Raw genomic sequence first — 57,444 nt, forward strand, 5'->3', positions numbered from 1 at the left:
CGCTGACGACGTCGGCGTTCCGGCTGCAGTGGCTGCATCCGGCGGCGTTGATGACGCGGGCGTTCCGGCCGTGGTGGTTGCGTCCCGCGGCGTTGATGACGCGGGCGTTCCCGCCGCAGTGGCTGTGTCCCGCGGCGCTGACGACGTCGGCGTTCCGGCTGCAGTGGCTGCATCCGGCGGCGTTGATGACGCGGGCGTTCCGGCCGTGGTGGCTGTGTCCCGCGGCGTTGATGACGCGGGCGTTCCGGCCTCCGCGTCGGCGTCGACCAGGACGGCTGCCGCTGGTGTCTCGGCGACGACCGGTGACGCGTCCGGCTCGGTCGAATCGGCCGACGTTGTCGCTGACGGTCTCGGGTCGGCCGGTGCTGCTGCTATGGGTGTCACGGTCGAGAGTGAGACGCTGACCGAGGATGCGTCGGTGCTGTTCGAGTCGCGCGGGCTGCGGCAGGTATTCGCCGAGGACGTGATGCGGATCGAGCTCGACGAGTCGCTGCCGCCGGCTCCGGAATGGCCGCTGGGTGTAACCGTCGCCAGCTGGAGCGGGGCGGTCGCGCAGCGGTTCCACGCGACTTATCACGCGTCGTTCTCCGACCGGCCGGGCTTTCCCGGCGACCCGGCCGAGGAGTGGATCGCCGAGAACGAGGAGGACGAGGACTTCCTCCCGGACTGCTCGCTGCTGGTGACTCTGCCCGACCTGTGCGACGCCGGCTTCATAACAGCCGCCCGCGACTGGGTGGTCCAGGTCGGCGTGGTGCCGTCGGCCCGGCGCCGTGGGCTGGCCGCCGCACTGATCCTCGAATCGCTCTCCCGCCAGCGGGCCGCCGATGGCACCCATGCCTGGCTCACCGTCAACGTCAACAACCCCGGCGCGGCCGACCTCTACCGCCGCCTCGGCTTCACCGACCGCGGCCGCCGAGCCCGCTACCGCTGACCGCATCCACGAGTTCGGTCCCGGTCCGCCGGTCGCGCGCGAGGCAGTGGGCTGGCTGCGCTTGGTGGGCCGGTTATGCGAGGTGGGCTGGCAGCGCGAGGTGGCTGACCGCGCTAGGTGGGCTGGTGGCGTTAGGTGAGCCGGTTTGGGTGGGCGTTCGTTTGGTGGCATCGATGGTGGAGGTCGGGGTAAGCGGGCTGATGACGAGTGTCGGGTGGGGTGTGGGGAGTGGTGGCGCAGTGATTCGCTGGGTGGACGCGTACATCGATCGGCCTGGGGAGCAGTTGGACGCCGCCGTCGCGTTCTGGGCCTCGGTCACCGGGTCGGATCCTGAGCCGCAGAAGGACCCGGGGTTCGTGCGTCTGCGGACCGCCGCCGGTGACGACTGGCTGGCGATCCAGGGCGTGCGGGACGGGACCGGCGGCCACCACCCCGACATCTGGGTCGACGATCTGGCCGGCTTCAACGGGCGGGCCCTCACCGCCGGGGCCACCGTGGCCGCCGACCATGACGGGTGGCAGACGTTCCGGTCGCCCGCGGGGCTGGAGTTCTGCACGGCTGAATGGCAGGGGCAACACGTACGGCCGAGGCCCTCGAACGGGCCCGGCGGGATCACCCTGCGCCCGCACCAGCTGTGTTTCGACCTGGCGCCGTCGGTCTACGACGACGAGGTGCGGTTCTGGCAGACGCTCACGGAGTGGCGCCTCGACGAGGGTGTGCGGGCCGACGAGTTCGTGCGGCTGCAGCCCGAGCCACCCGTCCCCGTACGGTTCCTGCTGCAACGCCTCGACGAGGAGCGCGCAGCCTCGGTCCACCTCGACGTGTCGTGCTCCGACCTCCCGGCCGCCCGCCCGTGGCACGAGTCCCTGGGCGCGACCTTCGTCGGCGAGTGGCCGCACTGGACCACCTTCCGCGACCCGGCCGGCGGCACGTACTGCCTGACCAAAGGTGACCCCGCACAGGACTAGCCCTGCGGCGGGACGTCCAGGTAGTGCTCGACCAGCGGCGGCTGCGCGAAGAACTCGCCGATGAGGCCGCGCCACTGCGTGAACCGTTCGCTGTTGCGGAAGTTCTCGAGGTGGGCCTCGACGCTGTCCCACTCGACCAGCAGCACGAATCGGGACGGGGACTCCACGCCACGGGTCATGCGCACCGAGCGGCACCCGGGCGTGCCGGCCAGGATCGGATGCCCGATCTGGTACGCGGCGGCGAAGGCGTCTTCCGAGCCGGGGGTGATGTCGATCAGCGCGACCTCGAGAACCATGGACAGCAGCCTGCCACAGGCTAGGTTCCTAGGACGCATACGGGTTGCGCCGAGGTATCGTCGAGATGGCCGCCCCGAGGCTTACCGCGGGATGACACTCGACACGGTTTGCCCGGTGCTCTGCCGTTGTGGCGTCCGATGCGTCACAATGGCTGCCGTAGGAGGGGAGTATTCCCTCGTGCCGGTCTCGTCAACACGGAGCGCCCAACCCCCTGCAGGGCGCACCCGGGGCCGGCGGTCGTCCCCAGACGGCGGAAGAGACCTCCGACAGTCGCACGTCGCTGTTCCCGCCGCTCCCGGTGCGGGCGCAGCGCCGGACCGTGTCTGCCGGAGGCATTAGTTGAACATCTCCGCCTGGGTTTGGATCGTCACCCTGGTTGTCGTCCTCGCCGTCCTCGCCGTTGATCTGCTGATCATCGGGCGCCGGCCGCACGAGCCCTCGATGAAAGAGTCGAGCAGCTGGGTCGCGTTCTACGTCGCCCTCGCCCTGGCCTTCGGCGGCGGCATCTGGTTCTTCGCCGGCGGGCAGTACGCCGCGGAGTTCTACACCGGCTGGCTCACCGAGTACTCGCTGAGCGTCGACAACCTCTTCATCTTCATGATCATCATGGCTCGGTTCGCCGTGCCGCGGCAGTTGCAGCAGAAGGTGCTGCTGATCGGCATCGTGCTCGCGCTGATCATGCGCGGCGCGTTCATCGCCGCCGGCGCCGCGCTGATCTCGCAGTTCTCCTGGGTCTTCTACATCTTCGGGGCGTTCCTCGTCTACACCGCGATCACCCTGCTCAAGGAGGGTGAGAACGACGAGGACGACTTCAAGGAGAACGTGCTGATCCGCTGGGCCAAGCGCGCCCTGCCCGTCTCGTCGTCGTTCGGCGACGGCCGCATGATGATGTTGACCGAGACCGGCAAGCGCCTCTTCACACCGATGCTCATCGTCATGATCGCGATCGGCACGACCGACCTGCTGTTCGCGCTCGACTCGATCCCCGCGATCTTCGGCATCACCAAAGAGCCGTACCTGGTCTTCACGGCCAACGTCTTCGCGCTGATGGGCCTGCGCCAGCTGTTCTTCCTGCTCGGCGGCCTGCTCGAGCGCCTGGTCTACCTCAACTACGGCCTGGCCGCGGTGCTCGCCTTCATCGGCGTCAAGCTCTTCCTCGAGGCCCTGCACACCAACAACCTGTCGTTCATCAACGGCGGCCACGGCGTCCACTGGGCCCCCGAGATCCCCATCTGGCTCAGCCTGCTGATCATCCTCGGCACCCTGGGCATCGCCACCGCCGCCAGCCTCTTCAAATCCTCCCGCGACGCCAAAAGAGAACTAGCCGGCTCCAACCACTGAAGCCAGATCAAGACCATGTCGTAGCGGGGCGGTGAGTAGCAGACCGCCGCTCCCGCCGAGGGCCGCGGCGGGATGAGCAGGGCGCTGGCGCGCCCAAGGCGCTCATCCCACCACGGCGACGTGAGTGATGGGTGACGCCCAACTTCAAAGATCAACCCCTCCGGCTACGCGGCCTGAGGGGTTGATTGGTTTTCGAGCGCGACCGCTCACGCAGGTCGCCCGGGTGGGGTGAGCGCCTTGGGCGCGCCGGCGCCCTGCTCGCCCTGCCCGGGCCCTCGGCGGGAGCGGCGGTCTGTACCCACCGCCCCGCTACGACATCCTGTTCTTGATGTTGCTTACTGCTGGTGCTTGCGGCGGGCGGCCTGGCGGCCACGGGTCTGCTGGTCGAGCACCACCTTGCGGATGCGGACGGCGGCCGGGGTGACCTCGACGCACTCGTCCTCGCGGCAGAACTCGAGGGCCTGCTCGAGCGAGAGCTTGCGCGGCGGGATCACCTTTTCGGTGTTGTCGGCGCTGGCCGCGCGCATGTTGGTGAGCTTCTTCTCCTTGGTGATGTTGACGTCCATGTCGTCCTCGCGGGAGTTCTCGCCGACGATCATGCCCTCGTAGACCTCGGTGGTCGGCTCGACGAACAGCTGACCGCGCTCCTGGATGTTGATCATCGCGAACGGGGTGACCGCGCCGGCCCGGTCGGCCACCAGTGAGCCGTTGTTGCGGGTGCGCAGCTCGCCGAACCAGGGCTCGTAGTCCTCGAACAGGTGGTGCATGATGCCGGTGCCGCGGGTCTCGGTCAGGAACTCCGTGCGGAAGCCGATGAGGCCGCGCGCCGGGACCAGCCACTCCATGCGGAGCCAGCCGGTGCCGTGGTTGATCAGCTCTTCCATGCGGCCCTTGCGGGTGGAGAGCAGCGTGGTGATGGCGCCCATGTACTCGTCGGGGGCGTCGATCGTCAGGCGCTCGACCGGCTCGTGCGTCTTGCCGTCGATGGTGCGGGTGACCACCTGGGGCTTGCCCACGGTGAGCTCGTAGTTCTCGCGGCGCATCTGCTCGACCAGGATGGCCAGCGCGAGCTCGCCCCGGCCCTGGACCTCCCAGGCGTCGGGCCGCTCGGTCGGGAGTACCCGCAGCGAGACGTTGCCGATGAGCTCGCGGTCGAGGCGGTCCTTGACCATGCGGGCCGTGACCTTGGCCCCCTTGACCTTGCCGACCAGCGGCGACGTGTTGGTGCCGAGGACCATCGAGATGGCCGGCTCGTCGACGGTGATCAGGGGGAGGGGCTTCGGGTTCTCGGCGTCGGCCAGGGTCTCGCCGATCATGATCTCGGGGATGCCGGCGACGGCCATGATGTCGCCGGGGCCCGCGCTCTCGGCCGGCTTGCGGTCGAGGCCCTCGGTGATCAGCAGCTCGGAGATGCGGACGTTGCTGATCGTGCCGTCGGTCTTGCACCAGGCGACGGTCTGACCCTTGCGGATCGTGCCCTCGTGGACCCGGCACAGCGCGAGGCGGCCGAGGAAGTTCGACGCGTCGAGGTTGACGACGTGGGCCTGCAGCGGCGCGCCCTCGGTGTACGTGGGGGCGGGGATGGTCTCGAGGATCGTGCTGAACAGGACCTCGAGGTCGGTGCTGTCTTCCGGGACGGTGCCGTCCTTGGGCTGGGTCAGGGAGGCGATGCCGTCGCGCGCACACGCGTAGACGATCGGGAACTCGATCTGGTGCTCGTCGGCGTCGAGGTCGAGGAAGAGCTCGTAGGTCTCGTCGACGACCTCTTTGATGCGGGCGTCGGGCCGGTCGACCTTGTTGATGATCAGAATGATCGGGAGCTTGGCCGCGAGCGCCTTGCGGAGCACGAAGCGGGTCTGCGGCAGCGGGCCCTCGGAGGCGTCGACGAGCAGGGCGACGCCGTCGACCATGGTGAGGCCGCGCTCGACCTCACCGCCGAAGTCGGCGTGGCCGGGGGTGTCGATGATGTTGATGGTGACGGGGTCACCCTCGGCGGGCTGGTAGCTGATCGCCGTGTTCTTGGCGAGAATGGTGATGCCCTTTTCCCGCTCCAGGTCCATGGAGTCCATGACGCGGTCGGCCATCTCGCCCCGCGCGTGGGACTGGCTCCCCTGGCGCAGCATGGCGTCGACCAGGGTGGTTTTGCCATGGTCGACGTGGGCGATGATGGCGACGTTGCGTAGGTCGGTGCGGGTCTGCATACACCCATTGTCCCCGGTGAAAGTTGCGACCCCGGGTCGGGGTCCATCGACGTTTCAGTCCTGGTTTAAGGGTGCAGCGCCGGGGCGGAAAGTAGGCCTACCGTGCGCCATCGACAGTGGTGAACGCGGGGAGGAACGAGATGGCGCGAGGACTCAAGATAGGCGCGGCGGTCGTCGCGCTGGTCATAGCCACGGGGTGCGGCCTGGTCCGCGGCAACGACGACGACGATGTGGCCGCGCCGGTCCCGGCCTCGACGGAGGAGAGCGTGGCCCCGCCGACCGAGGAGCCGGAGCCGGTCGACGAGGTCACGGAGTCGCCGACGCCGGCGCCGACGACCAAGAAGCCGTCGAAGAAGCCCACGACCAGGGCCGCCGAGCCGACGCAACCCGCGTTCTGGAGCGAACTGCCGGAGTGCGCGCACTACGACAAGACGAAGCCGGTGGCCAAGAAGACGGTCAAGAAGGCGCTCCGGACCGCCTCGGCCCGCATCTACTGGCGTACCGAAGCGCCGACCTTGAAGTTGAACTATCCGCTGGTCAAGGCCATCGCGTGGCAGGAGAGCGGCTGGCAGACCAACATCCACAACTGTGATGGCGGCACGGGTGTCATGCAGGTGATGCCGGACACCGTGTCGATGATCAACAACCGGTTCGGGCTGAACTACAACGCCAAGAACTACAAGGACAACGCGTTCGTGGGCGCCAACTACATCGCGTGGTTCACCCGGTGGGCCGGGCAGAACTACTTCAAGGAGAACTACAACCTCAGCCCGAGCAAGTGCAAGTCGCACACGTCGTGGTGCCTGCTCAACGTCGTGATCTCGGGCTACAACGCAGGTCAGGGCAGCATCGAGGCCGCGGCCGAGAGCAAGACCCTGCCCAACCCGGAGTACGTGGCGGCCGTACGCTCGTTGATGAACCGGTGCGAGTGCGACCAGTTCTGAGCGCCGAGATACACTAGTCGGCAGTACCCGGGCCCGTTTTGCGCTGCTGAGAGCGGCGAGTGTAAGGTCTCGGGGTTGTCGTGTGTCGAAAGAAGCTGGCGAGCTGCGATTTGAGGGCCCGTGCAGCTCACCTTAAGGAGCCTTACGCAATGCCGCCCAAGAAAAAGACCCATGAGGTAACCCTCGCGCTTGAGGCGGGTAACGCCGCGATGGTCGACCTCGGCAAGATGCTTGGTCCGACCGGGGCCAACATGCGTGCGGTGAAGGTCGAGTACGACGAGGCCACGTCGAAGAACCGCGGCGAGATCATCCCGGTCATCGTCAGCGTCTACGAGGACCGCAGTCACACGCTGGCCTACAAGACGCCGCCGACCAGCTTCCTGATCCGCAAGGCTCTGGGCATCCAGTCGGGCGCGTCCAACCCGCTGACCCAGACCGTGGGCACGCTGAGCCAGGCCCAGATCAAAGAGATCGCCGAGCGCAAGATCGTCGACCTCAACGCGAACGACCTCGACGCCGCGATCAAGGTTGTCGCCGGCACCGCCCGCTCGATGGGTGTGAAGGTCGCTTCCTGAACCACCTGAGAACGGGCCCCGGGGTGAACCCGGGGCCCGTTTTTCTATGCCTTGCCGATGATCTCGTCGATCAGCCCGTACTCGAGGGCCTCCTGAGCGGTGAGGCTGCGCCCGGCCGACAGGTCGTCCTCGACCCGGCTGCGAGACTGCCCGGACACCTCGACCAGTCGCAACGTGACCTCTTCGAGTTCGCGCAGGTGCTGGCCGGCGGCCCGGGCGACCTCGTCGGCGGTGCCGGTGACGCCGGTCGAGCGGGGCTCGTTGAGCTTGAACCGGGCGTGCCGGTAGGCGGCCCGGTGCTCGGCCGCGGCCAGCAGGGCGATCACGGCCCCGCCGGCCTGTGAGGTGACCACCGCGTGCACCGGCGCGGTCATGGCGTCGATGACGTCGATGATCGACAGGACGGCCCCGAGCTCACCGGCCTGGCTGGCCAGGTGCAGCTGCACCGGGGCCGGACCGGCCGAGTCGAGGGTGAGCAGCGCGGCCGCTATGCCGGTGGCCGCCTCGGCCGTGAGCTGGCCGCGGACCAGCACGATGCGCTGGTCGAACAGCTTCTCCTCGAGCCAGCCGGGCATGCTCTGTTGGGGCCACGGTTCTGGCTGTGGGGGCTGACCCCAGCGCCCCGGATCGTGCCGCATCTCCACCGAGCACCTCCCGCCCCTACGTTACTGCCGCCAGCGCCAGTTCACTTCGGCCTCGGTCGGGGGCGGGCCGGGGAGCGGGGCGTCGGCGCGGAGGCCGTCGAGCAGGAGGGTGACGTAGCGGCGGCGCAGGTCGGTGGTGCGGTCGGCGTCACCGGGGACCCGGACCGCGGCGCACATCTCGAGCAGCACCGTCACGTCGGCGGCGACGGCACCCGGCCGCATGCGGGGAAGGGCGCGCTCGAACAGCGCGTCGCCGAGCACGCCGGCCCGCATCGCATCGGTGTTCATCTCGGCCGTGGGGGTGAACGTGCCGGCCAGGTGCACGGTCAGCGAGTGAACGTCGGCCTCGACCACCCCGCGCAGGAACTGCTCGAACGCCGCCCAGTCGTCGGCTTCGCGAGCGGCCTGCTCGGCCTCGGCGATGAACCGGCGCAGCCCGTCATGGCAGAGGGTGCGCAGCAGGTCTTCTTTGCCGGGGTAACGCCGGTAGAGCGCGCTGATGCCGACCCCGGCCCGCTCGGCGACGGCTGAGATCGGCGCGCGGGCGTCGGCCAAGAACACCTCGCGGGCCGCGGCCAGGATGGCCTCGCTGTTGCGGGCGGCCCCTTGAGTCCTCATGAGCACAGATTACCCCTGGAACGGAACGTTCCGCTCTGCTACCTTGAAACGGAACGAAGTATTCCGTTCCCTTGAAAGAGGCTGACATGACCGAGATCCGCCCCTTCCGCATCGCCGTCGACGAGAAAGACGTCGCCGACCTCCGCGACCGCCTCGCCCGCACCCGCTGGGGCAGCGAGATCCCCGGCCAGGGCTGGCAGCGCGGCGTTCCGGTGGCCTACCTGCAAGAGCTGGCCGCCTACTGGGGCGGAGAGTTCGACTGGCGGGCCGCCGAGGCCCGGCTCAACGAATTGCCCCAGTTCACGACCGAGGTCGACGGGCAGACGCTGCACTTCGCGCACATCCGCTCGGCCAACCCCGAGGCGGTCCCGCTGCTGATCAGCCACGACTGGCCCGGCTCGTTCGCGCTCTACCAGCCGGTGGTCGAGGCGCTGAGCCCCGACTTCCACCTGGTGCTGGCCAGCAACCCGGGCGTCGCCTTCAGCGGCCCGCTGACCGAGGCGGGCTGGAACACGGCCCGCAGCGCGGCCGCGCTCAACGAGGTGATGAGCCGGCTCGGCTACGAGCGCTACGGGGTGCAGGGCAACGGCGGTGGCGCCGCCATCGCGGTCGAGATGGGCCGCCAGCAGCCGCGCAAGGTGATCGGCGTGCACGTCAACGGCCACATCACGTTCCCGCTGGGCGATCCGGCCGAGTTCGAGGGGCTGACCGAGGCCGAGCAGGCGCGGCTGGGCCGGTTGCAGGAGTTCCGCGACGACAAGATGGGCTTCAACGCCATCCAGTCGACCCGGCCCCAGACGCTGGCCTTCGGTCTGCACGACTCGCCGGTCGGCCAGTTGGCCTGGATCGTCGAGAAGTTCCAGGAGTGGACCGACCCGGCCGCCGTGCGGCCCGAGGACGCGGTCGACCGCGATCTGCTGCTGACCAACGTGAGCCTGTACTGGTTCACCGGCACGGCCGGTTCCTCGGCCAACCTGTACTGGGAGATGGCGCACGACCCCTCGGCGTGGGCTCCGAAAGAGAAGTCGGCCGTGCCGCTGGGGGTGGCACTGGGCGTCACCGACATCACGGTGCGCCGGTTCGCCGAGCGGGACACCCCGGTCACGCACTGGACCGAGCTGCCCGCCGGTGGGAACTTCCTTTCGGCCGAGCAGCCCAAGATGTTCGCCGACGACGTGCGTGCGTTCTTCCACACACTTCGCCACTGACGGCAAACTCTCCTCTTACGGAAGAGTAGGGTTCCCTCTCGTGCCCTCGATCAACAGGCCGGCCTGGCTGGCTTCACCCCGTGTACTGCGTACCGAAATCCTGGCCGGCCTGGTGGTGGCGCTCGCGCTGATCCCCGAGGCCATCTCGTTCTCGATCCTGGCCGGGGTCGACCCCAAGGTGGGGCTGTTCGCGTCGTTCACCATGGCCGTCACGATCGCCTTCACCGGGGGCCGGCCGGCCATGATCTCGGCCGCCACCGGGGCCATCGCCCTGGTCGTGGCGCCCCTGGCCAAGGAGCACGGCCTCGACTACCTGATCGCCGCGGTCATCCTGGGCGGGCTGCTGCAGGTCGTGCTGGCGCTGATCGGGGTGGCCAAGCTGATGCGGTTCATCCCGCGCAGCGTCATGGTCGGCTTCGTCAACGCGCTGGCCATCCTGATCTTCAGCGCGCAGGTGCCGCACCTGATCGGCGTGCCGTGGCTGGTCTATCCGCTGGTCGCGGTCGCGCTGGCCGTGATCGTGCTGCTGCCCCGGCTGACCACCGCGGTGCCGGCCCCGCTGGTGGCGATCGTCCTGCTCACCGTGTTCACGCTGGTCGCGCACGTCGTGGTGCCGACCGTCGGCGACGAGGGTGAGCTGCCGGGCAGCCTGCCCACGCTGGGCCTGCCCGACGTGCCGTTCAGCCTAGGCACCTTGCAGATCATCGCACCGTACGCCCTGGGCATCGCCCTGGTCGGGCTGATGGAATCGCTGATGACGGCCAAACTGGTCGACGACGTCACCGACACCCGCTCCGACAAGACCCGCGAGTCGTGGGGCCAGGGCGTGGCCAACATCGTCACCGGTTTCTTCGGCGGCATGGGCGGCTGCGCGATGATCGGCCAGACGATGATCAACGTGAAGGTCTCCGGCGCCCGGACCCGGTTGTCGACCTTCCTGGCCGGCACGTTCCTGCTGATCCTGGTGGTGGCGCTGGGCGACGTCGTGGCCCTGATCCCGATGGCCGCCCTGGTCGCCGTGATGATCATCGTGTCGGTCGGAACGTTCGACTGGCACAGCATCGCGCCGGCCACCCTCAAGCGCATGCCCGCCGGCGAGATCATCGTGATGGTGGTCACCGTGGCGGGCACGCTGGCCACCAAGAACCTGGCCGTCGGAGTGGTGCTGGGCGTGCTCGCGGCGATGATCGTCTTCGCGCGCCGGGTCGCCCACTTCACCGAGGTCAGCAAGAACGGCAACACCTATTCCGTACGGGGGGAGCTGTTCTTCGCCTCGAGCAACGACCTCGTGCACCAGTTCGACTACGTGGGCGACCCCGAGCACGTCGTCATCGACATGGGCGGCGCCCACATCTGGGACGCGTCGTCGGTGGCCGCGCTCGACGCCATCAACACCAAGTACGCCGCCCACGGCAAGAACGTCGAGATCATCGGGCTCAACGAGGCCAGCGCCGACTTCCACAAGAACCTCGCAGGCAGACTGAACGCATGACGGGACGGCACATGCAAATCGGCGAGGCGGCGGATCGGGTCGGGCTGAGCATCCGCACCATCCGCCACTACGAGGAGGCCGGGCTGATCGTGCCGTCCGCCCGCAGCGACGGCGGGTTCCGGCTCTACACCGAGCCCGACCTCGACCGGCTGCGCGTGGTCAAGCGCATGAAGCCGCTCGGCTTCACCCTCGACGAGATGCGGGACCTGCTGGAAATTCTCGACGACCTGACCGCGGGCACGGGGGAGCGGGCCGCGCTGCTCGACCGGCTGGCCGGCTTCCACCAGGCGGCCGAGGCCCGGGTGCAGGCGCTGCGCGACCAGCTGGCGTACGCCGAGGAATTCGCCGGGCAGATGAAGCAGCACCTGGCCGAGCACAGCTGAGGTCAGGCCGAGGTCAGGCGGGCTGTCTTCTCGGCGTACATCTCGACGTCGGCCGCGGCCAGCAGGGCGTCCGCGTCGGGCTGGGGGAGCCGGCCGGCCGCGGCCAGACCGATGCTGACGCCGACCTCGTAAACCTCGTCACCCCGGCGTACGGGCTCAGCCGCCAGGGCCCGCAGCCGCCCGGCCAGGGCGTGGGCCGCCTCCTCGCTGTCCACGTGCTCGGCCAGCACCACGAACTCGTCGCCGCCGAGGCGGGCCGCCACGTCACCCGGACGCACCTCGGCGACCAGGCGGCGAGCGAACTCGACCAGCACGAAGTCGCCCGCGGCGTGCCCGTAGCGATCGTTGACCTGCTTGAAGCCGTTCAGATCGAGATAGAACAGCACCGGGCCGAAGGCGTCGTCCCGCGGCCGGGTCAGGGCGGCCTCCAGCATCGTGCGCAGCGCCGGGCGGTTGGCCAGCCCGGTCAGCTGGTCGTGCTCGGCCTGGTGGGCCAGCACGGCCCGGATCCGTTCCTGCTCGCGGACCACGAAGACGAACCGCACCAGGATCAGCGTCGTCATCAGCACCACCGAGACCACCAGCGACACTCGGCTCAGCGTGCCCTCGAAGCTGTGCAGCCCGGCCATCGTGGGCAGCACCAACAACGCGATGCCCAGGAAGACGACCCGGGCCGGGTGCAGCCGCTGCTCACGGGTGATCCGATCGGCGATCCGGTCCGCGTCCCGATGCACGACCGCGGCCACGAGCAGGCTGTTGGCCAGCAGCAGCACGCCGTCGAGGCGTTCGGCCTGCACGGCCCGGGACAGGCTGGGGAACAGCTCCGGCAGCGTCGAGATGCCGATGTCGCCGACCAGGGTGAGGGCGAGCGCGCCGACCAGGTAGGGCGTCGGGCCGCGCTTGGTGCCCGGGACCAGCACGAGCACCGCGATCGCGGCGAACAGCAGCACGTCGCCGAACGGATAGAACGCCGCCACCGCCACCTGCAACGACAGGCGCTGGTCCTCGGCCGCCGGCAGGATGATGAACTGCCAGCAGAGCCAGGCCATGACTGTGGCCATGACGAGCCCGTCGAGCAGGCCTTCGCGCAGCCGGCCGGGCGCGCGCAGCTGGGTCAGGCGGACCAGTCCGGCCGCCAGCAGCGGGTAACCGGCGATCCACAGCAGGTCGGACGGGGTCACCTCGCCCAGGCCGCCGGTGATCCAGGTGAGCGTGTCGTAGAGCAGGTCGCCGGCCAGCCAGACCGACAGGGCAGCCACGATGAAGGCGTACCCGGACCGCGTCGGGCCGCGCAGCGTGCGCATCCGCACCCAGGCCAGCCCGACCATGGCCGCGAACGCCCCCAGGTACGACCAGTGCGCCGCCGCCGTCCCCGGCGCGAACGCCGACACCGACCCGGCGAGCAGGGCGAACGCGGGCACCAGAAGGGCCGGCACACGTCTCATACCTACCTCATCGGCATGAACGAGCACCGCTCAAGCCAACTACCGGTCCCTGGTCACGGGGACACCGTCCACAGGGCGTCGAGAGGGAGAGCTCGGATGCGATCACCGAACGAAAGGGTCTGCTGGCCGGTGTAGAGGACATAGCCGGCGACGAAGCGATCGCCCAGCAGCCGGGCCAGGTGCCGGAGGCCGCGGAGATCTTCCGTACGCACCGACGCCCCGGCCTTGACCTCGATGCCGACAACCCGGCCGTCCGGTGTCTGCAGCACCCCGTCGACCTCCACCCCGTCCTTGGTGCGGAAGTGGAAGAGTGACGCTCGCTGCTCGGCCCAGGTCAGTTGGCGCGCCAGTTCCATCAGGACGAAGTTCTCCACGATCTGCCCGGCCGCGCCGCCCGGCTCTCCGAGGCGAGCCGCGTCCTGGCCGATGAGATGGCAGGCCACACCCGTGTCGACCAGGGCGAGTTTCGACGTGCCGACGGCACGCTGGGTGAGGTTGGTCGACCAGGCCGGGACGCTCTTGATGAGGAAGACCGAGGACAGCAGCTCGAGGTAACGGACCAGGGTCGACCGGGAGAGGCCGACCTGGCCGGCCAGCGTTCCGGGTACGAGCAGGTGGGCGGCGCGGCCGGCGAGCAGGGTGAGCAGCTTGAACATGTCGCCGCGGCGCTCGATGCTGGAAAGCTCGAGCACATCGCGCTCGATGAGGGTCGACAGGTACGAGTCGAAGAAGGCGGCCCGGCGGCGGGGCGTCCGGCGAACCGCTTCGGGGAAACCGCCGGCGACCGCCCGCTCGAGGTAGTCCCGCCGGCGAAGGCTCGACGACCGGTCGAGGGTGTCCCCGTGACGGAAGGCGGCATCGACGAAGTCGTCCGGCTCACGACCCAGTTCACCCTGGGAGAACGGCCAGAGTTCGATGATTTCCATCCGGCCCGGAAGCGCGTCCGGCAGGGTGCGCAGGGCCAGGACGCGAGAGGAGCCGGTCAGGATGAACTGACCCGGCCGCGGATCGAGGTCGACCTTCAGTTTGATGGGCCGCAGCAGTTCGGGCGCGAGCTGGATCTCGTCGATGACCATCAGACCCGAGTGATCGACGAAACTGGCCGGGTCGTCCTGGGCGGCCCGCAGCACGGTGGGGTCGTCGAGCAGTCGGACCGTCGTTCCCGTGCGATCCGCGGTCGCGAGCCGGGTGAGCGTGCTCTTGCCGGCCTGACGCGCGCCGTTGACGAGCACCACACGGGTATCGCCGAGAGCTTCGTCGACCAGGGCCTGAGCGCGCCGGGGGATCACCTCTGACATGGAATTATTATGCGCTGCAGCGGGCCCGTGTGGTCATTTGGCCGCCACCTGCGTGGTCATCTGGCCGCTATTTCTGTGGTCATTCGGTCGCGAGGCGGACGGTCACCAGCCGCGGTCGCGCCATTCGGCCAGGTGGGGGCGTTCCTGGCCCAGGGTGGAGTCGTTGCCGTGGCCCGGGTAGAACCAGGTCTCGTCGGGCAGGCGGTTGAACAGCTTGAGCTCGACGTCGTTGAGCAGCGACTCGAAGTTCTGCTTGTTGCCGCGCGTGTTGCCGACGCCGCCGGGGAACAGGCTGTCGCCGGTGAAGAGGTGGCCGACGCCGTTCGGGTCGTGGAAGAGCAGGGCGATCGAGCCCGGCGTGTGGCCGACCAGGTGGATCACCTCGAGCGCGTGCTCGCCGACCGCGATCAGGGCGCCCTCGCGCACGGTGCCGGTGACCACGGGGATCTCGGCCGCGTCGTCGGCGTGGGCCAGCGAGGCGGCGCCGGTGGCCTCGACCACCTCGGCCAGCGCCTGCCAGTGGTCGCCGTGACGGTGGGTCGTCACCACCGTCTCGAGGCCGGCCTCGCCGATCAGGTCGAGCAGCGTACGGGAATCGGCCGCGGCGTCGATCAGGAGCTGTTCGTCGCCGCTGCGCAGCAGGTAGGCGTTGTTGTCCATCTCGCCCACCGACACCTTGGTGATGGTGAGGGAGCCCAGGTCACGAACGGCGGCCGGGCCGCCCCGGGTCACTTCGCCGGTGTACGCCATCACTTCCACCTCGCTGGGGTCGGGAGCTCGCCGTCGGGCGAGACGGTCAGGTCGGCGCCGTCGCCGCGGCCGGTCAGCCAGGCCGCGATCGACTTGGTCGGCCCGCCGACGACGGGCGCGTCCGGGTCGTCGCCGATGGTGAGCGCGTGCTCGATGCCGTAGGGCCGCAGCTGCACGGCCGGCGTGTCCGGGCCGGCCCCGGCGACGACCTCGCGCAGCAGCCGCAGGGCGAACGCGTCCGACCAGTCGGCCGGCGTGTAGCCCAGGCCCAGGTCGGCGTGGTGCACGGTCACCTCGCGGAGCCGGGCCCACGGCACGGCCGCGGCCGACTGCCCCAACCAGGGCAGGAAGTACGCCCACCCCTCGGCCGGCAGGGCCGCGCCGGCGTCGGCGAACCGCTCGTGGGCGGCGCGGATGTCTTCCAGTTGCTCGCGCAGGGGACGGCCGGCGCCGTCGGAGATGCCCGCTTCGCGCGCTTCCGGCGAGGCGTACGGCGGGGTGTCGACCCCGGTGCGGGCCGTGGTCAGCAGGTTGGTCATCGCGTCGGCGTTGCGGGCCACGTGGGTCAGCACGTGCCCGACGGTCCACCCGGGCAGCCGCGACGGCGCGCCGACGGCCGCCGGGTCGAGGTCGGCCGCGGTGCGCAGCAGGTCGTCGGTGGCTCGGTCGACGTCAGTGAGCAGGACGAGCGGATCCATAGTCACGCTGAGAACCCTAGTGGAGAGGAAATCGCTTTCGCCCGGGTAGCGGCAACCGTACCGTCGGTGCAGACGCGTCGATCAGATCCCGCGGAGGAGGTGGGGAGCGTGCTGTTCGTCCTGGCGTCCCTTCACCCGGAGGCCCTGGCCTGACCCGCGAGGTCCGGCGAGCCTCCCGTCCGCGAAACGGGTTCTCATGTCGCACGATCTGTCCCAGCTCGGCTGGGACGAATCCCTCGTATCCGCTTACCGTCCCTACGACCGATCCGACGCCACCGCCGGCCGCGTGCTGCGGGCCGACCGGGGTGTCTGCACCGTTCTCGGCTCCGACGGCGTCACCCGGGCCAGCCTCGGCGGCAACGTGCTGCTCAAAGCGGCCAAAGACCCGGCGCTGCTGCCGTGCGCCGGCGACTGGGTGGTGCTGCGCCACTGGCCCGACCGGCGGACCACGATCGAGGCTGTCCTGCCCCGGCGCACCTGTTTGTTGCGCCGTACCTCCGACAAGGACAGCACCGGTCAGGTTCTCGCCGCCAACATGGACACCGTGGCCGTGGTCGAGCCGATCCATCCCGAGCCGGACGACGCGCGCATCGAGCGCCTGCTCGCCCTGGCCTGGGAATCCGGCGCGCGGCCGCTATTAGTGCTGACCAAGGCCGACATGTCGCCCACCCCCGAAGCGATCAGCCGGCAGATCGCCGCTATCGCGCCAGGTGTGCCGGTGGTCGCGGTCAGCGCGCGGCTCGCCCTGGGGGTCGAGCAATTGCGGGCGTACGCCGGGAAGGGCCGCACCTTGGCCTTGCTCGGGCGTTCCGGGGCGGGGAAGTCGACGCTGGTCAACGCGCTCGCCGGGACGCCGGTCATGCCGGTCCAGCAGATCCGCGACGTCGACGGCAAGGGGCGGCACACCACCGCTTACCGGAACCTCGTGCTGGTGCCGGGCGGCGGCGCCGTGCTGGACACACCGGGCATCCGGGGCGTCGGCCTGCTCGATACCGCGGACGGGCTGGCCCGTGCTTTTGCCGACGTCACCGAGCTGGCCGCGCGCTGCCGCTTCGACGACTGCCGGCACGAGACCGAGCCCGCCTGCGCGGTGGCCCTGGCTGTCGCCGACGGCAGTCTGGCCCCGCGGCGGCTGGCCAGCTGGCGCAAACTGCGGCACGAGATCGAGGTCGAGTCGGCCCGCCAGTCGGCCCGCCTGGCCGGGACGGCCGGACACCGCCGCAGGCGTTCCTGACGTACCCTTCTGCCACAATGCTCCGGTGCGTGCGGTGGAGGAAGTCGTCGAAGGCCGGGCTGAGACTCGGCCGCCGGCGCCGGAGCCACGGCGGCGCCGGGCCGATCTCTGGGCGCTGCTGAGCTACGGGTTGCTCGCCGTGCTGGTGCTGAGCCGGCTGTGGCGCGACCCCAGCGGCCGGGTGCTGGCCGGCAACGACGACGACCACGGCTTCTTCATGTTCGTCATGGCGCACGGCGAGCGGGTGCTCTTCCACGGCGACAACCCGCTGTTCAGCGACCGGATGAACGTGCCCGACGGCATCAACATGATGGCCAACACCACGGTGCTGGCGCTGAGTGTGCCGTTCGCCCCGGTCACCCACTGGCTGGGCGCCGGTGTCACCGTGGTGCTGCTGCTCACGCTGGGTCTGGCCGGCACGGCCGCTGCCTGGTACTGGGTGCTGTCGCGCCACCTGGTGCAGAGTCGCGTCGCGGCCTGGATCGGCGGCCTGTGGTGCGGGTTCTGCCCGGCGATGGTGTCGCACGCCAACGGTCACGTGAACTTCGTCAGCCTGTTCGTCGTGCCGTTCATCGTCTGGCAGGTGCTGCGGCTGCGCGAGCCCGGCCGGGCCGTGCGCGGCGGGGTGATCCTGGCCCTGCTGATCGTGGTGCAGGTCTTCCTGAACGAGGAGATCCTGCTGTTCACCGCGCTCGCCCTGGGCGTCTTCGTCATCGCGTACGCGCTGATGGTCCCGGCCCGGGCCAAGCGCGAGGCGCGGCCACTGCTCGCCGGTCTCGGTGTCGCGGCGCCGATCTCCCTGGCGCTGCTGGCCTACCCGCTCTATTTCCAGTTCACCGGTCCCGGCTCGTACAGCGGGCAGCCGTTCCTGCCGGACAAGTTCGCCACCGACCTCGCCTCGCTGGCCGGCTTCGCCCGCCAGTCGCTGGCCGGCACCGACGAGCTGGCCCGCCGGATGAGCGTCAGCAGCACCGAGGACAACACGTTCTTCGGCCCGGTCGGCCTGGTGATGATCGTGGCCGCGGTGGTGGTGCTGTGGCGTTCGGCGGCGGCCCGGGCCGCCGCGATCTCGGCGTTCGTGCTGCTGGTCGTGTCGATGGGCCCGAGCCTCAAGGTGTTCGGCTCCGACACCGGCGTCCCGCTGCCGTTCGGCCTGGTCAGCCACGTGCCGATCATCGACCTGGTCAGCGTGACCCGGTTCGCGATGGTGCCCGCGACCATCGCCGGCGTGCTGCTGGCGCTGGCCACCGACCGGATGCGCGGGTTCACCCCGCGTGGGCGGCGGTTGTGGGCGGTGGGCCTGGTGCTGGCCCTGGTGCCGATGGCGCCCAAGCCGCTGCCGGTGTTCGACGCCGATCCGATGCCGTCGTTCATCGCCCAGGGCACCTGGCGGCAGTACGTGACCGAGGGTCGCACCCTGGTCACGGTGCCGTTGCCCGAGGTCACGTATGGCCGGGACGGGGTGCGCTGGCCGGCGCTGACCAACCTCGAGTACTCGTCACCGCGTGGCTACTTCATGGGGCCGCTCGACCCGCCCGACGACATCACCGGCTCGTGGAACGCGCCGCGCCGGTTCTCCAGCGACCTGTTGTGGCGGGTGCAGCAGTACGGCGAGCGCCCTCGGCTGAGTGCGAGCGACAAGGCCCGGATCACCGACGACCTGGTCTTCTGGCGGGCCGCCGTGGTCGTGCTGGTGCCCGGCACGACCAACGAAGGGCCGCTGCTCGACACGCTCACGGCCGCGCTCGGTGAGCCTCAGCAGGTGGGCGGGGTGCGCCTGTGGGACGTACGCTCATTGCCGGTTCCCTCGAACGAGTGATCTAAAGAAGCGCGTTCTGCGGGAATTAGCAGGATGTGACAAGCGCTGCACTTCTCCGGGCCCGGCGGCGGCAAAACTTGTCGTACCCCATGGCTAGAGTGGCCGCGGCTCTGCTCGTTTCAAACACCTGTACGGAGAGGCTGGCTGTGGCCGACCGTTTGACTATTAGAGGCGCGCGCGAACACAACCTGCGCGACGTCAGCTTGGACCTGCCCCGCGACGCCCTGATCGTGTTCACCGGTCTGTCCGGCTCCGGCAAGTCCAGCCTGGCGTTCGACACGATCTTCGCCGAGGGGCAGCGGCGCTACGTCGAGTCCCTCTCGTCGTACGCGCGGCAGTTCCTCGGGCAGATGGACAAGCCCGACGTCGACTTCATCGAGGGCCTGAGCCCGGCGGTGTCGATCGACCAGAAGTCGACCTCGCGCAACCCGCGCTCGACGGTCGGCACCATCACCGAGGTCTACGACTACCTGCGCCTGCTGTTCGCGCGCACGGGCATCCCGCACTGCCCGGTCTGCGGCGAGCGGATCAGCAAGCAGACCCCGCAGCAGATCGTCGACCGGGTCCTCGCCATGGACGAGGGCACCCGCTTCATGGTGCTGGCCCCGGTCATCCGCGGCCGCAAGGGCGAGTACGTCGACCTGTTCGCCGAGCTGCAGGCCAAGGGCTACGCCCGGGCCCGGGTCGACGGCGTGGTCCACCCGCTGACCGAGCCGCCGAAGCTCAAGAAGCAGGAGAAGCACACCATCGAGGTGGTGGTCGACCGGCTCAGCGTCAAGGCGAGCAGCAAGCAGCGGCTCACCGACTCGATCGAGTCCGCGCTTGGCCTGGCTGCCGGCATCGTCGTGCTCGACTTCGTCGACCTGCCCGAGGACGACCCGCAGCGCGAGCGCCGCTTCTCCGAACACCTGGCCTGCCCCAACGACCACCCGCTGGCCATCGAGGACCTCGAGCCCCGGGTGTTCTCGTTCAACGCTCCGTACGGCGCCTGCCCCGAGTGCACCGGCCTCGGCACCAAGAAAGAGGTCGACCCCGAGCTGCTGATCCCCGACGAGGAGCGCAGCATCCGCGAGGGGGCGATCCAGCCCTGGTCCGGCGGCCAGACCCAGGAATACTTCCTGCGCCTGATCGAGGCGCTGGCCAAGGCCGAGAAGTTCAGCGTCGACACCCCGTGGCGCCAGCTGTCGAGCCGGGTCCAGAAGCTGATCCTGCACGGTGCGGAAGACCAGGTCCACGTCCGCTACCGCAACAAGTACGGGCGTGAGCGCTCCTACTACACCGGCTTCGAGGGCGTGGTGCAGTGGATCGAGCGCCGCCACAACGACACCGAGAGCGACTGGTCGCGCGACAAGTACGAGGGCTACATGCGCGACGTGCCCTGCCCGACCTGTGGCGGCACCCGGCTCAAGCCCGAGGTGCTGGCCGTGACGATCGCCGGCAAGAGCATCGCCGAGGTCTGCAACCTGTCGATCGGTGACTGCGCCGACCTGCTGGCGAGCATCGAGCTCGACAGCCGGCAGAAGATGATCGCCGAGCGGGTCCTCAAAGAGATCAACGCGCGGCTGCGCTTCCTGGTCGACGTCGGTCTCGAATACCTGTCGCTCGACCGCGGCGCGGGCACGCTCTCGGGCGGCGAGGCCCAGCGCATCCGGCTCGCCACCCAGATCGGCTCGGGCCTGGTCGGCGTGCTCTACGTGCTCGACGAGCCGTCGATCGGCCTGCACCAGCGCGACAACCACCGGCTCATCGAGACCCTGGTCCGGCTCAAGAACCTGGGCAACACGCTGATCGTCGTCGAGCACGACGAGGACACGATCCGCCAGGCCGACTGGATCGTCGACATCGGCCCCGGCGCCGGTGAGCACGGCGGTCACATCGTGCACAGCGGCTCGGTCGAGGGCCTGCTCAAGAACCGCAAGTCGCCGACCGGGGCCTACCTGTCGGGCCGCAAGTCGATCCCGACCCCGGCCGGTCGCCGCCCGCAGATGCCGGGCCGCGAACTGGTCGTGCAGGGCGCCCGCGAGCACAACCTGCGCGGGCTGACCGTGCCGTTCCCGCTCGGGCAGTTCATCGCGGTCACCGGGGTCAGCGGCTCGGGCAAGTCGACGCTGGTCAACGACATCCTCTACACCGTGCTGGCCAACCAGGTCAACGGCGCCCGCATGGTGCCGGGGCGGCACACCCGCATCACCGGGCTCGAGAACGTCGACAAGGTGGTCGGGGTCGACCAGTCGCCGATCGGCCGCACCCCGCGGTCCAACCCGGCTACGTACACGGGTGTCTTCGACAACATCCGCAAGCTGTTCGCCGAGACGACCGAGGCCAAGGTGCGCGGCTACGGTCCGGGCCGGTTCTCGTTCAACGTCAAGGGCGGTCGCTGCGAGAACTGTGCGGGCGACGGCACGATCAAGATCGAGATGAACTTCCTGCCCGACGTCTACGTCCCGTGCGAGGTGTGCAAGGGCGCCCGCTACAACCGCGAGACGCTCGAGGTGCACTACAAGGGCAAGACCATCTCCGAGGTGCTCGAGATGCCGATCGAGGAGGGCGCGAGCTTCTTCGAGGCCATCCCGGCCATCCACCGGCACCTCAAGACGCTGGTCGACGTGGGCCTGGGCTACGTGCGGCTCGGCCAGCCGGCCCCGACCCTGTCCGGCGGCGAGGCCCAGCGCGTCAAGCTGGCCTCCGAGCTGCAGAAGCGGTCGACCGGCAAGACGGTCTACGTGCTCGACGAGCCGACCACCGGCCTGCACTTCGAGGACATCCGCAAGCTGCTGCTGGTGCTCAACGGCCTGGTCGACAAGGGCAACACGGTGATCACCATCGAGCACAACCTCGATGTGATCAAGAACGCCGACTGGCTGATCGACATGGGTCCCGAGGGCGGCAGCAAGGGCGGGCTGGTGCTGGCCACCGGCACCCCGGAAGAGCTGGCCGAGGTGCCCGAGAGCCACACCGGTCAGTTCCTGCGGCACATGCTCGGCCTCGAGGGCGAGGGTACGGGGTCGCCCGCTGCGGTCGGCCGAGCCGCCAAGGCGAACGGGGCGGCGGGCAAGACGGCCGCGGTCAAGGCGGCGCCGGTCAAGGCCGCGCCGGCGAAAGCCAATGGCGCCGCCGCGAAGCCTCGGGCCACCCGGTCGCGCGCCAAGGCCACAACTCAGGCGTGATGACCCCGGGTCTTCAGCAAGGTCACAGGTGACTCAAAGCTACGACGCCCGGTCGGGGACATAGCCTCGACCGGGCATTGCTTTGTGCGTGGCAAATGCTGACGAACCCCAACAGAAACCCGCACCCGGCAGCGGATAATTTCGCGGTGAGCCTGAACTGGGTGAGCCGCGCCAGCGTATGTAGAGGCGACGCCGCGTGACGACTCACGCGGAACAGGCACTGGAGGACACACGATGACAGACGTGCAGACCACGACCGACGCCGAGCGCCACGAGGAGGCGACCGAGCGTCCGCGTTCGGCCAAGACGCGCCGTGTGGTCCTGCTCGGCGCCGGTGCGGCGGGCGCCACGGCCGTCCTGGCCGCCTGTGGCACGGGCTCCTCGTCCACCAACAGCAACGGCACCGACTTCAGCGACAACCCCGGCCCGGCCGGCAGCGCAGGTCCCGGTGGTGGCAGCAACGGCGGCAGTAACGGCGGCTCCGGCGGCGCGACCCTGGCCGCCGTGGGCGACGTGCCCGAGGGCGGCGGCATCATCGCCGGCGACTACGTGATCACCCAGCCCGTGGCCGGCACGTTCAAGGCGTTCAGCAAGGTGTGCACGCACGCCGGCTGCGACGTCAGCAAGATCGACGGCGGTCAGATCACGTGCCCGTGTCACAACAGCAAGTTCTCGATCGACACCGGCGAGCCGACCTCCGGGCCGGCCACCAAGGCGCTGCCCGCGACCGAGGTCAAGGTGGACGGCGACAACATCGTCGCGGCGTGACTTCCGGGCCGGAGGTCCGCGCCGTGGCGGCGGCGACGGACCTCCGGTCGGGTAATCATGTCAGTCCCCCGCACTAGTGTTGAGTCTGTGCCAGACCCCTCCAGCTATCGCCCCGCGCCGGGCACCGTTCCCGAGTCGCCGGGCGTCTACCGCTTCCGCGACCCGGGCGGCCGCGTCATCTACGTGGGCAAGGCCAAAAACCTGCGCAACCGGCTGAATTCCTACTTCGCCGACACGTGGTCGCTGCACGCGCGTACGCAGCAGATGGTCACCACCGCCTCCAGTGTGGACTGGGTGACCGTCGGCACCGAGGTCGAGGCGCTGCAGCTCGAGTTCTCCTGGATCAAAGAGTTCGACCCGCGCTTCAACGTCAAATACCGCGACGACAAGTCCTACCCGTTCCTCGCGGTCACCCTCAACGAAGAGTTCCCGCGCCTGCAGGTGATGCGCGGGGCCAAGCGCAAGGGTGTGCGCTACTTCGGGCCGTATTCGCACGCCTGGGCCATCCGCGAGACGCTCGACCTGCTGCTGCGCGTCTTCCCGGCCCGCACCTGCTCGAGCGGCGTGTTCAAACGTTCCGGTCAGATCGGCCGCCCCTGCCTTCTCGGCTACATCGGCAAGTGCTCGGCCCCGTGCGTCGGCACGGTCACGGCCGATCAGCACCGCGCGATCGTCGACGACTTCTGCGACTTCATGGCGGGCAAGACCGACACGTTCGTCAAGCGGCTCGAACGCGACATGATGCAGGCCTCCGAAGAGCTCAACTTCGAACACGCGGCCCGCCTGCGCGACGACATCGCCGCCCTGCGCCGCGCGATGGAGAAGCAGACCGTCGTGCTGGGCGACGGCACCGACGCCGACGTGGTCGCCTTCGCCGAAGACCCGCTCGAGGCGGCCGTCCAGGTCTTCCACGTGCGCGACGGCCGGGTGCGCGGCCAGCGCGGCTGGGTCGTCGAAAAGGTGGAAGATCTGACCACCGGCGACCTGGTCCACCACTTCTGCAGCCAGGTCTACGGCGGCGAGGAGGGTGAGGGCGACGTGCCGCGCGAGGTGCTCGTGCCCGCCCTGCCCGACGACGCCGGCGCGCTGGCCGACTGGCTCTCCGAACACCGGGGCAGCCGGGTCTCGCTGCGCGTGCCCCAACGCGGCGACAAGCGCACGCTGATGGAAACGGTGTCCCGCAACGCCGGCGAGGTGCTGCAACGCCACAAGCTGCGCCGCGCGGGCGACCTGACCACCCGCAGCAAGGCGCTCGACGAGATCGCCGAGGCGCTCGGCCTCGACTCGGCGCCGCTGCGCATCGAGTGCTTCGACGTGTCCCAGATCCAGGGCACCGACGTGGTCGCCTCCATGGTCGTCTTCGAGGACGGTCTGGCCCGCAAGAGCGAATACCGGCGCTTCGCGATCCGCGGCAACCCCGACGGCAGCGGCACCGACGACCTGGCCGCGATGAGCGAAGTGATGCGGCGGCGGTTCGCCCGCTTCCGCGCCCAGCCCGGCGCCGACGCCCCCCAGGATCACCCCGACCCCGACGATCCCGACGACGCCGACCTCGTCGGCGCCGATGACACCGACTTCGCCGGCGCCGACGACAGCGCGGCCGGCAGCGTCGCGAGCGGGACCGCCGCGCCAGGCTCCGGCGGCGGTTGGGCCGAGGCAGCCGCGGCCGGGCAGCTGGCGGCCGGGCCGGCGGCCGACGACGCGGCAACCAATGGCATGACTGCCGCTGCGACCGGTGGCGTGACTGCCGCGGCGACCGGTGGCGTGACGGCCGCGGCGACAGGTGGCGTGACGGCCGCGGCCTCGGTCGCGAGCGGGCTGGACGACGGCGACGTCGCCACCGCCGATCTGCCGGGCATAGACCCGCTGACCGGTCGCCCCCGGCGCTTCGCCTATCCGCCGCAGCTGGTGGTCGTCGACGGCGGCCAGCCCCAGGTCAACGCCGTCGCCGCCGTGCTCTCCGACCTGGGCATCACCGACGTGGCGCTGTGCGGCCTGGCCAAGCGGCTCGAAGAGGTGTGGCTGCCCGGCGACGACTTCCCGGTGATCCTGCCGCGCACCTCCGAGGCGCTCTACCTGTTGCAGCGGGTGCGCGACGAGGCCCACCGCTTCGCCATCACGTTCCACCGTCAGCGCCGCTCCAAGCGGATGACCGCCTCGGCCCTCGACAACGTCCCCGGCCTGGGCGAGACCCGGCGCAAGGCCCTGCTGCGCCACTTCGGTTCGCTCAAGCGGGTGGCCGCGGCCACCCCTGAGGAGATCACCGAGATCCCCGGCATCGGCCGCCGCACCGCCGAGGCCCTGCTGGCGGCGCTCAACCCCGAGCCCACCAAGCCGGCCGCCGACGGCGGACCGGCCGCGGAGGGCTCCGTCCCCTCCGGCGGAGCGGGCCGCACCAAGGCCGGCGCCAACCGCTCGAAGGCGCCGCACCCCAGCGCCGGAAACCGGGGCTGACAACTGCCGATCGCTTCATGCCCGCGATGCTGCCCGGATCCGCGCCCGCCCGCGCCCGGAAGCACCGCCCCCTGTGGATAACCGCTCAATGTGGATAACCCGCTACTCCATCTCACATCCGGGTACGGCTCGGCACCTGCTCGGGCCGGAGAGGGCCGGGGCGTCGCCCGGCTGACGGTCGTTCGACGAGCGTGTGGCCGTCCTGCTGGTGGCCAGGGCAGCCGGCGACGGGAGGGCTGGTACGACCGTCAACCTCGACCGCCAGGTCCACGGCGGCGCCGTCGGCGAGCCGAGTTCGGGTCGACAGCAGTGCCGGCCATCACGGCTGAGAATGGCTGCCGACCCAGGCCGCGGTGCCGGAGGCCGCGCAGGGGCTGGTTACGGCGGCTGATGACGGCCCAGCAGGATCGTGTACAGCGCGGCCGGTGGGGTGTGATCTTGTCGGTCGTAGGGGGCAGGGGAGTGGGCTGCGGAACTAGTGGCGGCCCGTAGTGGTTGTATTCAGCGGGGCCGGGACACCGATCGGATGGACGACAAGCGTGCGGGGGAATCGGGTGACCGGCTTCGGCCTAGGATGTTGTGTCCGCCGGGGGCGCGGGCGAAGCGACGCTGGGAGGCGTGCGTGACGGAGTCGATGCCGGAGTTCGTGGCCGACGCGACCGATTCGGACGAGGCGGCCACCGATCTGGTGGTCGTGACCGGGGTTTCCGGCGGTGGGCGCAGCACAGTCGCCCGCGCGCTCGAGAACGTCGGTTTCTACGTGGTCGACAACCTGCCGCAGGCGCTCATGCTCGACATGGCCCAGCTCGCGTTCCAGGCCGGGGGCGCCGCCCGGCGGACGGCCATGGTCCTCGACGTCCGCAGCCGGGCCTTCTCGACCGACCTGGCCGGGGCCATCCACGCCCTGCGTGAGCGCGGCTTCTCGCCGCGGGTCCTGTTCGTCGACGCCGAGGACGACGTGCTGATCCGGCGCTTCGAGTCGGTGCGTCGTTCGCATCCGCTGCAGGGTGACGGCCGTCTCGCCGACGGCATCGCGGCCGAGCGCAAGTTGCTGGCCGAGGCCCGTGAGCAGTCCGATGTGATCATCGACACCAGCCACCTCAACGTCAACCAGCTCCGGCGCCGGGTCGAGGAGCTGTTCGGCGGCGAGGACGTGCGCCGGCTGCGCATCACCGTGCTCTCGTTCGGCTTCAAGTACGGCCTGCCGCCCGACGCCGACTACGTGATGGACGCCCGGTTCCTGCCCAACCCGTTCTGGGTGCCCGACCTGCGCGACCACACCGGTCTCGAGGAGGCGGTGAGCACCTACGTCCTCGATCAGGAGGGCGCGGGCGACTTCGTGAAGACGTACGCCGGGCTGATCGCGGCCACCGCGTCCGGCTTCGAGCGCGAGGGCAAGCGCTACCTGACCGTCGCCGTCGGCTGCACCGGCGGCAAGCACCGCAGCGTCGCCATCACCGAGGAGCTGACCGCTCAGCTCCGGGACATGCGCCTGTCGGCCCACTCCTCCCACCGTGACCTGGGGCGGGAGTGACCATGCCCCCCGTACGGGTGGTGGCGTTCGGCGGCGGCCACGGGCTGAGCGCCTCGCTGCGGGCCCTGCGCCGCAGCGCCACCCAGCTCGAGCTGGACATCACGGCGGTGGTCACGGTCGGCGACGACGGCGGGTCCAGCGGCCGGCTGCTGGCCGAGCGGGACGCGCTGCTCCCGCCGGGCGACCTGCGCCAGGCCCTGGCCGCGCTGGCCGACGACCAGCCGGCCACCCAGCGCACGGCCCAGCTGCTGCAGTACCGCTTCGCCGAGATCCCGGCCGTCCGCGGCGAGGGTCCCGATCCGCTGGTCGGGCACGCCGTGGGCAATCTGCTGCTGCTCGGCCTGATGGAGATGCTGGGCGATCCGGTGCAGGCCCTCGACCAGGCGGCCGCGATGGTCGGCGCCCGCGGGCGGGTGCTGCCGATGGCCCGGCACGCGATCGGCATCGAGGCCGACGTCCGCGGGGCCGACCCGCAGCGCCCGCACGAGGTCGTCACCGTCCGGGGCCAGCACGCGGTCGCGGTCGCGCACGGTCACGTCGAGGCGGTCCGGATCGACCCGGCCGACCCGCCGGTCTGCGCGCAGGCCATCGCCGCGATCGACGACGCGGACTGGTTGATCTTCGGGCCGGGCAGCTGGTTCACCAGCGTGCTGCCGCACCTGATGGTGCCGGGCCTGGCCGAGGCGATCATGAAGAGCTCGGCCCGGCGGCTGGTGACGCTCAACCTGGCCACCGAGAACGAGACGCTCGGCCTGTCGGCCGCCGACCACCTGGCCGCCCTGCACTGGTACCTGCCCGGTCTCAAGGTCGACGCCGTCCTGGCCGACGCTCGTTGGGTGGGGGAGACCGAACCGGTGCGGCGGGCCGCGGAAGCTCTGGGCGCCCGTCTGGTGTTGGCACCTGTGGCCGTTGCGGACGGCAGCGCCAGGCATGATCCTGAGTCGTTGGGGGTTGCGCTGGTGCCTGTCCTGGGTGCCGATCGTTAAAGCAAGGGCGTAATGCGACTCACTGTTCAAGATCCGGCGCATGAGGTGACGACACGATGGCTATGACGGCAGCAGTCAAGGATGAGCTGAGCCGGGTCGACGTGCCCAAGCCCTGCTGCCGGCGGGCCGAGATGGCGGCCCTCCTGCGGTTCGCGGGCGGCCTGCACATCGTCTCGGGCCGGGTGGTGGTCGAGGCCGAGCTCGACACCGGCGCGGTGGCCCGGCGGCTGCGGCGCGAGATCGCCGACGTCTACGGCTACCCCAGCGAGGTGCACGTGCTGGCCTCGGGCGGGCTGCGCAAGGGCAGCCACTACATCGTGCGCATCGTCAAGGACGGCGAGGCGCTGGCCCGGCAGACCGGCCTGCTCGACGTGCGCGGCCGTCCCGTCCGGGGCCTGCCGCCGCACGTGGTCTCGGCCAACGTTTGCTGCGCGGTGGCCGCGTGGCGGGGCGCGTTCATGGCCCACGGCTCGCTGACCGAGCCCGGCCGCTCGAGCGCGCTCGAGATCACCTGCCCCGGACCGGAGGCGGCGCTGGCGTTGCGCGGCGCGGCCCGGCGCATCGGCATCACGGCCAAGGACCGCGAGGTGCGCGGCGTCGACCGGGTGGTCATCAAGGACGGCGACGCGATCGCCGCCCTGCTCACCCGCATCGGGGCGCACTCCAGCGTGCTGGCCTGGGAGGAGCGCCGGGTCCGCCGTGAGGTCCGCGCCACGGCCAACCGGCTGGCCAACTTCGACGACGCCAACCTGCGCCGCTCGGCGCGCGCGGCGGTGGCCGCGGCGGCCCGCGTCACCCGGGCCCTCGAGATCCTGGCCGACGAGGCCCCCAACCACCTCACGTCGGCCGGGCAGCTGCGGCTGGAGCACCGGCAGGCGTCGCTGGAGGAGCTGGGCGCGCTGGCCGATCCGCCGCTGACGAAGGATGCGATCGCCGGCCGTATAAGGCGTCTGCTCGCCCTCGCCGACAAGCGCGCCCGCGACTTGGGCATTCCCGACACCGAAGCCGCCGTGACGCCGGAGATGATGGCCTGCTGACCCGGGCCGGCGAGAAGGTGTGACGACCAGCACGTGGGACGGTTCCCGTTGCCGTTGGTGATGGTCACGTTGCGTACAGGATGGGGCTTTTCCGGCAGAAGAAGCGCAGGTTAACGCGGGGGCTCGGTAACGCTCAGGTTGCGACCCCGCGCAAAACAAGCCTGGGCGCTCGGATAGGGTCAGGACGACGGCGACGGTGCCGGCAGCTCGGCCGGCCGCGCTGTGTGCCGCCGGTTCGCCGCGGCGCCTCCTCAGTTCAGGCGCGGCGGCCGGACGCCCCTCTGCCGGCCCTGGCTAAAAGGTCGGCAACGCAGACCCTCCGCCGGTCGCATAATCCGGCGGACCGAAACGAGGAGATCCACCTGTGACCATCCGGGTTGGCATCAATGGCTTCGGCCGTATCGGCCGCAACTTCTTCCGGGCGGTTGCCGCCTCTGGTGCGGACATCGAAATTGTCGGCGTGAACGACCTCACCGACAACGCGACTCTCGCTCACCTGCTCAAGTACGACTCGATCCTGGGCCGCCTGCCGCAGGAGGTCAAGGCGACGGCGGACGAGATCACCGTCGGTGGCAAGACCTTCAAGGCGTTCGCCGAGAAGGACCCGAACAACCTGCCCTGGGGCGACCTGGGCGCCGACGTCGTCATCGAGTCGACCGGCTTCTTCACCGACGCCACCAAGGCCAAGGCGCACATCGACAAGGGCGCCAAGAAGGTCATCATCTCGGCCCCGGCCAAGAACGAAGACATCACCATCGTCATGGGTGTCAACGACAACCTGTACGACGGCGCGAAGCACACGATCATCTCGAACGCTTCCTGCACCACCAACTGCCTCGCCCCGATGGCGAAGGTCCTGAACGACACGATCGGCATCGAGCGTGGCCTCATGACCACGATCCACGCCTACACCCAGGACCAGAACCTGCAGGACGGCCCGCACAAGGACCTGCGTCGCGCCCGCGCCGCCGCCCTGAACATCGTGCCGACCTCGACCGGCGCCGCCAAGGCCGTGAGCCTGGTGCTGCCCGAGCTCAAGGGCAAGCTCGACGGCTTCGCGCTGCGGGTGCCGATCCCCACCGGCTCGGCCACCGACCTGACCTTCACCGCCTCCAAGGAGACGTCGGTCGACGAGGTCAACGCCGCGATCAAGGCCGCCGCCGAGGGCCCGCTCAAGGGCATCCTGGTCTACACCGAGGACGAGATCGTCTCCTCGGACATCGTGACCGACCCGGCGTCCTGCATCTTCGACGCCGGCCTGACCAAGGTCATCGGTAACCAGGTCAAGGTCGTCGGCTGGTACGACAACGAGTGGGGCTACTCGAACCGCCTGGTCGACCTGGTCAAGCTCGCCGGGGCCTGATCTTGAAGACTCTCGACGACCTGCTCGGCGAGGGTGTCTCGGGTCGGCGCGTGCTCGTGCGCGCCGACCTGAACGTCCCGTTCGACAAGAGCAACCCGGGCGTCATCAGCGACGACGGCCGCGCCCGCGCGGTGCTGCCGACGCTGATCGCGCTGCGTGACGCGGGCGCCCGCGTCATCGTCATGTCGCACCTGGGCCGCCCCAAGGGCGCGCCCGACCCCAAGTACACGCTGGCCCCCGTGGCCACCCGTCTGGGTGAGCTGCTGGGTTCCGAGGTCGTCTTCGCCGGCGACACGGTCGGCCCCGACGCGCAGGCCAAGGCGGGCGCGCTGACCGACGGCCAGGTGCTGCTGCTCGAGAACCTGCGGTTCAACGAGGGCGAGACCGCCAAGGACGACGCCGTACGGGCGGCGTTCGCGGGCGAGCTGGCCGCGTTCGCCGACTTCTACGTCGACGACGCGTTCGGCGCCGTGCACCGCAAGCACGCTTCGGTGTACGACGTGGCGGCCGTGCTGCCGCACTACGCCGGCGGCCTCGTGATCAAAGAGGTCGACGTCCTCAAGAAGGTCACCGAGAGCCCCGAGCAGCCGTACGTGGTCGTGCTCGGCGGTTCCAAGGTGTCGGACAAGCTCGCCGTGATCAAGGCGCTGCTGCCCAAGGTCGACAAGCTCCTGGTCGGCGGCGGCATGTGCTTCACCTTCCTCAAGGCCCAGGGTCACGAGGTCGGTAAGTCGCTGCTCGAGGACGAGATGGTCGGCACCTGCCGCGACCTGCTGTCCGAGGCGCAGGGCCGGATCGTGCTGCCGGTCGACGTCGTCGCCGCGACCGAATTCTCGGCCGATGCCGACCACGTCACGGTGCCCGCCTCCGAGATCCCGGCCGACCGGCTGGGCCTCGATATCGGTCCCGAGTCGGTCGCGCTGTTCGCCGAGGCCATCGGTGGCGCCAAGACGGTGTTCTGGAACGGCCCGATGGGCGTGTTCGAGCTGGCGCCGTTCGCGGCCGGCACCCGCGGCGTGGCCGAGGCGATCACCAAGATCGACGGCTTCTCCGTGGTCGGCGGGGGCGACTCGGCCGCGGCCGTGCGCACGCTCGGCCTCGACGAGAGCGCCTTCGGGCACATCTCGACCGGTGGCGGCGCGTCCCTGGAATACCTCGAGGGCAAGACCCTCCCCGGCATCGAAGCTCTGGAGAAGTAATGGCGGACGCGCGCCGGCCTCTTATGGCTGGTAACTGGAAGATGAACCTCAACCACTTCGAGGCCAACCTTCTGGTGCAGAAGCTCGCCGCGAGCCTGAGCGAGCAGCAGCTGGCCGACACCGAGGTGGCCGTGCTGCCGCCGTTCACCGACCTGCGCACCGTGCAGACCGCGGTCGACGGCGACAAGCTGAACATCGTCTACGGCGCCCAGGACATCTCGCAGCACAAGTCGGGCGCCTACACCGGTGAGATCGCCGGCTCCATGCTCGAGAAGCTGGGCTGCACGTACGTGCTGGCCGGCCACTCGGAGCGGCGTGAGTACCACAACGAGGACGACGCCACGGTCAACGCGAAGGTGAAGGCGGCCTTCGCGAGCAACCTGACGCCGATCCTGTGCGTGGGCGAGGGTCTGTCCATCCGCGAGGAGAACGGGCATTGCGCGCACTGCACGTCGCAGGTCGAAGCCGGCCTGGCCGGGCTCAAGCCCGAGCAGGTCAAGCAGATCGTCATCGCGTACGAGCCGGTCTGGGCGATCGGCACCGGCAAGACGGCGACGCCCGAGGACGCGCAGGAGGTCTGCGGCGAGATCCGGGCCCTGCTCGTCGAGAAGTACGGCGACGAGGTCGGCAACGCCGTGCGGATCCTCTACGGCGGCTCGGTCAAGGCGGCCAACATCGCCTCGATCATGGCCAAGCCCGATGTGGACGGCGCCCTCATCGGCGGCGCGAGCCTGGACGCCGAGGAGTTCGCCTCGATCGCCCGATTCCGCGAGCACGTGGCGCGCTGAGCGCCTCTGACGATTGACCGTGTGCCCGGGCGGATGGTTCGCCCGGGCACACGCTATTGTTGGACCGCTGCAGTGCCCTTCGAGAGGAATCGTCCGACCATGCCGATGTGGTTCGCGTACACGTTGATCGGGTTGCTGGTGCTCACCAGCGTTCTGCTGACCCTGCTCATCCTGCTGCACCGCGGCAAGGGCGGCGGCATGTCGAGCATGTTCGGTGGCGGCGTCACGTCCAGCCTCGCCGGCTCGTCCGTCGCCGAGAAGAACCTCGACCGCTACACCGTTCTGGTGGGCATCGTCTGGTTCGCCTGCATCGTGGGTCTCGGGCTGTGGCTGCGGCTCGCCGTCCCGGGCAGCTGATTTTCCTCACGCCCCGTGCTTCCTGACGGAGCGTAATAGTCGTAGAATCTGCCGCGCGTCCGGTTCTGCCGGGCGCGCGGCATTTCTTTTACTTTGTTTCGGCCCGATTTCGACCGGCCGACAATCAGCGCCCTCGAGACAGGAGTGACATCCGTGTCCAGTGGCAGTGCGATCCGCGGAAGCCGGGTCGGCTCCTCGCCGGTCCGCCCCGACGAACGCAGCGAGCCCGCCCCGCGGCGTGAGGTGACCTATTTCTGCGCGGCCGGTCACGCCAGCCAGATCTGGTTCTCCGCCGAAGCGCCGACCCCCGACGCGTGGGACTGCCCGCGCTGCGGTCAGCCGGCCGGCCTCGACCGGCAGAAACCGCCGGGTCGGTCACGGGCCGAGCCGTACAAGTCGCATCTGGCGTACGTCAAGGAGCGTCGCACCGACGAGGACGGCGCCAAGATCCTCGAAGAGGCGCTGGCCAAGCTGCGTCAGCGGCGCGGGCGCGGCGACTGAGGCCCGTTTCGTAGTTGGACCGCGCCGCAGCCCGCCCTCATTCGCAAAACGGACTCCGAGGCGCTCAGACGGCTGTGTCGCGGCCCAGGTAGACGACGCCGGGCTCGGACGGCACCGCGATCTGTTCGAAGCCCAGACGGTCGTAGAAGGCGCGCGCGGCGGTGTTCGCCGGGGCCATGCCCAGGTGCACCCGCGGCGCGCCGGCCGCGTGCAACCCGGCCAGGAACGACCACATCAGCCCGCGTCCCAGGCCGCGGCCCTGCCATTCCGGCAGCAGGTCGATGTGCAGGTGGGCCGGGTAGCCGGCCAGTTCGGGCACGAGCATGCGCTCGGGGTCGTGGTGCAGTTCGAGCCAGAACTCGTCGCGCGGGTCATCGCCGTAGCGGCCGGCGGTGGCGGGCAGCCATTCCGTGCGGTAGCGCTTCACGAACTCGGCCGTGTCCGTGGTGCCGACGACGTAGCCGACCGCGTTGCCCGCCCCGTCGTCGAGGATCCGGGCCACGGTGGGTTCGAGAACGACGTACGGGGCCGCGAAGATGTCGCCGACCAGGCGGTCCGAGCTGTTCTGGCCGCGCGCGTCCCCGCCGGAGTCGGCGGTGCGCACGCAGATGTCGTAAACGGCGTCGAGGTCGGTGGGCCGATAGGCGCGGATCTCTGGCTGCACTGATGCATTCTATGATCAGCGCCGAGTGTGGCCGCGATCACCGTCCGATGTCGCCCCGGCGATGGGCGTGGGCCAGGGCCCACGCCGCACCGCCGGACGGACCGCCGGGCTAGCCGACCTTCGCGGCCGCGGCCTTGTCGAGCAGCCAGTACGTCTTCGTCCGGCCGGTCGCGTGGGCGGCCGGCAGCAGCTCGTCGCCGCCCAGGGCCCGGCCGACCGAGTCGGTCTTGTCGGGGCCGGCGGCGATGAGCCACACCTCGTCGGCCGTCTGGATGGCCGGCATGGTGAGGGTGACCCGGTTCGGCGGCGGCTTGGGGCTGTCGCGGACGGCCGCGGTGGTGCCGGTCTCGTTGAGCACCGGGTGCCCGGGGAAGAGTGACGCCACGTGACCGTCCTCGCCCACGCCCAGCATCAGCACGTCGAACGGCGGCAGCTCGGCCCCGCCGAGGCGCAGCTCGCCGGCGTACCGGGTGGCGGCCGCCTCGGGGTCGTCGCCGTCGGGACCGTCCGAGGCGGGCATGGCGTGCACCCGGGCCGGGTCGAGCGGGAGCGCGTCGAGCAGCGCCTCGCGGGCCTGGGTCTCGTTGCGTTCCGGGTCGCCGGCCGGCAGGAAGCGCTCGTCGCCCCACCACAGGTCGAGCTGGGCCCAGTCGATCGCCCTGGCCTCGGGCAGCTCCTCGAGGGCGGCCAGCACCCGCTTGGCGATCCGGCCGCCGGTCAGCACGACACCGGCCGAGCCGCGTTCCGCCTGCGCGTCCACGATCTTGGCGATCAGCCGGGACGCCACGGTCGCGGCCAGGGTGTCGGCGTCCGGAACGACCACCACCAGGGTCTTGCTCACAGTTGCTTCTCCTGTCGGTGTCAAAGGTGTTGAAAGGGGCTGGGGCCGCCCACCAATGGTGGACGGCCCCCGTACGTTTCTGCTTCCTAGGCGGCGGTGCCGCCGGGACCGGCCATCGCGGCCTCGTCGCCGGCCTGCGCGGCCAGCGCCGGGTCTTTCCACACGTGTACGCGCATCGGCGGCTTGTGGTCGAGGCCGGACACACCCGCCATCGCGCCGAGGGCGTCGGCGTAGATCTGGTCGGCGTCCAGCCGGCGCAGCTCCTCGGCCAGCTCGTCGCCGACCGGCCGCTTGGGCAGCGGCATGTAGCGGTCTTCCTGACCGGTGCGGCTGAACAGCGCCGTGTTCTCTTCGCGGGTGACGGTGACCGTGTCGCCGTTCTCGCACTGCAGCATGACCGAGTGCATGCGCGGGGCGCGGTCACTGGCCTGCAGTTCGGGCGTGATGCCGAGGCGGGACTGGAGCCAGCCCTTCATCAGCCAGGCCGTCGGGTCCTTGGGCGGGGCCACGATGGTCGCGCCGGTCACCCGGGCCTCGGTGGTGTCGAACGCGCCGGCCACCAGCGTGCGCCACAGGGTGATCCGGGTCCAGGTGAGGTCGGTGTCGCCGGGCGCGTAGTCCACCGCCCGCTGGCGCAGCGCGGCCACCGGGTCGTGGGCCTGGGCGCAGTCGGTGATGCGCCGGTCGGCCACCACCCCGAGGAAGTCGTTGGCGATCATGTCCGGCGGTTCCTGGTGCCACCACGTGACGACCGGGACGTCCGGCGCCAGCAGCGGCATGACCACCGACTCGGCGTGCAGCGCCAGCCGGCCGTACATGCGCATGACGACCGCCTCGGCCGGACCGAGCCGGCCGCCGACGACGATCTCGGCGTCGAGCCGGCTGCGACCCTCGAGATCGGAGCGGACGACGATGAGCAGCCGGCACGGGTGCGCGGCGGCCGCGATCGTGGCCGCCGCCTCGGCCTCGCGGACCTTCTTCTCCTCCACCACGGCGACCAGGGTCAGGGCGAGGCCGGAGGCCACACCGCCGGCGCTGCGCCGCTCGGCGGCGAGCGCCTTGACCACCTCGTTGCCGGTGGTGTCCCACAAGCCGATCATGCTCGCCTCCAGGCGCGGCCCTCACGGGCCAGCATCTCGTCCGACGCGCGCGGGCCCCACTCGCCGGACCGGTACGGCTCCGGCTTGGTGTTCGCCCAGGCGGCCTCCAGCGGGTCGATGACCTGCCAGCTCTGCTCGATCTCGGCGGCGTCCGGGAACAGGGTCCGGTCGCCGACCAGCACGTCCAGGACCAGACGCTCGTACGCCTCGGGGCTGGACTCGGTGAACGCCTCGCCGTACTGGAAGTCCATCGCGATGTCGCGGACCTCCATCGTGGTGCCCGGCACCTTGGAGCCGTACTTCAGCACCACGCCCTCGTCGGGCTGCACGCGGATGACGAGCTGGTTGTGGCCCAGCATCTCGACGTCGGCCGGGTCGAAGGGCAGGTGCGGCGCCTTCTTGAAGAGGATCGCGATCTCGGTCACGCGGCGCGGCATGCGCTTGCCCACGCGTACATAGAAAGGAACTTCGGCCCAGCGGCGGTTCTGGATGCCCAGGCGGACGGCCGCGTAGGTCTCCGTCGTGGAGTTGGCCGGGATGTTCTTCTCCTCGAGATAGCCGACCGCGCGCTCGCCGGCCACCCAGCCCGGGAGGTACTGACCGCGGACGGAACCCTTCGAGATGTCCTTGGGGATGGCGATCGCCTTGAGGACCTTCAGCTTCTCGGCCCGCACGTCGTCGGGGTCGAAGCTCGTCGGCTCCTCCATGGCGACCAGGGCCAGCAGCTGGAGCAGGTGGTTCTGCAGCACGTCGCGGGCGGCGCCGGACGCGTCGTAGAACGCGGCCCGGGTGCCGATGCCGACGTCCTCGGCCATCGTGATCTGCACCGAGTCGACGTACTTGGAATTCCACACCGGCTCGAACAGGCTGTTGGCGAAGCGCAGGGCCAGGATGTTCTGGACCGTCTCTTTGCCGAGGTAGTGGTCGATGCGGTAGACGTCGCCCGGGGTGAAGACCTCGTCGACCAGCTGATTGAGCGAGATGGCGGTCTGCAGGTCGTTGCCGAACGGCTTCTCGACCACCACGCGGCGCCAGCCACCGGACTTGGCGTTGTCGGCCATGCCGGTGCGGGCCAGCTGGTTGAGCACCAGCGGGAAGGCGGCCGGCGGGATCGAGAAGTAGAAGGCGGCGTTGCCCGGGATGCCGTTGCGTTCGCGCAGGTCGTCGAGGGTCTCGGCCAGATGGTCGAAGGCGGCGTCGTCGTCGAACGAGCCCGGCACGAACTGGAACTGGCTGGCCAGTCGCTGCCAGACGTCCTCACGCCACGGGGTTCGGGCGCCCTTCTTCGCCGCTTCGTACGCCAGCGACTCGAAGTCACCGTCACCCCAGTCGCGGCGGGCGAAGCCCAGAACCACAAAACCGGGCGGCAGGAGACCGCGGTTGGCCAGGTCGTAGACGGCCGGGATGAGCTTCTTTCGGGACAGGTCACCGGTGACTCCGAAGATCACCAGAGCACAAGGCTCGGGGATCCGGGGAAGCCTGCGGTCCTGTGCGCTACGCAGCGGATTGCCCACGTGGTCCATCCTGCCAGTTTTCGGTGTCGTGCAAGTGTCTAAGCAGGGACAGAGGAGGGGACCCGCGTCACGCGAGTCCCCTCATCGCCTGTGTCAGGCCGCGTCGCTCGGGTTGCTCGAGCCCTTGGCCGCTGCCTTGAGCGACTTGTCGACGCCCTCGAGCAGCTCCTTCCAGCTGGCCTCGAACTTGTCGACGCCCTCGTCCTCGAGCACCTTGAAGACGTCCGGCAGGTCGACCCCGACCGTGGCCAGGTCGGCGAAGACCTTGCGGGCGGTGTCGTACGAGCCGGTCACCGCGTCGGCGCGGGTCTCGCCGTGGTCGGCGAACGCGTGGATCACGGCCTCGGGCATGGTGTTGACCGTGCCCGGAGCGACCAGCTCCTCGACGTAGATGGTGTCCTTGTACTCCGGGTTCTTGGTGGAGGTGGACGCCCAGAGGGGCCGCTGCGGCTGCGCGCCGGCCGACTCCAGAGCCTTCCAGCGGTCGGTCCCGAAGACCTCCTGGTACGCCTCGTACGCGAGCTGCGCGTTGGCGATGGCCGCCTTGCCCTTGAGCGCCTTGGCCTCGTCGCTGCCGATCTTGTCGAGGCGCTTGTCGATCTCGCTGTCCACGCGGGAGACGAAGAACGACGCCACCGAACCGATCTTGGACAGGTCGTGGCCGTTGGCCTTGGCCTGCTCGATGCCGTCGAGGAACGCATCCATGACCGCGCGGTAGCGCTCGTTCGAGAAGATCAGGGTCACGTTGACACTGATGCCCGCGGCCAGCACCTGGGTGATGGCCGGCAGGCCGGCGAGGGTGGCCGGGATCTTGATGTAGAGGTTCTCGCGGTCGACGAGCCACCAGAGCGTCTTGGCCTCGGCCACGGTGCTCTCGGTCTCGTGGGCCTTGCGCGGGTCGACCTCGATCGACACGCGGCCGTCGACGCCGTTGGAGGCGTCGTAGGCCGGGCGCTCGACGTCACACGCGTCCCGCACGTCACGGCCGGTCATCAGGCGTACGGCCTCTTCGACCGTGACGCCCTGGGCCGCGAGATCACGCAGCTGCTCGTCGTAGGCGTCGGCGTCGGAGAGCGCCTTCTGGAAGATGCTCGGGTTGGTGGTCACACCGACCACGTGCTGCTCGTCGAGCAGCTTCTTGAGCCCACCCGTGGTCAGGCGGGGGCGGGAGAGGTCGTCGAGCCAGACCGCTACACCAGCGGCCGAGAGCTCAGCAAGCCTGTCGGTCATTACTAACTCCCTCAGTTACCGGTCTTGTGACCGGTGATCTCGCCGACCTTGGCCAGGGCGGCGTTGGCCTTGGCCACCACGTTGTCCGCGGTGAACCCGAACTGCTCGAAGAGGATCTTGGCGGGGGCGCTCGCGCCGTAGTGCTCGATGCTCACGGGCTCGCCCGCCTCACCCAGGATCCGGTCCCAGCTCTGCCGGATGCCGGCTTCCACCGTCACCCGGGCCTTGACGCCGCGGGGCAGAACCTCCTGCTGGTACGCGGTGTCCTGCTCGTAGAACCACTCGAGGCACGGCATCGATACCACGCGGGTCGGAGTGCCTTCGGCCTCGAGGCGCTCCTGCGCGGTGAGGCAGTACTGCACCTCGGAGCCGGTGCCGATGAGGATCACCTTGGGCTCGCCGCCGGACGCCTCGGACAGGATGTAGCCGCCGCGCAGGGTGCCCTCGGCCGACGCGTACTTCGTACGGTCGATGGTCGGGAGGTTCTGGCGGGAGAGGGCCAGGCCGGTCGGGCGGTCGTTGTGCTCGATCGCGCCCCGCCAGGCGTAGGCCGTCTCGTTGGCGTCGGCCGGGCGCACGATGTCGAGGCCGACGATGGCGCGCAGCGCGGACAGGGTCTCGATCGGCTGGTGGGTCGGGCCGTCCTCGCCCAGGCCGATGGAGTCGTGCGTCCACACGTAGATGACCGGCAGCTTCATCAGCGCGGACAGGCGGACGGCGCCGCGCATGTAGTCGCTGAAGACCAGGAACGTGCCGCCGTAGGGGCGGGTGCGGCCGTGGGCGGTGATGCCGTTGAGGACCGAGCCCATGCCGTGCTCACGGATGCCGAAGTGCAGCGTGCGGCCGTACTCGTTGCCGGGGAAGGCCTTGGTCGCGTACTCGGCCGGGATGAAGGACGGCTCGCCCTTCATCGTGGTGTTGTTGCTCTCGGCGAGGTCGGCCGAGCCGCCCCACAGCTCGGGCAGCACCGGGGCGAGGGCGTTCAGGACCTGCTGCGACGCGGCCCGCGAGGCCAGGCCCTTGGGGTCGGCCGGGAACTCGGGGAGCGCCTTCTCCCAGCCGTCGGGCAGGGTGTGCGCCGACAGCCGCTCGAACAGCGCCTTGCGCTCGGGGTTCGACTTGGCCCAGGTCTCGTACTTGGTGTTCCACTCGGCGTGGGCGGCCTGGCCGCGCTCGACCACCGTGCGGGTGTGCGCGAGGACGTCCTCGGCGACGGCGAAGGTCTCGTTCGGGTCGAAGCCCAGGACCTCCTTGGTCGCGGCGACCTCGTCGGCGCCCAGCGCGGAGCCGTGGATCTTGCCGGTGTTCTGCTTGTTCGGGGCGGGCCAGCCGATGATCGTGCGCAGCACGATGAAGGTCGGCTTGTCGGTGACCTTCTTGCCGTCCTCGATGGCCTTGTGGAGGGCCTCGACGTCCTCGTTGTACTCGCTGCCCTTGGACGGGTCGCCCTTACGCCAGTCGACGTGCCGGACGTCCCAGCCGTACGCGGCGTACCGCGCGCCGACGTCCTCGTTCTTGGCGATGCGGGTGTCGTCCTCGATGGAGATCTCGTTGTCGTCGTAGATCACCGTGAGGTTGCCGAGCTTCTGCACGCCGGCGATGGCGCTCGACTCGTGGCTGACGCCCTCTTCGATGTCGCCGTCCGAACACAGCACGTACACGTGGTGGTCGAACAGAGAGTCACCGGTCTTGGGCTCCGGGTCGAACAGGCCGCGCTCACGGCGGGCGGCCATGGCCATGCCCACCGCGTTGCCGATGCCCTGGCCGAGCGGGCCCGTGGTGACCTCGACGCCGGGGGTGTGCCCGTATTCGGGGTGGCCGGGGGTCAGCGAGTCCCACTGCCGCAGCGAGGCCAGGTCGTCCAGGGCCAGGCCGAAGCCGTTGAGGTAGAGCTGAATGTAGAGGGTGAGGCTGGAGTGGCCACAGGAGAGCACGAAGCGGTCCCGCCCGGCCCAGTGCGGGTCGGTCGGGTCGTGCCGCATGACCCGGTTGAACAGCAGGTAGGCGGCGGGCGCGAGGCTCATCGCGGTGCCGGGATGGCCGTTGCCGGATTTCTCGACGGCATCCATGGCCAGGACCCGGACAGTGTCCACCGCTTTGCGGTCTAGGTCGGACCAGTTGAGAGCAGGATCTGTGGCAGCCACGTCGGTTGTGCTCCTCGGGGCATGGTTTCGGTAAACCTCTTTTGAGGTTGACCCTATCCACTTCGGTTAAACCCTCGCCCGGGGAACGCCCGAGGCCCATACGCTGAGAGCGGACACGCGACGTGTGACGCCGTGCACCCGATGTGGGTCGCCGGAGCAGCGCAGATGGCTGAGCGTAGGCTGTCCGGGCGTGCCGCCGGCCGGGCCGGCAGGGGCCGTGAGTTGGCTGGTGCCGAAGCCGGAAGGTGGCTGTCCGTGAGCATGATCACCGAGCGTCCCGTCCCTGGACGGGCGGTCGGCGTTACGGAGCGCACCGCGGACGCGGTTCGCCCCGAAGCGCGTCTCGATCTCGTAGGCCTGCTGCGCGCCTACCTGGCGCTGTGCAAGCCGCAGATCGTCGAACTGCTCCTGGTGACCACCGTCCCGACCATGATGGTCGCGGCCGGCGGGTGGCCTGACCTGCGCACACTCGCCGTGGTGCTGATCGGCGGGGCGATGGCGGGCGGGGCCGCGAGCGCGCTCAACTGCTACATCGACCGCGACATCGACCAGGTCATGCGGCGGACCAAGCGGCGGCCGCTGCCGGCCAACGCCGTCACTCCGCGTTCGGTGCTGATCTTCGGTCTGACCATGGCCGTGATTTCCGTCGCGCTGATGGCCGTCTTCACCAACTGGCTGGCCACGGCCCTCACCGCTGCCGCGATCTTCTACTACGACGTGGTCTACACGCTGTGGCTGAAGCGGCGCACCCCGGCCAACACGTTCTGGGGCGGCATCTGCGGCTCGGCCCCCGTGATCATCGGCTGGGCCGCCGTCACGGGCACGGTGTCGCCGCTGGCCTGGGCGCTTTTTGCGGTTGTCTTCTTTTGGCAGATGCCGCACTTCTATGCGCTCGCCATCAAGTACAAGGACGACTACGCCCGCGCCGGCATCCCGATGCTGCCGGTCGTGCGCTCGGCCGGCCGGGTCAACTTCGAGATCATCTTCTTCACGGTGCTCACGCTGGCCTCCTCGTTCGCGGTCTGGCCGCTCGGGGCGTCGATGGGCATGGGCCTGATCTACGGCATCACGGCGGCCGTGGTCGGGCTGGCCTTCCTGGTCGAGGCGGCGCTGCTGGTCAAGCGGTCCCGGGCCGGCGAGCCGACCAAGCCGATGCGGCTGTTCCACTGGTCCATCACCTACCTGACGATCCTGTTCATCGCCGTGGCGGTGGACGCGCTCGTCTGAGCCGCCCGCTGCCTCGCCGCGCGCCCGCCCGCCTCTCGCGGGACGGGCGCGCCTCATTGTTGCGTCACGGGGCGTGCCACTTTTCCGGGCGGGGCGCAAGGCCGCAGGTGCGTCGTAGCGGGGTTCGGGTGCTCCGGGGCCGTCGCGAATCTTCGGCCCAGGGTCACCGGCGTCGCACAACGCGACCGAATTCGCCCCATTCTCGGTTACGCAAGGTCACTCAATAGATGGAAACCTGTGGATGCGGGCAATTCGGGCAATTTAGTTCTATTGCTACGGGTCCAAGGGTTAAACCCGCAGGTAATTCCCCTCACAAAAGGCAGGCGAGGGTACTTGCCCCGGCCCACGAGGTGCTTACTCTTCCCTTCATGGCTCAAGGTTCCGATACGACACTGACCGCGGGGATCAAGTCCTTCGCCGCCGGCCACGGTGGTGCCAAGGCGGTCATCGAGTACGTCGGCAAGCGTGGTGCCCGCATCGTTCTCGTCGGTGAGGACGGCGAGTGGTCCGACCAGTTCGCCGACGACACCAACCAGGCCCGCAAGGCGTGTGAGAACGCCGGCGTGGAGGTGGAGAACGAGTGGGAGCGCGAGCTCATGGAGCAGATGCGCCCCAGCAACGACCTGTGGCGCTCGATGTCGCGCCGGAGCATGGCCCGCTGAGTTGACTTCGACCACCGACCCTGCGACCCGGGAGCGATCCCGGGTCGCTCTCGTTACGTGCGACCTCTTCCCGGACCTGTGGGAGGACGACCACCCGCTGCGCGACACCCTGCGGGCCCGTGGCGCGGAGGTGGACGTCGTCCCGTGGGACGCGGCCGGGGTCGACTGGGCGGCGTACGACGTGGCGGTGATCCGGTCGCCGTGGGACTACGTCGCCCGCCGCGACAGCTTCGTGGCCTGGGCGCACAGCGTTCCCAAGCTGCTCAACCCGGCCGACGTGCTCGAGTGGAACACCGATAAGCGCTACCTGACCGAGCTGGCCGGGGCCGGGCTGCCGGTCACCCCGACCGACTTCGTGGCGCCGGGCGAGACGTGGACGCCGCCCGCGGCCGGTGAATGGGTCGTGAAGCCCACGGTCAGCGCGGGCAGCCAGGACACCGGTCGTTACCACCTGCCGGCCCGGTCGGCTCAGGCCGAGGCGCACGTGGCCCGGTTGAATGCCGCCGGGCGTACGGCGATGATCCAGCCTTATCTGGCCGCGGTCGACGAGGTGGGGGAGACCGCGCTGATCTTCCTGCCGGATGCGCGCGGTGACCTGTCCTACAGTCACGCTATCCGCAAGGGCGCGATGCTGACCGGGCCCGACGAGGGTGCGATCAAGCCGGGCAGCGAGCGGATCGACCCGCGCACTCCGTCCGAGGCCGAGCACAAGACCGCCGAGCGGGTGCTCGAGGCTGTGCGCGGCGGCACTCGGCGGCTGCTCTACGCCCGCGTGGATCTGATTCCGGGGCCGGACGGTGCTCCGTTGCTGGTCGAGCTCGAGCTGACCGAGCCCTCCCTCTTCCTGAAAGAGGGCGGGGACGCGGCTACCCGCCGCCTGGCCGAAGCCATCCTGGCCCGCGTCTGACCGGCGGGCGACGGGTGGTGGCCGGAGAGAGAAGACCACCACCCGCGCGCAGGTGGGTCTGGTGCGGCGGCCGAGCAGAGACACCGGGAAGGGCCGCCGGCACCGATGGGGTGCTGCGTCTAGGACCACCTCCTTTCTCGTGACGGGTGCGGCCGGACGCCGGCGCTGCGCGGGCGGAGAAGCGCGCGGCTCAGCGTCACGGCGGTGCGGTGGATTGGTCGGGTGGCGTCCGGAGAGCCGTTCTCGGTGGGGATTCCGGGCCGGCGGCTCGCGGCGGACGCCACCCCTTCGGCAGGGCTTCGCGGAAGCCGCTCCGCCTGACGGGTAACGGAGAGGCAACCCTGCCGGGTCCAAGAGGCCGGCGTGGGATCAGACCGGCCGGGGGGCTTCGGGAGTGGGGCTCGTGTGCGGCATGGGGAAAGCGTGCCGAAGGCGGCCGATCAAAGTCGGGCCGATGTTCTTTCTGTGGATGACACGCGGGTTATCCACAGGGCTCGATCGCCGAGGCGCAGGTCAGCGAGTTTGGTAGCCGACGCGCATTACCGCGGACGAGCGCCCGCCAAGATCAGCGAGATGCTGTCGATCAGGGGGCCTGGATGGTCGCGCGGCTTGGTGTCGTACGGGGAAAAGCTCAGTGTGAAGTGGGGACCGGCTCTTCGGTCTTGGTGACCGGGGTGGGCTCGGTCGGGGCGGCCGGGACGTCGGGGCGGGCGCGCAGGGACCAGACGACGGCCAGGGTGGACGTCCAGACCAGGGCGGCGCCGAGCATGTGGGCGCCGACGAGCAGGACCGGCAGGTGGGTGAAGTACTGGACGAAGCCGATCAGGCCCTGGGCCAGCTCGACCACCAGCAGCACCACCGCGGCGCGGACCGTGGCCGACGGGGCCTGCACCGCGCGCAACGCGAAGATCAGGGCAACGGTCAGGCCGATCAGCAGGAAGACCACGTCGGCGTGGGCCTGGGAGACCGTGGCCGGGTCGAGGCCGTTGCGCTTCGCGTCCTCGTCGCCGGCGTGGGGGCCGCTGCCGGTCACGACCACGCCCAAGGCGATCACCGCGGCGCTCACCACGGACAGGATCCACACCAGGTGGTTGATCGGGCGCGGGACGAGCGGCACCGCGGGTCCGTCGCCCTCGTCGGCGCGCCTCCACAACGCGTACGCGAAAGCGATGATCACGATCGAGATGAGGAAGTGGATGCCGACGACCCACGGGTTGAGGTCGGTCAGCACCGTGATGCCGCCGACCACCGCCTGCAGCGGGATGTAGAACAGCACCGCGATCGACAGGATCACGCGGGCGCGGCGGCGGGGCTTCTCGAGCAGCGCGGCGATCACGCAGGCGACCGCGATGATGCCGAGGGCGAACGTGAGCATCCGGTTGCCGAACTCGATCACGCCGTGCACGCCCATCTCGGCGGTCGTCGTGTACGAACTGTCGGTGCAGCGGGGCCAGGTGGGGCAGCCGAGACCGGATCCGGTGAGACGAACCGCAGCACCGGTGACGACCAGCGCAACGTTGGCGACCAGGGACGCCAAAGCCAGAGGGCGCAGCGGTAGGAATCTCACCCCTGGCATCGTACGCAGGCAATTGAGCGCGATTTGAAGGGCCGGTGACACCCGGTGGCATGGATCACCGGGGGGTCGGTTTGCAGGGCTACGCTGAAATACGTAACGTTGGCGTAGTGAAAAACGAGGTGCAGATCCGGAGCGGTGCGGTGGCGGCAGCCAGCGCGTCGGACGGTCGCACCCGTGACCGGGTCGCTCAGCTGCTGCTCGAGCGTGGTTCGGCCACCGCGGCCGAGCTCGGCGCCGAGCTGAGCCTGAGCCCGGCGGCGATCCGCAAGCACCTCGACGCGATGCTGGCCGACCAGCTGGTCGAGACCCGCGAGGTCCGCAACACCGGTCCGCGGGGCCGGGGCCGACCGGCCAAGGCCTTCGCGCTCACGGCGGCGGCCCGGGAAGATCTGAACCCGCACTTCTACGACGGTATCGCGACGGCCGCGCTGCGCTGGATCCAGCAGCACCACGGGGCCGAGGCGGTCACCGCTTTCGCGTCGGCCCAGGTCGTCGCGTTGGAGGAGCGCTGCCGGGCCGCCCTGCGCGAGGCCGGCGACGACCCGATCGCGCGCGCCGAGGCACTCGCCGAGGCGCTCACCGCCGAGGGCTACGCTGCCAACGCGACCGTGATCGCGTCCGGCGGCCAGTTGTGCCAGCATTCCTGCCCGGTGGCGCACGTGGCCGCCGAGTTCCCTCAGCTGTGCGACGCCGAGACCGAGGTTATTTCGCGGCTCATCGGCACCCACGTGCAGCGTCTCGCCACCATCGCGCACGGAGACAGGGTGTGCACTACGCATATTCCTGCCCCCACACGTCCATCCGACCACCCCGCCCGCCGCCCGTGACCGGACTGAAGACCGCACCAAAGGCAACCACGGTTAGGACAGATACATGACCGACCAAATCGTCAGCCAGGAAGAGCACCTCGCCGCCCTGGGCAAGTACGAGTACGGCTGGGCCGACGCCGACGTCGCGGGGGCCGCGGCGCAGCGTGGCCTGTCCGAGGCCGTGGTGCGCAATATCTCCGCGTTGAAGAGCGAGCCCGAGTGGATGCTCAACCTGCGGCTCAAGGGCCTGCGTCTGTTCGACCGCAAGCCCATGCCGAACTGGGGCGCCGACCTCACCGGCATCGACTTCCAGAACATCAAGTACTTCGTGCGCTCGACCGAGAAGCAGGCCGCGAGCTGGGAAGACCTGCCCGAGGACATCAAGGCCACGTACGACAAGCTGGGCATCCCCGAGGCCGAGAAGCAGCGCCTCGTGGCCGGCGTCGCCGCGCAGTACGAGTCCGAGGTCGTCTACCACGCGATCCGTGAGGACCTCGAGGAGCAGGGCGTCCTGTTCCTCGACACCGACACGGCGCTCAAGGAGCACCCGGAGATCTTCCAGGAGTACTTCGGCACCGTGATCCCGGTCGGCGACAACAAGTTCGCCGCGCTCAACACCTCGGTGTGGTCGGGCGGCTCGTTCATCTACGTGCCCAAGAACGTCAAGGTCGACATCCCGCTGCAGGCCTACTTCCGGATCAACACCGAGAACATGGGCCAGTTCGAGCGGACGCTGATCATCGCCGACGAGGGCTCGTACGTGCACTACGTCGAGGGCTGTACGGCGCCGATCTACTCGTCCGACTCGCTGCACTCCGCGGTCGTCGAGATCGTCGTCAAGAAGAACGCCCGGGTGCGGTACACGACCATCCAGAACTGGTCGAACAACGTCTACAACCTGGTCACCAAGCGCGCCACCTGTGAAGAGGGCGCGACCATGGAGTGGATCGACGGCAACATCGGTTCCAAGGTGACCATGAAGTACCCCGCCGTCTACATGACCGGCCCGCACGCCAAGGGCGAGGTCCTCTCGATCGCCATGGCCGGCGAGGGTCAGCACCAGGACTCGGGGGCCAAGATGGTGCACGCCGCGCCGCACACCTCCTCGACCATCGTGTCGAAGTCGATCGCCCGGGGCGGCGGCCGCACGTCGTACCGCGGTCTCGTGCAGGTGCTCGAGGGCTCGTCGTCCTCGAAGAGCACGGTCAAGTGCGACGCACTCCTGGTCGACACCATCAGCCGCTCCGACACCTACCCTTACGTCGACATCCGCGAGGACGACGTGGCGATGGGGCACGAGGCGACCGTCTCCAAGGTTTCCGAGGACCAGCTCTTCTACCTGATGAGCCGCGGTCTCACCGAGGACGAGGCGATGGCGATGATCGTGCGCGGCTTCATCGAGCCGATCGCCAAGGAACTCCCCATGGAGTACGCCCTCGAACTGAACCGTCTCATTGAGCTCCAGATGGAAGGCGCGGTCGGCTAAAACCATGACCACGGAAACAACGATTGCTCCGGCCAGCACCAAGACCCAGGTGCTGCGGTCGTTCGACGTCACCGAGTTCCCGGCCCTCAACGGGCTGGAGGAGGACTGGCGTTTCACCCCGCTCAAGCGGCTGCGCGAGCTGGTCACGGCGACGTCGCTGACCGGCACCGCGCCGCAGCTCGAGCCCGGTGACCTGCCCGCCGGCGTCAGCGTGCGGAGCGTCGACGGGGTCGAGCCGGTGCTCACGCCGTTCGACCGGATCAGCGCGCTGGCCTTCGGCGCGGCCGCGGGCGTGAACCTCATCGAGGTCGCGCCCGAGATCGAGCCCGAGCAGGCCGTGGTGATCCGCGTCGTCGGCAAGGGCGGCGAGGCCGCGGCCGGGCGCACCTTCATCAAGGTCGGCTCGTTCGCCAAGGTCACGCTGGTGCTGGAGCAGACCGGCACGACCACCCTGGCCGACAACATCGAGGTGCTGGTGGGCGACAGCGCCCAGCTCACCCTGGTCACGGTGGCCGACTGGGACGCCGACGCGGTGCAGGCCCAGCACGTCAAGCTCAAGGTCGGCAAGGACGCCCGGGCCGTCCACGTGCAGGTCGCGCTGGGCGGTGACCTGGTCCGCCAGTTCACCAGCGTGGAATACACGGGCCGCGGCGGCGACGCCGAGCTCTGGGGCCTCTACTTCGCCGACGCCGGCCAGCACTTCGAGCACCGCCAGCTGGTCGACCACTCGGTGCCGGACTGCCGCAGCTACGTCGGCTACCGGGGCGCCCTGCAGGGCAAGTCGGCGCAGACCGTCTGGGTCGGCGACGTGCTGATCCGGGCGACGGCTACCGGCACCGACACGTACGAGATCAACCGGAACCTGATCCTGACCGACGGCGCCGTGGCCCACTCGGTGCCCAACCTCGAGATCGAGACCGGCGAGATCGTCGGCGCCGGGCACGCCAGCGCGACCGGCCGCTTCGACGAGGAGCAGCTGTTCTACCTGATGGCCCGGGGCATCCCCGACGGCGAGGCGCGCAAGCTCGTGGTCCGCGGGTTCTTCGCCGAGCTGCTCAACAAGATCCCGGTCGAGGAGCTGCGCGAGCGCCTCGGCAGCGCGATCGAGGCCCGGCTGGCGGAGACGGGCGCGTGAGTTTCGAGCTTGTCGGCCCGGCCACCGACGTCGCGAAGGGCGCCGCGATCTCCGTGGAGCTCGACGGCGTCGACATCGCGGTCGTGCACGCCGATGACGACAACTTCTATGCCGTACGCGATGAATGCACCCACGCCGCGGTCCCCCTCTCGGAGGGTGAGGTCGAGGGCTGCACGCTCGAGTGCTGGCTGCACGGCTCCCGGTTCGACCTGCGCACCGGCGAGCCGAGCGGTCCGCCCGCGTTCAGCCCGGTGGCGACCTTCCCCGTCGAGATCCGCGACGGCGACATCTATGTATCGACGACCCCGAGTAATGGAGTAAACCCGTGAGCACCCTGGAGATCCGCGACCTGCAGGTGTCGGTCAAGTTGCCCGAGGGCGACCTGAAGCCGATCCTGGCCGGGGTCGACCTCACCGTGAAGTCGGGCGAGACCCACGCCATCATGGGTCCGAACGGCTCGGGCAAGTCGACGCTGGCGTACTCCATCGCGGGCCACCCCAAGTACGAGATCACCGGCGGCACCGTCACGCTGGACGGCGACAACGTCCTCGACATGACCGTCGACGAGCGGGCGCGGGCCGGGCTCTTCCTGGCCATGCAGTATCCGGTCGAGGTGCCCGGCGTGTCCGTGGCCAACTTCCTGCGTACGGCCAAGACCGCGGTCGACGGCGAGGCGCCGAAGCTGCGGACGTGGGCCGGCGAGCTGCGCAAGGCCATGGAGCAGCTGCAGATGGACCCGGCGTTCGCCCAGCGCAACGTCAACGAGGGCTTCAGCGGCGGCGAGAAGAAGCGCCACGAGATCATGCAGCTCGAGCTGCTCAAGCCGAAGATGGCGATCCTCGACGAGACCGACTCGGGCCTCGACATCGACGCGCTGCGTGTGGTCAGCGAGGGCGTCAACCGCGTCCGCGAGACCGGCGACACCGGCCTGCTGCTGATCACGCACTACACGCGGATCCTGCGCTACATCAAGCCGGACTTCGTGCACGTGTTCGTCGCCGGCAAGATCGTGCAGGAGGGCGGCCCGGAGCTCGCCGAGCAGCTCGAGGCCGAGGGTTACGAGCGTTACGTGGGCGCTCGGGTCTGACGGGGGTTACAGGACAATGACGTTCGACGTGGCCCGGGTCCGAGCCGACTTCCCGATCCTCTCGCGGGAGGTCAACGGCCACCCGCTGGTCTATCTGGACAGTGCGAACACCTCGCAGAAACCGGCGCAGGTGATCGAGGCGATGCGCCTGCACAACGAGCGGCACAACGGCAACGTGTCCCGCTCCGTGCACACGCTCGGCACCGAGGCCACGTCGGCGTACGAGGACGCCCGCGGCAAGATCGCGGCGTTCGTCGGCGCGGCCACGCCCGACGAGATCGTCTTCACCAAGAACTCGACCGAGGCGATCAACCTGGTCGCGCACTCGCTCGGGCAGCACCTGGCGCTGAAGCCGGGCGACGAGATTGTGATCTCCGAGATGGAGCATCACTCGAACATCGTCCCCTGGCAGCTGCTCTGCGAGCGCACCGGCGCCACGCTGCGCTGGTTCGGCACAACCGACGGTGGTCTTCTGGCGCCGGACGAGACTTTGATCAACGAGCGCACGAAGATCGTCTCGATCGTGCACATGTCGAACGTGCTGGGCACGATCAACGACGTGTCCCCGATCGTGGCCCGGGCGCACGAGGTCGGCGCCCTGGTCATGCTCGACTGCTCGCAGTCGGTGCCGCACCTGCCGGTCGACGTGCAGGCGCTCGGGGCCGACTTCATCGCGTTCACCGGCCACAAGATGCTCGGCCCGACCGGCATCGGTGTGCTCTGGGGTCGCTACGACCTGCTGGCCGCGATGCCCCCGTTCCTGGCCGGCGGTTCGATGATCGAGACGGTGACGATGGGCGGCACCACCTTCGCCGCGCCGCCGGCCCGGTTCGAGGCGGGCACGCCGCCGATCGCCGAGGCGGTCGGTCTCGGTGTCGCCGTCGACTACCTGACCGCGCTGGGCATGGAGGCGGTCCACCAGCACGAGCAGGACATCACCGCGTACGCCCTGAAGACCCTGACCGACGTGCCGGGCGTGCAGATCTTCGGCCCGGCCACCCCCGAGGGCCGCGGCGGCACGCTGTCGTTCGGTGTCGACGGGGTGCACCCGCACGACGTGGGCCAGATCCTCGACGCGCTCGGGGTCGAGGTGCGCGTCGGGCACCACTGCGCCAAGCCGACCTGCGCCCGGTTCGGGGTGCCGGCGATGACCCGCGCCTCGTTCTACCTCTACACCACCACGGACGAGATCGACGCCCTCGCCCGTGGGCTCGACCAGGTCAAGAAGGTGTTCGGCTGATGATGCTCGACGGGCTGTACCAAGAGATCATCTTGGATCACTACAAGCACCCGCACGGCCGTGGCCTGCGCGATCCGTTCAACGGCGAGGCGCACCACGTCAACCCGACCTGCGGCGACGAGATCACCGTTCGGGTCGCTGCCGATCTTTCCGACATTTCGTACGACGGTCTGGGGTGCTCGATCAGCCAGGCCTCGGCCTCGGTGCTGTACGAGCTGCTCAAGGGGCGTACGCCGCAGGACGCGGCGGGAATCCACGAGGCGTTCGTGGCGCTGATGCAGGGGCGCGGCCAGGTCGAACCGGACGAGGACGTGCTCGGCGACGGCATCGCGTTCGCCGGGGTCGCGAAGTTCCCGGCCCGGGTCAAGTGCGCGCTGCTGCCGTGGATGGCTTTCAAGGATGCGGCCGCCCGTGCCGGCATCGACGTTTCTTCAGAGGTGACAGCATGACCGACACTCCCGCTACCGCTCCCTCCGACGAAGGCGCCACCGCGGTCGCTCCCTCGGAGGTCTCCAAGGCTTCGATCGCCGACGTCGAAGAGGCGATGAAGGACGTCGTCGACCCCGAGCTCGGGATCAACGTGGTCGACCTCGGCCTGGTCTACGACGCCTACGTCGACGACGACAACATCGCCACCCTCGACATGACGCTGACCTCGGCGGCCTGCCCGCTGACCGACGTCATCGAGGACCAGACCCGCACGGCGCTGACCACCGGCCCCGGCGGCGGCCTGGTCAAGGACTTCCGGATCAACTGGGTGTGGCTGCCGCCGTGGGGCCCGGACAAGATCACCGACGACGGCCGCGAGCAGTTGCGGGCGCTCGGCTTCAACGTCTGATTTTCGTCGTACCCCACTGTTAGAAAGAGGGCATGGAGCTTCCGGCCCTCATCACCCTGATCGACGAGCGGTCGGCGGCGCTGCGTGACGCAGTCGCCGCCGCTGCTGTTTCCGATGCCCGCGTGCCGGGTTGTCCCGAGTGGGATCTGAACGATCTCGTGGCCCACCTCGGCGCGGTGCAGTTGTTCTGGGCGGCGGCTGTGGCCGCGGCTGATCCCAGCGGGCCGCCGTCGGCCCTCGGCAACCGTGAGCCCGTCGGTGACCTGCTGGCCTGGTCGGCCGGCGCGACCGATCGACTGCTCGCGGCGCTTCGCGACTCGTCGGCCGAGACTCCGGCCTGGGCCTGGTGGGGCCGGTCGTCGGCGCCGCTCACGGTCGGGGCTGTCGCGCGCCATCAAGTGCAAGAGGCGGCAGTGCACGCGTACGACGCCCAAGAGACCGCCGGGAAGGCCGAGCCGCTGCCGGCCGGGGTGGCGGTCGACGGGGTGGCCGAGTTCCTGCAGGTCGGCGTGGGGTCGCTCGGGGCCTGGCCACATCGGCCGGCTCGGGTCGCCTTCGTTGCGGTCGAGGGGCCGGCCCACATTCTCGATCTGACGCCCTCGGGCGGGGTGCTCGACCCCGCGGCCGGGGGTGACGCGGTGGTCACCGTGCACGGGTCGGCCAGTGATCTGGTGCTCGCGCTGTACGGCCGGGTGCCGTTCGAGCGCCTGACCGTCGACGGGGATCAGGAGGTGCTGGCCCAGTTGCGCGCCTGGTCCAACCCCGACTGACGCGCCGCGGCGGTGAACCGTGCGCGCTGGTCGGCTCAGTTGCCGGGCTCGGTGGACCTTGCTCCCACGCGGACCTGGCCCGTCACCCCGCCGGGATCGGTGGCCGGATCGTCGGGGCTGCTTGCGCCGGGGCTTCGGTCTGGGCCGGCGTGGCGTCGGTGACGGCAGGCTCGCCGGGCGGGGCCGGGTCGGCGGGGCTGGTGGTGCTCGGTTCCAAGTCGCCCGGGTGCGGTGTTGGGCCGGCCGGGCGCGATGCGGGCTCGGCTGGGTGCGATGCGGGCTCGGCTGGGCGGGGTGTGGGCTCGGCCGGGACGAGCAGCAGGGCGTTCAGGTCGATCACGATGTGCAGCAGGATCGCGGGGAGCAGGCTGCCTGAGAGCAGCGTCAGAAACGCGAAGACGAAGCCGAGGAAGCCGGAGTTCACCATGCCCAGCCGGCCCTGATAGGCGTGGATGCCGACGAAGAGCAACAGGCTGAGCACGACTGCGGCCAGGGTCGGCAGGTGGAACACCTCGATGCCCAGCACCACCAGGGCGTACCGGAAAACGATCTCTTCGGTGATGCCGGCGGTGACCGACAGCGCCGCGGCGAACCGGCGCTCGCGGACCGTGCGCGGGATCAGCACGGCGATCTGGGCCCGGCCCGGCGGCTGGTACCCGGCCCGCATGCGTTTCCGCAGGCGGTAACCGCCGATCAGCATGGCCAGCGTGACCCAACCGGTCAGCCCCCAAGCGAGCGGAGCCCCGCCGAGCATCCCGGTGATCGGCAGGTCGGGCCAGTCCACGCCGGGCGCCGCTGGTGGTTCGGTGAAGGAGGCGGTCAGCACGACCAGCATCGCCACCGCGGCCCGGGCCCAGCCGCTGAGGATCGCCGTCCGATAGAACCGGACCCGCCGGGACGGATCGGCCTGCACCTGGGCCAGGAGGCGTCTCGTTCGTGTGGTGCCGACGAAGACGTCCGTCAGCAGCATCAGGACGAGCAGTACCGAGAGGATGAGGGGAGCCACGACCGGAGATCATGACGATCGATCGCCGGTGCGGCAACCCTGCTCCGGGCTAGGCGGGCGGCAGGTGGTCGACCGAGTTGTAATAGGCCAGTTGCAGGCGGCCGTCGACCTCGACGAAGCGGCTCAGCGACGCGTTGCGGACGCTGCCCGCCGACCGTTCTGCCTCGAGCACCTTGTCCCAGCTGAGCTGTTCGATCACGGCCCGCATCATCAGCACGACGGCGTCGTGGGCGACCACGATGACCCGCTGCCCGGCGTGGTCGCGGTGCAGGTCGTCGAGGAACGCGCCGAGCCGCACCTCGATGTCCGCGAACGACTCGCCGCCCGGAGGCGCGTAGCGGTACTCGCCGGCCTCGGCCCGGCGCTCGGCCTCGCCGGGGAAGCGCTGAGTGACGGCCGCGCGGGTCAGCATCTCGAGATCGCCGAGCAGCCGGTCGACCAGCCGGTCGTCGGTCGTCGGCTCGGGCAGGCCGACGCCGGACTTCTCGGCCGCGATCCGCCATGTCTCCCGCGCCCGCAGATAGGGCGAGGTGATCACCACCTGGGGCAGTTCGTTCTCGGGCCGGTCGCCGATCCACTCGCCGAGCGCGGCGGCCTGCTGAGCGCCGTACTCGGTCAGGGGAACTTCGGCGTCCCGGCCGCTGACCTCGGCCTCGAGCAGCCCGTCCTTGTCGGCGGCGGGAAAGGCGACATTGGCCAGGCTCTGCCCGTGCCGGACAAGAAGAAGTTCGGCAACCACACCCATGATCCGACCCTATCCCGCGAACGGCACGTCGTAGTCCGCGGTGGCCGGCCGTCTTCGATCACCCTGCCACGGGGAAGTCGAAGGTGCCCAGCTTGGTCGGATCGGCACTGTAGAACGCATATGCTGACCAGTCCCACTTCTTGACCCGGAGCGCCTTGCGTGCCTCCGCGATGCTTGCTTCCAGAGAGAACCCGTCCATGAGCGCGCGGTACAGCTCTCGCCCGAACCAGAGAGCGCTGGTATCGGAGACGGCGCGCGTGGTGGCGATGACCGCGGGTACGCCGGCTCGGATGATCGTCTGACATATGCCGTGGGTCAGGCCGACCCGTTCGACGCCGGTCTCACATCCGTTCAGAACGGCCAGCACGACGTCATAGTCGCGGAGAACCTCAGCGAGAGCCTTCGCACCGAACAGAGTGTATTGCTCAGTGTCGTCGTGCAGCACCAGACCCGCCTCGTCGGAACGCGGCGCAGTGGCGTGGCCGACGTAGTGCAGGATCTGGGGGCGAAAGGTTCGCACGGCTCGCTGTAACGATTCCGCAGACGCCTCCCGCAGGACGTTCAGCCTGATCTCACCGCGCTGCTCGGCTCGAGCAAACAGTCGTTGAAGCGTCTTTATCTCTTGCTCGGCCCCGGGCAACGGCCATCCTCCCGGCGCCGCGTGGACGATCAGAATCCGAACCGGTGTCGCCAAGGCGCGCGTCTCGCGTACCCTCGCCCCGGGCACGTGTCGTACGACCGACATCTTGATCGTATGGCCGGCCATCCGCTCGATGGTGGGCACATAAAGGCATTCCCACAGCAGCTCGGTGATCCAGTTCGAGTCGGCCGAGATGGTCAGGCGGACCGGCTCAGGGCGTTCGAGCGCTGTGGTCAGGCGGTCGCTCAGCCTCATGTCCTTCTCGAAGGTCTGCTTCCACAACCTTTGGCCGATGGCCACGGCGGCATCTTCGCCGGCCGCCGGCCCCCAGTCCGGCACCAGCGTCAGGTCGCGCGTCTCAGAATTACCACCCCCGTACCGCGCGACCCGGTAGTAGCGCACCAGCCGAGCCGCACTCTCCAGTAGGTCCGAGACGGGCAGACTCACGTCCGTCTCGACCGGTTCACCGAGTCCGACCAGCCGGGCTCGGCCGTCAAGCTCATTCGGAGGATGCTCCAGCTCCGTTCCGGCATGTGCGGTGAACTCGAGCCGAAGGTCCTCGAACGGGGGTAAGGGAGCGATCGCAGCAGCCGTGAGTCGCCCCCCTTCGCCCGCGGCGACTGTACTACCGGCCGCCGCCAGAAGAGTCGAGAACTCCTCGGCGAAGATGTCACCCATGTGCGGGCGGATCCTCAGGAAGTCGACCAGCCGCTCGTCGTCCTGATACTTCTGCCACGACTCGGCCAACCTCACCTCGTCGGCATCGGACAGCACGGCCCTCTCGAGCAGATCAAGACGAAGCTTCCCACCCGGAGCACGCACTCGGGCCATGAGCTCGGGCCAGCCGAACTCCATCATGTGTATTTTGGCGAACTTGCGCCGGGCCAAGACGTCCCTGGCTACAGCGAGGCGAGCATGCACCGACGCGTCGAAGTTCGGATCTTGCGCTTTCGCCTGGTCGAGCAGGAGCTGGCTCGCTTTGGCATAGCGCTTGGAGTCGTGCAAACGGTCGACTCCTTCCCGAAGCGCCGGAGGAAGTTGACCGAGGTCTACCGAGGCGTGCCCGGCGGGAATCTGCGAAAGCAGGGGGATTCGTCCCAGGATCCGGCGCCAGTCGCTCTCGTCCATCCGGCGGTCGAAGTCGGCATCACGCAGCAGCGTCGGCGGTTCCGCCGGATCGGCGCCTTCCGGTCGCTCGAACAGCCACTGTTCAGCCTCGGCCACCGATCTGTCGTAATCCATGGCTACGGCGGCACGGCGTAACGCGACGCCGAGCGGCGGGTAGTCGTTGTCGAGTTCCAGCAGCCGGCTGAAGAACACTTGATGAAGCCAGTCAAGGGTGGTGTTGTCACCGCGGTCGGCGACTTCGGCCACTATGAAGGTGAAACATCCATCGTCGCTGACCACCGTTCCGTCGCCGGTCGGGTGCAAGTCGATGAACTGATGGATCGAGCGCAGCAGGTCGGGCGGCACTGATGCGAATGACGGCTTCCTCTTCAAAGTCGGCTCGGCCGACTCCTCCTCCAGCAGGCGCAAGGCGTCAGCGGCGTCGGCGCTCGCCGCGGCTTCGACGACCGCCTTCACCAGAACCGGGTTGGCTGCCTGCAGCTGCACGAACTTGCGCCAGATCTGGACGTGGTCGACACCGCTCATTCCGGAATCCTGACGTCGTAGCCGTAGGAGAGCAGGAAGCACTGTTGCTTGAGTCGCCGTGGGTTTCCACCGGCCCCGGCCGCCAGCAGATCCATGGCGCCGCTCCACTCGGGAAAGTTCGTGGTGACCAACCGGCTGGGTGACTCGGCCCGGACTTTGGTGATCGGTACACCGAGCTGGACGATCTTTTCGAGGTAGGCGCGGGCCTCCGCGTCGCGGGCCGGAGCCTCCTCGTCCGAGCCCAGCCGCTGACGCAGGCCACGGCTGAGAATCTCCTCGTCGGCGGCCACAATGAACAGGCACTCCGCCTCGATCGCCGCGCCCTCGGAGAAAACAATCTTGATCGTTTCCAGAACGTCGAGTGCAACCTCCGGAAGGCAACGGTCCAGATCGTCCAGCAGAACGATGGTTTTGCGATTGTTCCCCTTCCTGAACATGTCCTGGATGCCTTCACGCAGCTCCTCCACCGAGGAAGCGGTCGTGGTCGGCGCCGGCGTCACTCCCGGCGAGCCGAACGAGTCCGAACCCATGCCGAGCAGGCGGCGCAGAGACCCCATCGGTCCGGCGAAGGCACCCAGGAGATCGCCGGCGAATCCGGCCAGCAGCGACATCTGCCGAACTGTCTCGATGTCGCCGTTGGCGCGGTTTGCTATCCGGGAGTGCCGGCCGACTTTGGCCATCAGTTGGTCGAATGCCTCCTGATCTGGGATGTCCTGTTCAGGGTCGGCATAAGGAAACAGTTCCTTGAGCAACGGCCGGCGCAGGCGGGCGGCCACGGACAGCTTCGGGGGAGCCGAGATCTCGTAGATCTCCAAAGCGATTTTTTCGAGCAGCGCCCGCCAGATGGCGTCCGCCGTTATGTACGGCCAAGCTGAGAACACCACGAACCGTGATCCCTGCCAGCCTGGCTGCTCAGTCAGGTACTTCTGCAGAAAGTGGGCGAACGTGGTCTTGCCCTCACCCCACCCCCCATAGACGCCCAAGGTCAGGGGGAGCCGGTGCAGAGGCAATTGCTGGGCGAGCCACTCCGCGTACGGCCCCATTCCCAGCATATCGCCGTCCGGATCGGTCAGCGCCCGATCATGAAGTTCCGGCACGTCGTCACCTCGCTCGCAGAACGACCAGGAGAACCGTCGCCACCATGAGCCCGGCGACGGCGGGCCACCCGGC

At 69.5% G+C, this 57,444-nt stretch carries 53 protein-coding genes (1 of these 53 only partly in view); 33 read left to right on the forward strand and 20 right to left on the reverse strand.

Annotated features, from left to right (window positions below; all coding sequences use genetic code 11):
* Together M1L60_RS37505 and M1L60_RS37510 are read left to right on the forward strand one after the other, a co-directional pair.
* Positions 1–931, forward strand: a 931-nt coding sequence (locus tag M1L60_RS37505) for a GNAT family N-acetyltransferase (RefSeq protein WP_253242327.1), incomplete at its 5' end; no start/stop codon positions are given.
* Between the two features lie 239 nt (positions 932–1,170).
* A complete protein-coding gene (locus M1L60_RS37510) occupies positions 1,171–1,899 on the forward strand; it encodes a VOC family protein (RefSeq protein ID WP_253242328.1) in 729 nt (242 codons plus the stop codon).
* On the opposite strand, the gene M1L60_RS37515 is transcribed toward M1L60_RS37510, so the two are convergent.
* Entirely contained in the window at positions 1,896–2,195 is a 300-nt protein-coding gene (locus tag M1L60_RS37515) for an antibiotic biosynthesis monooxygenase family protein (RefSeq protein WP_253242329.1), read from the reverse strand. The two genes, M1L60_RS37510 and M1L60_RS37515, sit on opposite strands and share 4 nt — an antisense overlap.
* A 340-nt stretch (positions 2,196–2,535) precedes the next feature.
* On the opposite strand from M1L60_RS37515, the gene M1L60_RS37520 reads away from it, so the two are divergent.
* Positions 2,536–3,537: a TerC family protein gene (locus M1L60_RS37520; RefSeq protein ID WP_253242330.1), complete on the forward strand. Its 1,002-nt coding sequence runs from the start codon at positions 2,536–2,538 to the stop codon at positions 3,535–3,537.
* Between the two features lie 335 nt (positions 3,538–3,872).
* Here the strand turns inward: M1L60_RS37520 and typA are convergent, their stop codons facing one another.
* Positions 3,873–5,738, reverse strand: a complete 1,866-nt coding sequence (typA, locus tag M1L60_RS37525) for a translational GTPase TypA (RefSeq protein ID WP_253242331.1) — start codon at positions 5,736–5,738, stop codon at positions 3,873–3,875.
* 140 nt (positions 5,739–5,878) lie between these two features.
* On the opposite strand from typA, the gene M1L60_RS37530 reads away from it, so the two are divergent.
* Positions 5,879–6,682: a transglycosylase SLT domain-containing protein gene (locus M1L60_RS37530; protein ID WP_253242332.1), complete on the forward strand. Its 804-nt coding sequence runs from the start codon at positions 5,879–5,881 to the stop codon at positions 6,680–6,682.
* 149 nt (positions 6,683–6,831) lie between these two features.
* On the forward strand, positions 6,832–7,257 hold the full coding sequence (locus tag M1L60_RS37535; protein ID WP_253242333.1) for an uL11 family ribosomal protein: 426 nt from the start codon (positions 6,832–6,834) through the stop codon (positions 7,255–7,257).
* A 44-nt stretch (positions 7,258–7,301) separates the two neighbouring features.
* On the opposite strand, the gene M1L60_RS37540 is transcribed toward M1L60_RS37535, so the two are convergent.
* Both M1L60_RS37540 and M1L60_RS37545 read right to left on the reverse strand, forming a co-directional pair.
* Positions 7,302–7,832 (reverse strand): ATP-dependent Clp protease proteolytic subunit, encoded by a 531-nt coding sequence (locus M1L60_RS37540; RefSeq protein WP_253242334.1) that lies wholly within the window; start codon positions 7,830–7,832, stop codon positions 7,302–7,304.
* A 90-nt stretch (positions 7,833–7,922) separates the two neighbouring features.
* Positions 7,923–8,519, reverse strand: coding sequence for a TetR/AcrR family transcriptional regulator (locus tag M1L60_RS37545; protein ID WP_253242335.1), 597 nt, complete (start codon positions 8,517–8,519; stop codon positions 7,923–7,925).
* An 86-nt stretch (positions 8,520–8,605) separates the two neighbouring features.
* Here M1L60_RS37545 and M1L60_RS37550 point away from each other — a divergent pair, with 86 nt between their 5' ends.
* Genes M1L60_RS37550 through M1L60_RS37560 form a run of 3 tightly spaced genes read left to right on the forward strand, consistent with a single transcriptional unit; the run spans position 8,606 to position 11,602 of the window.
* Complete coding sequence (locus tag M1L60_RS37550) at positions 8,606–9,727, forward strand: epoxide hydrolase family protein (protein WP_253242336.1); 1,122 nt, start codon at positions 8,606–8,608, stop codon at positions 9,725–9,727.
* Positions 9,728–9,767: 40 nt separating this feature from the next.
* Positions 9,768–11,219, forward strand: coding sequence for a SulP family inorganic anion transporter (locus M1L60_RS37555; protein WP_253242337.1), 1,452 nt, complete (start codon positions 9,768–9,770; stop codon positions 11,217–11,219).
* A complete protein-coding gene (locus tag M1L60_RS37560) occupies positions 11,216–11,602 on the forward strand; it encodes a MerR family transcriptional regulator (RefSeq protein ID WP_253242338.1) in 387 nt (128 codons plus the stop codon). Before M1L60_RS37555 ends, M1L60_RS37560 begins: the two co-directional genes overlap by 4 nt.
* Before the next feature lie 2 nt (positions 11,603–11,604).
* Here the strand turns inward: M1L60_RS37560 and M1L60_RS37565 are convergent, their stop codons facing one another.
* The 4 genes from M1L60_RS37565 to M1L60_RS37580 form a co-directional block, all read right to left on the reverse strand.
* The gene (locus tag M1L60_RS37565) at positions 11,605–13,047 is read right to left on the reverse strand and encodes a GGDEF domain-containing protein (RefSeq protein WP_253242339.1); all 1,443 of its coding nucleotides are present in this window, start codon (positions 13,045–13,047) and stop codon (positions 11,605–11,607) included.
* 53 nt (positions 13,048–13,100) lie between these two features.
* Positions 13,101–14,345, reverse strand: coding sequence for an ATP-binding protein (locus tag M1L60_RS37570; protein WP_253242340.1), 1,245 nt, complete (start codon positions 14,343–14,345; stop codon positions 13,101–13,103).
* Between the two features lie 102 nt (positions 14,346–14,447).
* The gene (locus tag M1L60_RS37575) at positions 14,448–15,095 is read right to left on the reverse strand and encodes an MBL fold metallo-hydrolase (RefSeq protein WP_253242341.1); all 648 of its coding nucleotides are present in this window, start codon (positions 15,093–15,095) and stop codon (positions 14,448–14,450) included.
* Positions 15,095–15,799, reverse strand: coding sequence for a maleylpyruvate isomerase family mycothiol-dependent enzyme (locus M1L60_RS37580; RefSeq protein WP_253242342.1), 705 nt, complete (start codon positions 15,797–15,799; stop codon positions 15,095–15,097). Before M1L60_RS37580 ends, M1L60_RS37575 begins: the two co-directional genes overlap by 1 nt.
* Before the next feature lie 190 nt (positions 15,800–15,989).
* Here M1L60_RS37580 and rsgA point away from each other — a divergent pair, with 190 nt between their 5' ends.
* From rsgA to M1L60_RS37645, 13 genes are all read left to right on the forward strand, one after another.
* Positions 15,990–17,027 carry a ribosome small subunit-dependent GTPase A gene (gene rsgA, locus M1L60_RS37585; RefSeq protein WP_253242343.1) on the forward strand — a complete coding sequence of 346 codons (1,038 nt, stop codon included), beginning with the start codon at positions 15,990–15,992 and terminating at the stop codon, positions 17,025–17,027.
* A gap of 25 nt (positions 17,028–17,052) precedes the next feature.
* The gene (locus M1L60_RS37590) at positions 17,053–18,846 is read left to right on the forward strand and encodes a hypothetical protein (RefSeq protein WP_253242344.1); all 1,794 of its coding nucleotides are present in this window, start codon (positions 17,053–17,055) and stop codon (positions 18,844–18,846) included.
* Positions 18,847–18,992: 146 nt separating this feature from the next.
* A complete protein-coding gene (gene uvrA / locus M1L60_RS37595; RefSeq protein ID WP_253242345.1) occupies positions 18,993–22,013 on the forward strand; it encodes an excinuclease ABC subunit UvrA in 3,021 nt (1,006 codons plus the stop codon).
* A gap of 234 nt (positions 22,014–22,247) precedes the next feature.
* Positions 22,248–22,781, forward strand: coding sequence for a Rieske (2Fe-2S) protein (locus M1L60_RS37600; protein WP_253242346.1), 534 nt, complete (start codon positions 22,248–22,250; stop codon positions 22,779–22,781).
* 57 nt (positions 22,782–22,838) lie between these two features.
* Entirely contained in the window at positions 22,839–25,235 is a 2,397-nt protein-coding gene (gene uvrC, locus M1L60_RS37605) for an excinuclease ABC subunit UvrC (RefSeq protein ID WP_256518027.1), read from the forward strand.
* Positions 25,236–25,869: 634 nt separating this feature from the next.
* Positions 25,870–26,769 (forward strand): RNase adapter RapZ, encoded by a 900-nt coding sequence (rapZ, locus tag M1L60_RS37610; RefSeq protein WP_253242382.1) that lies wholly within the window; start codon positions 25,870–25,872, stop codon positions 26,767–26,769.
* A gap of 2 nt (positions 26,770–26,771) precedes the next feature.
* Positions 26,772–27,755: a gluconeogenesis factor YvcK family protein gene (locus M1L60_RS37615; protein WP_253242348.1), complete on the forward strand. Its 984-nt coding sequence runs from the start codon at positions 26,772–26,774 to the stop codon at positions 27,753–27,755.
* Positions 27,756–27,811: 56 nt separating this feature from the next.
* On the forward strand, positions 27,812–28,792 hold the full coding sequence (whiA, locus tag M1L60_RS37620) for a DNA-binding protein WhiA (protein WP_221381814.1): 981 nt from the start codon (positions 27,812–27,814) through the stop codon (positions 28,790–28,792).
* Positions 28,793–29,156: 364 nt separating this feature from the next.
* Positions 29,157–30,155: a type I glyceraldehyde-3-phosphate dehydrogenase gene (gene gap, locus M1L60_RS37625; protein ID WP_253242349.1), complete on the forward strand. Its 999-nt coding sequence runs from the start codon at positions 29,157–29,159 to the stop codon at positions 30,153–30,155.
* Positions 30,152–31,354, forward strand: a complete 1,203-nt coding sequence (locus M1L60_RS37630) for a phosphoglycerate kinase (protein ID WP_253242383.1) — start codon at positions 30,152–30,154, stop codon at positions 31,352–31,354. Before gap ends, M1L60_RS37630 begins: the two co-directional genes overlap by 4 nt.
* The gene (gene tpiA, locus M1L60_RS37635) at positions 31,354–32,142 is read left to right on the forward strand and encodes a triose-phosphate isomerase (RefSeq protein ID WP_253242350.1); all 789 of its coding nucleotides are present in this window, start codon (positions 31,354–31,356) and stop codon (positions 32,140–32,142) included. The genes M1L60_RS37630 and tpiA overlap by 1 nt, the downstream gene beginning before the upstream one ends.
* Before the next feature lie 99 nt (positions 32,143–32,241).
* Complete coding sequence (secG, locus tag M1L60_RS37640) at positions 32,242–32,499, forward strand: preprotein translocase subunit SecG (RefSeq protein ID WP_253242351.1); 258 nt, start codon at positions 32,242–32,244, stop codon at positions 32,497–32,499.
* A gap of 153 nt (positions 32,500–32,652) precedes the next feature.
* A complete protein-coding gene (locus M1L60_RS37645; RefSeq protein ID WP_253242352.1) occupies positions 32,653–33,000 on the forward strand; it encodes an RNA polymerase-binding protein RbpA in 348 nt (115 codons plus the stop codon).
* Positions 33,001–33,064: 64 nt separating this feature from the next.
* Here M1L60_RS37645 and M1L60_RS37650 read toward each other — a convergent pair whose 3' ends face one another.
* From M1L60_RS37650 to tkt, 6 genes are all read right to left on the reverse strand, one after another.
* The gene (locus tag M1L60_RS37650; RefSeq protein ID WP_253242353.1) at positions 33,065–33,664 is read right to left on the reverse strand and encodes a GNAT family N-acetyltransferase; all 600 of its coding nucleotides are present in this window, start codon (positions 33,662–33,664) and stop codon (positions 33,065–33,067) included.
* A gap of 109 nt (positions 33,665–33,773) precedes the next feature.
* Positions 33,774–34,505, reverse strand: coding sequence for a 6-phosphogluconolactonase (pgl, locus tag M1L60_RS37655; protein WP_253242354.1), 732 nt, complete (start codon positions 34,503–34,505; stop codon positions 33,774–33,776).
* A gap of 86 nt (positions 34,506–34,591) precedes the next feature.
* On the reverse strand, positions 34,592–35,605 hold the full coding sequence (locus tag M1L60_RS37660) for a glucose-6-phosphate dehydrogenase assembly protein OpcA (protein ID WP_253242355.1): 1,014 nt from the start codon (positions 35,603–35,605) through the stop codon (positions 34,592–34,594).
* Positions 35,602–37,119 (reverse strand): glucose-6-phosphate dehydrogenase, encoded by a 1,518-nt coding sequence (gene zwf / locus M1L60_RS37665; protein WP_308208598.1) that lies wholly within the window; start codon positions 37,117–37,119, stop codon positions 35,602–35,604. Before zwf ends, M1L60_RS37660 begins: the two co-directional genes overlap by 4 nt.
* Positions 37,120–37,212: 93 nt before the next feature.
* Positions 37,213–38,349: a transaldolase gene (gene tal / locus M1L60_RS37670; RefSeq protein WP_253242357.1), complete on the reverse strand. Its 1,137-nt coding sequence runs from the start codon at positions 38,347–38,349 to the stop codon at positions 37,213–37,215.
* An 11-nt stretch (positions 38,350–38,360) separates the two neighbouring features.
* Complete coding sequence (tkt, locus tag M1L60_RS37675; RefSeq protein WP_308208599.1) at positions 38,361–40,493, reverse strand: transketolase; 2,133 nt, start codon at positions 40,491–40,493, stop codon at positions 38,361–38,363.
* A 261-nt stretch (positions 40,494–40,754) separates the two neighbouring features.
* On the opposite strand from tkt, the gene M1L60_RS37680 reads away from it, so the two are divergent.
* The 3 genes from M1L60_RS37680 (at position 40,755) to M1L60_RS37690 (ending at position 43,289) form a co-directional block, all read left to right on the forward strand.
* Entirely contained in the window at positions 40,755–41,720 is a 966-nt protein-coding gene (locus tag M1L60_RS37680; RefSeq protein ID WP_253242385.1) for a heme o synthase, read from the forward strand.
* Positions 41,721–42,088: 368 nt separating this feature from the next.
* The gene (locus M1L60_RS37685; protein WP_221381802.1) at positions 42,089–42,382 is read left to right on the forward strand and encodes a hypothetical protein; all 294 of its coding nucleotides are present in this window, start codon (positions 42,089–42,091) and stop codon (positions 42,380–42,382) included.
* A 1-nt stretch (position 42,383) separates the two neighbouring features.
* Positions 42,384–43,289 carry an ATP-grasp domain-containing protein gene (locus M1L60_RS37690; protein ID WP_253242358.1) on the forward strand — a complete coding sequence of 302 codons (906 nt, stop codon included), beginning with the start codon at positions 42,384–42,386 and terminating at the stop codon, positions 43,287–43,289.
* Between the two features lie 631 nt (positions 43,290–43,920).
* Here M1L60_RS37690 and M1L60_RS37695 read toward each other — a convergent pair.
* On the reverse strand, positions 43,921–44,865 hold the full coding sequence (locus M1L60_RS37695; RefSeq protein ID WP_438862200.1) for a COX15/CtaA family protein: 945 nt from the start codon (positions 44,863–44,865) through the stop codon (positions 43,921–43,923).
* Positions 44,866–44,972: 107 nt separating this feature from the next.
* Between M1L60_RS37695 and M1L60_RS37700 the strand changes: the two genes are divergently transcribed.
* From M1L60_RS37700 to M1L60_RS37740, 9 genes are read left to right on the forward strand one after another with little or no spacing between them, the layout of a single operon-like run.
* Entirely contained in the window at positions 44,973–45,692 is a 720-nt protein-coding gene (locus M1L60_RS37700; RefSeq protein ID WP_253242360.1) for a helix-turn-helix transcriptional regulator, read from the forward strand.
* A 46-nt stretch (positions 45,693–45,738) separates the two neighbouring features.
* The gene (gene sufB, locus M1L60_RS37705; protein ID WP_253242361.1) at positions 45,739–47,160 is read left to right on the forward strand and encodes a Fe-S cluster assembly protein SufB; all 1,422 of its coding nucleotides are present in this window, start codon (positions 45,739–45,741) and stop codon (positions 47,158–47,160) included.
* Positions 47,161–47,164: 4 nt separating this feature from the next.
* Positions 47,165–48,295, forward strand: a complete 1,131-nt coding sequence (gene sufD, locus M1L60_RS37710; RefSeq protein ID WP_253242362.1) for a Fe-S cluster assembly protein SufD — start codon at positions 47,165–47,167, stop codon at positions 48,293–48,295.
* Positions 48,292–48,624 (forward strand): non-heme iron oxygenase ferredoxin subunit, encoded by a 333-nt coding sequence (locus M1L60_RS37715; RefSeq protein WP_253242363.1) that lies wholly within the window; start codon positions 48,292–48,294, stop codon positions 48,622–48,624. Before sufD ends, M1L60_RS37715 begins: the two co-directional genes overlap by 4 nt.
* Complete coding sequence (sufC, locus tag M1L60_RS37720; protein WP_253242364.1) at positions 48,621–49,382, forward strand: Fe-S cluster assembly ATPase SufC; 762 nt, start codon at positions 48,621–48,623, stop codon at positions 49,380–49,382. The genes M1L60_RS37715 and sufC overlap by 4 nt, the downstream gene beginning before the upstream one ends.
* Positions 49,383–49,398: 16 nt before the next feature.
* Positions 49,399–50,622 carry a cysteine desulfurase gene (locus tag M1L60_RS37725; protein WP_253242365.1) on the forward strand — a complete coding sequence of 408 codons (1,224 nt, stop codon included), beginning with the start codon at positions 49,399–49,401 and terminating at the stop codon, positions 50,620–50,622.
* The gene (sufU, locus tag M1L60_RS37730; protein WP_253242366.1) at positions 50,622–51,071 is read left to right on the forward strand and encodes a Fe-S cluster assembly sulfur transfer protein SufU; all 450 of its coding nucleotides are present in this window, start codon (positions 50,622–50,624) and stop codon (positions 51,069–51,071) included. The genes M1L60_RS37725 and sufU overlap by 1 nt, the downstream gene beginning before the upstream one ends.
* On the forward strand, positions 51,068–51,460 hold the full coding sequence (locus M1L60_RS37735; RefSeq protein WP_253242367.1) for a metal-sulfur cluster assembly factor: 393 nt from the start codon (positions 51,068–51,070) through the stop codon (positions 51,458–51,460). Before sufU ends, M1L60_RS37735 begins: the two co-directional genes overlap by 4 nt.
* Positions 51,461–51,492: 32 nt before the next feature.
* A complete protein-coding gene (locus tag M1L60_RS37740; protein ID WP_253242368.1) occupies positions 51,493–52,230 on the forward strand; it encodes a maleylpyruvate isomerase family mycothiol-dependent enzyme in 738 nt (245 codons plus the stop codon).
* Positions 52,231–52,312: 82 nt separating this feature from the next.
* Here M1L60_RS37740 and M1L60_RS48085 read toward each other — a convergent pair whose 3' ends face one another.
* The 5 genes in view from M1L60_RS48085 to M1L60_RS37765 are tightly spaced (at most 58 nt apart) and all read right to left on the reverse strand, a layout consistent with a single transcriptional unit that may run on beyond the window.
* Positions 52,313–53,236 (reverse strand): CPBP family intramembrane glutamic endopeptidase, encoded by a 924-nt coding sequence (locus M1L60_RS48085; RefSeq protein WP_253242369.1) that lies wholly within the window; start codon positions 53,234–53,236, stop codon positions 52,313–52,315.
* A 49-nt stretch (positions 53,237–53,285) separates the two neighbouring features.
* Positions 53,286–53,981, reverse strand: a complete 696-nt coding sequence (locus tag M1L60_RS37750; protein ID WP_253242370.1) for a histidine phosphatase family protein — start codon at positions 53,979–53,981, stop codon at positions 53,286–53,288.
* A gap of 58 nt (positions 53,982–54,039) precedes the next feature.
* A complete protein-coding gene (locus tag M1L60_RS37755) occupies positions 54,040–56,274 on the reverse strand; it encodes a CHAT domain-containing protein (protein ID WP_253242371.1) in 2,235 nt (744 codons plus the stop codon).
* Positions 56,271–57,371: a KAP family P-loop NTPase fold protein gene (locus tag M1L60_RS37760; RefSeq protein WP_253242372.1), complete on the reverse strand. Its 1,101-nt coding sequence runs from the start codon at positions 57,369–57,371 to the stop codon at positions 56,271–56,273. The genes M1L60_RS37755 and M1L60_RS37760 overlap by 4 nt, the downstream gene beginning before the upstream one ends.
* A gap of 4 nt (positions 57,372–57,375) precedes the next feature.
* A protein-coding gene (locus M1L60_RS37765) for a hypothetical protein (RefSeq protein WP_253242373.1) crosses the window boundary here: on the reverse strand, positions 57,376–57,444 show its 3' end. 582 nt of this gene lie beyond the right edge of the window; only the last 69 of its 651 coding nucleotides appear in the window; its start codon lies off the right edge, out of view; its stop codon occupies positions 57,376–57,378.

The organism is Paractinoplanes aksuensis (assembly GCF_024137025.1).
Lineage (GTDB): Bacteria > Actinomycetota > Actinomycetes > Mycobacteriales > Micromonosporaceae > Actinoplanes > Actinoplanes aksuensis.

Excerpts from the sequence above, each read along its gene's own strand:
- M1L60_RS37515 (WP_253242329.1), bottom strand. The coding sequence starts at position 2,195 with ATGGTTCTCGAGGTCGCGCTGATCGACATCACCCCCGGCTCGGAAGAC.
- typA (WP_253242331.1), bottom strand. The coding sequence starts at position 5,738 with ATGCAGACCCGCACCGACCTACGCAACGTCGCCATCATCGCCCACGTC.
- M1L60_RS37530 (WP_253242332.1), top strand. The coding sequence starts at position 5,879 with ATGGCGCGAGGACTCAAGATAGGCGCGGCGGTCGTCGCGCTGGTCATA.
- M1L60_RS37535 (WP_253242333.1), top strand. The coding sequence starts at position 6,832 with ATGCCGCCCAAGAAAAAGACCCATGAGGTAACCCTCGCGCTTGAGGCG.
- M1L60_RS37540 (WP_253242334.1), bottom strand. The coding sequence starts at position 7,832 with ATGCCCGGCTGGCTCGAGGAGAAGCTGTTCGACCAGCGCATCGTGCTG.
- M1L60_RS37545 (WP_253242335.1), bottom strand. The coding sequence starts at position 8,519 with ATGAGGACTCAAGGGGCCGCCCGCAACAGCGAGGCCATCCTGGCCGCG.
- M1L60_RS37550 (WP_253242336.1), top strand. The coding sequence starts at position 8,606 with ATGACCGAGATCCGCCCCTTCCGCATCGCCGTCGACGAGAAAGACGTC.
- M1L60_RS37560 (WP_253242338.1), top strand. The coding sequence starts at position 11,216 with ATGACGGGACGGCACATGCAAATCGGCGAGGCGGCGGATCGGGTCGGG.
- M1L60_RS37565 (WP_253242339.1), bottom strand. The coding sequence starts at position 13,047 with ATGAGACGTGTGCCGGCCCTTCTGGTGCCCGCGTTCGCCCTGCTCGCC.
- M1L60_RS37570 (WP_253242340.1), bottom strand. The coding sequence starts at position 14,345 with ATGTCAGAGGTGATCCCCCGGCGCGCTCAGGCCCTGGTCGACGAAGCT.
- M1L60_RS37575 (WP_253242341.1), bottom strand. The coding sequence starts at position 15,095 with ATGGCGTACACCGGCGAAGTGACCCGGGGCGGCCCGGCCGCCGTTCGT.
- rsgA (WP_253242343.1), top strand. The coding sequence starts at position 15,990 with ATGTCGCACGATCTGTCCCAGCTCGGCTGGGACGAATCCCTCGTATCC.
- M1L60_RS37600 (WP_253242346.1), top strand. The coding sequence starts at position 22,248 with ATGACAGACGTGCAGACCACGACCGACGCCGAGCGCCACGAGGAGGCG.
- uvrC (WP_256518027.1), top strand. The coding sequence starts at position 22,839 with ATGTCAGTCCCCCGCACTAGTGTTGAGTCTGTGCCAGACCCCTCCAGC.
- rapZ (WP_253242382.1), top strand. The coding sequence starts at position 25,870 with ATGCCGGAGTTCGTGGCCGACGCGACCGATTCGGACGAGGCGGCCACC.
- M1L60_RS37615 (WP_253242348.1), top strand. The coding sequence starts at position 26,772 with ATGCCCCCCGTACGGGTGGTGGCGTTCGGCGGCGGCCACGGGCTGAGC.
- whiA (WP_221381814.1), top strand. The coding sequence starts at position 27,812 with ATGGCTATGACGGCAGCAGTCAAGGATGAGCTGAGCCGGGTCGACGTG.
- tpiA (WP_253242350.1), top strand. The coding sequence starts at position 31,354 with ATGGCGGACGCGCGCCGGCCTCTTATGGCTGGTAACTGGAAGATGAAC.
- secG (WP_253242351.1), top strand. The coding sequence starts at position 32,242 with ATGCCGATGTGGTTCGCGTACACGTTGATCGGGTTGCTGGTGCTCACC.
- M1L60_RS37660 (WP_253242355.1), bottom strand. The coding sequence starts at position 35,605 with ATGATCGGCTTGTGGGACACCACCGGCAACGAGGTGGTCAAGGCGCTC.
- tal (WP_253242357.1), bottom strand. The coding sequence starts at position 38,349 with ATGACCGACAGGCTTGCTGAGCTCTCGGCCGCTGGTGTAGCGGTCTGG.
- M1L60_RS37680 (WP_253242385.1), top strand. The coding sequence starts at position 40,755 with ATGATCACCGAGCGTCCCGTCCCTGGACGGGCGGTCGGCGTTACGGAG.
- M1L60_RS37685 (WP_221381802.1), top strand. The coding sequence starts at position 42,089 with ATGGCTCAAGGTTCCGATACGACACTGACCGCGGGGATCAAGTCCTTC.
- M1L60_RS37695 (WP_438862200.1), bottom strand. The coding sequence starts at position 44,865 with ATGCCAGGGGTGAGATTCCTACCGCTGCGCCCTCTGGCTTTGGCGTCC.
- sufB (WP_253242361.1), top strand. The coding sequence starts at position 45,739 with ATGACCGACCAAATCGTCAGCCAGGAAGAGCACCTCGCCGCCCTGGGC.
- sufD (WP_253242362.1), top strand. The coding sequence starts at position 47,165 with ATGACCACGGAAACAACGATTGCTCCGGCCAGCACCAAGACCCAGGTG.
- M1L60_RS37725 (WP_253242365.1), top strand. The coding sequence starts at position 49,399 with ATGACGTTCGACGTGGCCCGGGTCCGAGCCGACTTCCCGATCCTCTCG.
- sufU (WP_253242366.1), top strand. The coding sequence starts at position 50,622 with ATGATGCTCGACGGGCTGTACCAAGAGATCATCTTGGATCACTACAAG.
- M1L60_RS37735 (WP_253242367.1), top strand. The coding sequence starts at position 51,068 with ATGACCGACACTCCCGCTACCGCTCCCTCCGACGAAGGCGCCACCGCG.
- M1L60_RS37740 (WP_253242368.1), top strand. The coding sequence starts at position 51,493 with ATGGAGCTTCCGGCCCTCATCACCCTGATCGACGAGCGGTCGGCGGCG.
- M1L60_RS37750 (WP_253242370.1), bottom strand. The coding sequence starts at position 53,981 with ATGGGTGTGGTTGCCGAACTTCTTCTTGTCCGGCACGGGCAGAGCCTG.
- M1L60_RS37755 (WP_253242371.1), bottom strand. The coding sequence starts at position 56,274 with ATGAGCGGTGTCGACCACGTCCAGATCTGGCGCAAGTTCGTGCAGCTG.